This window comes from Methylobacterium sp. NFXW15 (assembly GCF_049887755.1).
In the GTDB taxonomy this organism is placed as follows: domain Bacteria; phylum Pseudomonadota; class Alphaproteobacteria; order Rhizobiales; family Beijerinckiaceae; genus Methylobacterium.
The window spans coordinates 616134-673412 of sequence record NZ_JAGEKG010000001.1; the positions used below are offsets into that span (position 1 = coordinate 616134).

A 57279-nucleotide genomic window follows, 5' to 3' on the forward strand; every position below is an offset into this window, starting at 1 on the left:
CGAGCGGCGGATGTTCTCCCAGGTCGAGGAACTCCTGCCGGTCATCTCCTTCGGCTCGAAGAAGGACGGCGACACCGAGAAGAAGCACGGCGAGTTCGTCGAGCGCATGGTGTCGCGCGGCTACACCGAGCGGCAGGTCCGCCGTCTGGTGGAATGGTACATGCGGGTGAAGCAGGCGGGCTGACGGGCGGGTTCCCCAACCCTCAGCCGCCACAGTTTCGGACGATCGGCCGGCGAGACTTCCAGCCGGCCGGATATGCGGGCGAGGGCTTGAGCACCTGATGCACATCGTCGACCGACGCCTCAATCCGGGAGGTAAGAGCCTCCCGAACCGCCAGCGCTTCCTGCGACGCGTCAAGGACGTGGCGCAGCGGGCGGTGCGGGAATCCGCCCGGGAAAACGACATCAAGAACCTCGGCAAGGACGGCCGTGTCACCGTGCCTGCGGACGGGGTGCGCGAGCCGCGCTTCAGCCGCCAGCCCGGCTCCGGCCGTCACGACCATATCCTGCCCGGCAACAAGACCTACGTCGAAGGCGACATGATCGAGCGTCCGCCGGGCGGCGGCGGGGGTGGCGGCGGCTCCGGCGAGGGCGGGGATGGCGGCGAGAACAGCGAGGACGCGTTCCAGTTCGTCCTGACCCGCGACGAATTCCTCGAGCTCTTCCTGGAAGACCTCGAACTGCCCGACCTCGCCAAGCGGCGGCTTTCGGTAGTCGAGACGGAGGGCATGCGCCGGGCGGGCTACACCATCACCGGCTCCCCGGCGAACCTCGCCCTGACGCGCACCCTGCGCAACTCCATGTCCCGGCGCATCGCCCTCAAGCGGCCGAAGCCCGAGGAGGTCGAGGCCCTGGAGAACCGCATCGCCGCCCTCGGTGAGGGCGACGTGACGCGGGCGGATCTCGAAGCCTCCCTCGCCCTGCTGCGTGAGCGGGCGAAGCGCATTCCCTACGTCGATCCGATCGACCTGCGCTTCCGGCGCTTCGAGCCCTATCCCCGCCCCATCGCGCAGGCGGTGATGTTCTGCCTGATGGACGTGTCCGGCTCGATGACCGAGCACATGAAGGACCTCGCCAAGAGGTTCTACATCCTGCTCCACATCTTCCTCACACGGCGCTACCGCCACGTGGAGATCGTCTTCATCCGCCACACCGACCGGGCGACGGAGGTGGACGAGGAGACCTTCTTCGGATCCCGCGAGACCGGCGGAACGCTGGTCTCCTCGGCGCTGATCGAGATGAAGCGGGTGATCGCCGAGCGCTACGACCCGAACGACTGGAACATCTACGCCGCGCAGGCCTCGGACGGCGACAACGTCTCGAGCGACGGCCCCACCGCCACCGATCTGCTGCGGGCGAACATCCTGCCCGCCTGCCAGCACTTCGCCTATCTGGAAGTGGGCGACGAGAACGGGCCGCGGGCGGGTTTCGTGGAGCACCGCACGACCCTGTGGCGGACCTATGAGGCCATCGCCAAGGCGGGCGGTCCCATCGCCATGCGCAAGGTGAACCACCGCCGGGAGATCTACCCCGTGTTCCGCGAGCTGTTCGGCCGCAAGGACAAGGCGGAGGCGTGAACCGATGCGCCTCGCTCCGTCGTCATTGCGAGCGCAGCGAAGCCATCCAGGGACGCGCCATGGTCGCAAGCGTCCCGCAGCCCTGGATGGCTTCGCTATGCTCGCATGGCCGGTAGGCTGTTTGAAACGGCTCGCTTCCCCTCACGGGGACGAGGCCGCGGTCCTTCGGGAGACGTCATGACACGCCTCGCACCCCAGAAGATCGTCCGTGCCGACAAACCCCTGTTCACCGGCAACGATTGGGATTTCGACACCATCCGCCGCATCCACGATGCCTGCGAGGAGCAGGCGCGGCTGCTCGGCCTGTCGTGGTATCCGAACCAGATCGAGATCATCACCGCCGAGCAGATGCTGGACGCCTATGCCTCCATCGGCATGCCGCTGTTCTACAAGCACTGGTCCTTCGGCAAGCACTTCGCCCAGCACGAATCCGGCTACCGGCGGGGCCTGATGGGGCTCGCCTACGAGATCGTCATCAACTCCGACCCGTGCATCTCCTACGTGATGGAGGAGAACACGGCGACGATGCAGACGCTCGTCATCGCGCATGCCGCCTTCGGACATAACCACTTCTTCAAGAACAATTATCTGTTCCGTCAGTGGACCGATGCCGAAGGCATCCTCGACTATCTCGATTTCGCCAAGAGCTTCATCGCGCGCTGCGAGGAGCGCTACGGTCATCAGGCGGTGGAGCAGGTGCTCGACGCCGCCCATGCGCTCATGAGCCAGGGCGTCCACCGCTACCCGCGCAAGAAACGGCCTGACCTCGCCTCCGAGCAGCGCCGGGAGCGCGAGCGCGTCGAGCACGGCGAGCAGATCTACAACGACCTGTGGCGTACCCTTCCGAACAAGCCGGGCGCCGCGCCCTCCGACATGGCGGCCGAGCGCCGCCGGGCGCTGCTTGAGCTGCCGCAGGAGAACATCCTCTACTTCCTAGAGAAGGTTGCCCCACGTCTGCGCCCCTGGCAGCGGGAGATCCTGCGGATCGTGCGTCTCGTCGCGCAGTATTTCTACCCGCAGCGCCAGACCAAGGTGATGAACGAGGGCTGCGCCACCTACGTCCACTACCGGATCATGAACGCGCTGTCCGAGACCGGCCAGATCACCGAAGCCGCCTATCTCGAATTCCTGCAATCACACACCAACGTCATCCGCCAGCCGACCTACAACGACCGCTCCTATGGTGGTCACAACCCCTACGCGATCGGCTTCGCGATGATGCAGGACATCGCCCGCATCGCCGAAAATCCCAGCGATGAGGACCGGGAGTGGTTCCCCGATATCGCCGGGCGGGGCGACGGCATGGAGATCCTGCGCGATTGCTGGGAGAATTACCGCGATGAGAGCTTCATCTCGCAGTTCCTCTCACCCAAGCTGATGCGCGACCTGCGCCTGTTCCATGTGGTGGACGATCCCGAGGAGCAGGCCCTGCGGGTGGAGGCGATCCACGACGAGCGCGGCTACCGCCGCCTGCGCCGTGCTTTCGCGCGCCAATACGATGTGGCTTGGCTCGACCCCGACATCGAGGTCGTCGACGTCGATCTGGAGGGTGATCGCAAGCTCGTCCTGCACCACAAGACGCTCAACAAGATCACTCTACAGAAGGACGATGCCCGGCGCGTGCTCCAGCACCTCGCCGACCTCTGGGGCTATGACGTGGTGCTCAAGGAGGTCGAACCCGCCACCGGCGCCATCCTCAGCGAGATGAGCGCCAGCGCCCGGCCGATCTTCTTCTGAGGACGGCCGGAGAGGTCCCTCACGCCCGTTGCCGCATCGTCCGGCGGACGCCCTCCGGCTTGGAGGTGTCGGTGCATACGCGGTTCCGGCCGAGGCGTTTGGCCCGGTAGAGGGCCGCGTCGGCGCGGGCGACGAGGGCTTCCCAATCGCGGTCGGACTGCATCCGGTGGGCGGCCACGCCGAAGCTGCCGGTGACGTCCGGAATGGACGCGCGATCCCCCTGCCCGGCCGCGAGGCGCAGACGCATCCGTTCGGCCAGATCGGCAGTGCCCGCCGCGTCGAGCCCTGGGGCGAGGACAAGGAATTCCTCTCCGCCGTAGCGCACCACGAGATCGCCGGGCCGAGCCAGGGAGGTCAGCACCGCCGCCACCCGCTTCAGCACCGCATCGCCGCCGGCATGGCCGTACACGTCGTTGACAGTCTTGAAATGGTCGATGTCGAGGAGGATCGCGCCGAGAGGCTGGCCGGCCTGCCGCGCGGCCTCGATCACGCCGGGCGCCTGCTCCGCCGCTGCGCGGCGGTTCAGGAGACCGGTCAGGGAATCGGTCTCGGCCAGCAGCTTGAGATGCTGGTTGGTGCGTCGCCGCTCCCGTTCGAGAACCTGCTTGCGCCGCAACTCGTCGCGCAACACGGCGAGACCGGCGAACATCTCATCGACCTCCGGCCCCGCCTTTGCCCGGGACGGGGGATTGCCCAATCCCCCGACGGAAAGGGACAGGATCTCCTCGCGCACGGAGATGAGCGGGAGGAACAGGCGCCTCCGGAAGGTCAGGCCGAGCCAGAGCAGCGCCAGCACGACCGCCAGCGTGACCCCGGCGGAGGCGAACGTCGCCGCAATGGCCGCCTCGCGGGCCTTCTCGATCTTGCGCAGGGTCAACGCGCCCAGGCGCTCCTTCAGATCCGTCGATGCGGTGAGGCCCGGCACGTAGCGGCGGGTGAACTCGGCGGCACTACCCCTGAGGCTCGGCTCCGCGAACACCTCCATCGCCATGGGCAGGCTGCGGCCGAAATAATCCGTCTCGACCCGCGCCAGCGCCTCGCGGATACTGGGATCGTCGCCGTGATTATGGGCGAATGCGGAAAGATTCTGCCACAGATAGGTGATCTTATCCTGTGTCCGCGTGACGGAGACGATGGCCGCCTGCATCGGAAGACCGCCCGTCAACGTCATGACGGCATAGGAGCCGAGGCGGCCTGCCTGCTCACGCAGGGCGCTCGCCTCCGCCTGCAACAAAACCTCGGCGCCGACTTCCGGCGCATGGCGCAGGAGGCGTCGTCCGTACTCGATGCGCAGGGCCGCCGCCTCGTCCGCTGCGGCGAACATCGCCTGGATCGCCTCGGCGATCATGGCGCCCGGCCGCTCCTCCGGCGGCTTGGCACTGACCGCGTCGACTTTGGCCCGCCCCTCTGCGAGGCGATGGATGACCGCGTCGAAGACACTCGTCCGAAGGGTGCTCACCTGGGCGGCGGCGAGGCGCCGGTCGGTCTCGGCGCGCGTCGCGGCCAGCTTGGCAAGGGCCTCGCTCGACGTCGGCCCGAGGGGATCCATCGCCACATTGGCCGGTCCGCGCTCGGCGGAGATCATATCGGTCGCGGCAAGCACCAGAGCAAATTGGGACGCGTCGTCGACCGCGCGTGACGCCCGGCGCAACTCTGCGACGTTGTTCAAGACCAGAACGCCGCCGAGCGCGGAGCACCCGATGGCTGCCGCCGCCCCCACAATCCACTGAAGGTGCTGAATTCGTATTGCCGCCGGCATACCAGTCCGTATCGGCCCTGGCACCGCTGACACGAGCGGAAGCTCAATCCAGGGCTCGCCAAACTGGTATAGCGATGATCGTACAACGAGAGGTGAAGGCGCGGCAGTGAATGTTGGTCGAAAATTCAAAATCCAGATCGAAATCGATCATTCCGCCTAAAATGTAGCAGAAACGGGCAACTGCCCTCGCAAGGCGGACCAGCACCGGCCTGTTTCACCCCGATTGCGCGGTTACCATGTCCGTGCTGCAAGGGGGCATGAGCGCCACGACCATGAGCCTCGCGCAGACGCAGGCCTTTCTCGACAGCGAATTCCCGCAGATGCAGGCGGGCGGACGCGCCTACCATCTAGAAGCGGTGGGACCGCTCTCGGCGCGGATGCGCCTCGAGGCACATGAGCGATTTCTGCGCCCCGGCGCCACGGTATCGGGCCCGGCCATGATGGCGCTGGCCGACTACGCCCTCTACGCGGCGATCCTCGCGAATATCGGCCCGGTCGCGCTGGCGGTGACGACGAACCTGACGTTCAACTTCCTGCGCAAGCCCGCTTCCGGCGACCTGATGGCCGAATGCCGTCTCCTGAAGCTCGGCCGACGCCTCGCGGTGGGCGAGGTTGCGATCACGTCCGTGGGCCAGGAGGATATCGTCTGCCACGCGACGGGGACCTACTCGATCCCGCCGCGCTGAGTGTCAGGCCCGTGCCTCGGTGAGCCGCGCGGCGTAGCGGGCGATGAGATCGACCTCGAGATTCACGGCATCGCCCGCCTCGCGCTCGCCCCAGGTCGTCACCTGCAGCGTGTGCGGGATGAGGAGCACCGAGAACAGGTCGCCCTCGACCGTGTTCACGGTGAGCGACGTGCCGTCGAGGCAGACGGACCCCTTCTCCGCGATGAAGCGGGCGAGGCCTGCCGGAGCACGCAAGGTGAAGCGCTCGCTCGGCCCCCAGGCCCCGTCCGTCACGGTTTCGCGGGTGACGATGTCAGCGAGGCCATCCACATGCCCGGTGACGAGGTGGCCACCGAGTTCGTCGCCGATCTTCAGGGACCGTTCCAAGTTGATGCGCCGCCCCGGCGCCCAGGCGCCGACATTGGTGCGGGCCAGGGTTTCGGCGGCGGCATCCACGTGGAAAACGCAGCCGCCCTCCTCCGGCGCGATCGACACGGCCGTGAGGCACGGGCCCGAACAGGCGATCGACGCACCGAGCGCGATGCCCGCCGGATCGTAGGAGCAGCGGATCGCGATACGGCGCAGGTCGCCCGCCCCCTCGACGGAAAGCACCGTGCCGACATCGCTGACGAGACCCGTGAACATGCCTCAGACGCTCCGCTCGTAGGTGACGGCCCGGTCCGCCCCGAGGATGAGATCGTCCACGACGTCGAACCGGGCGATGCGGCGCGTCAGGACGGGGCCGAGGGCGGGCAACCCGCCCGCCGGACCGGCCTCGACCGGGCCGGTCATCAGGGTGACCGCGTCGATGAGATCGGCCTCGGCCAGCGCTTCCGCAAGGCGGGGGCCACCTTCGCTGCACAGGCGCGTCAGGCCGCGCTCGCCAAGAGTGGCCATGGCGGCGGGAAGATCGATCCGCCCCATCCCGTCCGCCGGGACGGCCACGACTTCGACCCCGCAGGCTTCGAGGGCGCGCCGGGCATGGGCGGGGGCGGAGCGGGTGGTGAGCACCAGCACCGGCACATCGTGCGCGGTGCGGGCGAGGACGCTGGCGGGCGAGAGATGCAACTCCGAATCGAGCACGATTCGCAGGGGCGACCGCTCCGCAAGCCCCGGCAACCGCACGGTGAGGGACGGATCGTCCGCCCGCGCCGTGCCGATGCCGACGAGGATGGCGTCCGCATGGGCGCGCCACAGATGCACCGCCCCGTCCGCGACGGGCCCGGTGATACGCAGGCGCTCGGTGCCCGCCCCGGCGGCGAAGCCGTCACGCGTGCGTGCGAGCTTCAGGTGCAGCATCGGCCGCCCCTGGGTCACGCGCGTGATGTGGCCGCGATGGTCGCGGGCGGCCTCCCGATGGCACAGGCCGGTCTCGACCGCGATGCCATCCCGGCGCAACAGGTCATGCCCCCGCCCGGCGACACGGGGATCCGGATCTTCCAGCGCGCTCACCACGCGCCCGATCCCGGCGGCGGAGATCGCCTTCGTACAAGGCGGCGTACGGCCGTGATGGGAGCAGGGCTCCAGGGTGACGTAGAGCGTCGCGCCCCGTGCCGCCTCGCCCGCCAGAACGAGGGCCTGTGTCTCGGCATGGGGCCGCCCGCCCGGTGCCGTGGCGGCGGCCGACAGGATCGTGTCCGAACCGGGAGCGACGACCACTGCCCCGACCGAGGGGTTCGGCCATGTCCGGCCGAGGTTCCGGCGGCCGAGCGCCAGGGCGAGGCGCATGAAGCTGGCGTCGCGGCTCACGTCCTGGGCCCACGACGGCGGGGGGCAGGCTTCGCAGACGGCGCAGGCTCGGGCTCCGGCTCGATGGCGGGCACCAGAGTGCCGCCAAGCGTACCGAGCAGCTCCTCGAAATCCTTGGCCTCGCGAAAGTTCTTGTAGACCGAGGCGAAGCGCACATAGGCGACGTCGTCGAGGCCCTTGAGCCCGGCCATCACCAGTTCGCCGATCGCCTCGGAGGCGACCTCGGCCTCGCCCGCGCTCTCTAGCTGGCGGGTGATGCCGCTCACCAGCCGCTCAATCCGCTCGGGCTCGACGGCGCGCTTGCGCAGGGCCACGTCGATGGAGCGCTGGAGCTTGTCCCGATCGAAGGGCACGCGCTTGCCCGACCGCTTGACCACCGTCAGCTCGCGCAGTTGCACCCGCTCGAAGGTGGTGAAGCGACCGCCGCAATCCGGGCAGACCCGGCGGCGGCGGATAGCGGCGCCATCCTCGGAGGGGCGGGAGTCCTTCACCTGCGTGTCGGACCCACCGCAATAGGGACACCGCATCGGGCGGGTTCTCTCGCACAAGCAAAACGGCCGCGGTTCGAGCGAACCGCGGCCGTCTCGTAACAAAGGGGTTCCCAAAGGGCTATGCCCTTTGGCGGGTGCAGGGCACGGCCCTGCTTGTCCCAGGGGCTTTGCCCCCGGACCCCACCCAAGGACCGGGTCCTTGAGGAGCCCGGATTTAGCCGTAGATCGGGAAGCGGTCGGTGAGAGCGTGAACCCTCTGCTTCACGCTCTCCTCGACGGCGCTGTCGCCGCCCTCGCCCTTGGCGGCGAGACCGTCCAGCACTTCCACGATCAGCTGGCCGATCTGCTTGAACTCGGCGACGCCGAAGCCGCGCGAGGTACCCGCCGGGGTGCCGAGACGGATGCCCGACGTGATCGTCGGCTTCTGCGTGTCGAAGGGCACGCCGTTCTTGTTGCAGGTGATGTGAGCCCGCGACAGCGCGGCTTCCGCCGCCTTGCCGGTGAGGCCCTTCCGCTGAAGATCGACCAGCATCAGGTGATTGTCCGTGCCGCCCGACGTGATGTCGTAGCCGCCGGAGATCAGCGTGTCGGCCAGAGCCTTGGCGTTCTCGACGACCTGACGGGCGTAGATCTTGAACTCGGGCTTCAGCGCCTCGCCGAAGGCCACGGCCTTACCGGCAATGACGTGCATCAGCGGGCCGCCCTGGAGACCGGGGAATATCGCCGAGTTGAACTTCTTGGCGAGCGCCTCGTCGTTCGTGAGGATCATGCCGCCGCGCGGGCCGCGCAGGGTCTTGTGCGTCGTCGTGGTGGCGACGTGGGCGTGCGGGAACGGCGACGGATGGACGCCGGCGGCGACGAGACCCGCGAAGTGGGCCATGTCGACCATGAAGTAAGCGCCGACGGAATCAGCGATCTCGCGGAACTTGGCGAAGTCCCAATGCCGCGGGTAGCCCGAGCCACCAGCGATGATCACCTTCGGCTTATGCTCCTGCGCGAGCTGGGCGACCTGCTCCATGTCGATGCGCTGGTCTTCCCGGCGCACGGTGTAGGAGACCGGCTTGAACCACTTGCCGGAGACGTTCGGCGGGGCACCGTGCGTCAGGTGGCCGCCGGCCGCGAGGTCGAGGCCGAGGAAGGTGTCGCCCGGCTGCATGAGGGCGAGGAACACGCCCTGGTTGGCCTGGGAACCCGAGTTCGGCTGCACGTTGGCGAAGCCGCAATCGAACAGGCGCTTGGCGCGCTCGATAGCGAGGTCTTCCGCGATGTCCACGAACTGGCAGCCACCGTAGTAGCGGCGGCCCGGATAGCCTTCCGCGTACTTGTTGGTGAGCACCGACCCTTGAGCTTCCAGCACCGCGCGGGAGACGATGTTCTCCGAGGCGATCAGCTCGATCTCGTGCTGCTGCCGACCGAGCTCTTGCTCGACGGCGCGGGCGATCTCGGGATCCGTCTCCGTGAGCGGAGCGGCGAAGAAGCTGTTGGACAGGTGGTTGTCGGTGGCAGAACCGGCGCTCATGAGGCTTCCCTGATTTTTGATTGGTGGGAGCCCGGCCATTGTCGCACAGCACGGGCGGGCGTTTCTGACGCCGAGTCCTACACGCCGGGCCGCACAAGGCCAAGCGCAGGCATTTTTCCGACCGGGTGAGAAAAATTCAAGAGCCCAGCCAACCGGTGTTGCCGGAGCTGATGACTCGCCCGCGGCTAGGATAAAAAATTTCAGATAGGATCATTGACCCCTTAAAAGAACATATGGTAAACAAGTCTTCCAATTAGGGGGCTTGCGATGCAAGGCTGGGAAGTACTCAGTAAAAATACAATCTCTCTGCGCAAATCGTAGAGATCTTGCTTATTAAGATTGCATTTGATGAACGTAAAGCGGGATTTCGCGACGACCAGCCACGCGGACCCGAAGGAAGATGGATCATAGGCGGCGGTAAATACGTCGTTTCAGAGCGACATACAACTGGTAATAAACAGATTGATAGCATAACAGAGAAAATTACGGACACACTCGATGTGGTGTTATCTCAAATTGGGCCAGTAAGTGGCTCATTATACGGAACATACGTACACAGCTCTGCTGCCAAGCTCTTGCGTGAAATGAACATTCCTGGAATCGGCAAGGATGGCATCGAACAAAGCTTTAGTCTTGGCGATCTCGTCCGCTACGGGCTCAGCGACAGCATCCGAACCGACGCCTTATTGCGGAACGATCAGACTGGCGAGATTTTGGCCGTCTGGAACATTAAAACAGGAAGCCAAAGGCTGAGTCCGAAACGAGTGGCCAAAATCAGAAGCTACCTCAACATAAGCGATGACGTACCAGTCATCGATATTCACATAAATCTTGGAATAATCGTAAAGAATTACGATGTATAATAAAATTTCTTAAATTATCATTATTTACAGAACTAAAGCTCATATTTATATCTATTCTTGGTTTTTAAATTTTCAAGATACTTAAGAGTAACCGCAATATCACTCAGTTATAGGAGACCGAAATGACGATGGACTTTTACATGCTTTGTGATCGGCCGCTCATATCGGCTGAAGAATGGCAGTCCGCAATCGATGACCTTGGCTTCGACCTAAAAATACCGCTTACCCGCGATGTGGCAACGGCGTATGGTGCAATGACGGCGATGTGGCGTGGGGAGCCAGTCGTCTTCGAGTTCTCGGCGCTTCCCTATGACGAGATCGAAGAATGTTATTTCGACATCGACTTCGGGCAGACATGGCCGAATGCCTACGTCATGTATACCGGATCGTGCTTTAGTGGTTTAGCCGGAGCGATCATGGCGGGGGTAGCCATCGTAAATCGCACGGGTGGACGGTTCTTCGAACCGCAGGAAAGCCTCATCCTGAAACCCGATGAAGCTGTGCGGTACGCCCACCGGACCGTGGATGAAGTCCTCGCCATCATGGGCCGCACTCAACACTGAACGGAGCCACTCCACACTTCGCTGCCGGCCTCAGAGCTCTTCATCAAACTCTCGGGTAAGGAGAGCTTTCTCACATGCCTCGATAGCGCAGCGGAAGGTTTGTGACAGGCTCTCAGGTCCCCTCCCCCGGACGCCCTCGCCGGACGCGCGGGGTCGGACGCGGCTCTTGGGGAGCGGGACCCGAGCCGGTGCTGGGGCTATGGCTTGGGGTAGCGCCCGGACCACCGGAGGGTGTGGACGACTTCGCCCCCGCGCTTGGCCAGAACGCCTCGAAGAGCTGCTGCATCGCCTTGAGGTTCTGTTCCTGAACCTCTGCACCGGTGCGGATCATCTGGCTTATGACGTCGGACCCGGCATTCTCGCTCTGAGGCGGACGGGGCGCTTCCATCTGCGGACGGCTCCGGGGCGGCGGAGGCGGAGGGGGCGTGTAGCGCGGCGCCGGAGCTGCGGCGGGCGCGGACGGCTGAGGCGTCATGAAAGCGCGGGCCATGTCGGTCCACAGGGCCACGAAGGGTAGCGGCGAGGCGGGAGACGGCGCCGCCGCCGGGCGAGCGGCCTCGGCCTGAGGCTGATTGAGCATCACGTGAACGATGCTCGCCACCACGGCCCCCGCCATCATGGGCAGCATCTGTCGCAGCACCTGCGACCCCACGCCGCTCGCGGCGGAGGCCTGCTGCAGCACCGCCTGCATCAACTGCGCGCTGCCGAACATCTGGCCGAGGGCATCGAGGCCGAGCGGCGCGGCCGTTCGCGCCGTCTCGGGCGCCGTGAACATCCGGGCGAAGCCGGTAGGATCGAGCCCGGCGCCGCGCTGCAAGCCGAGGGTCAAAGCGGGCATCAGTGCCTCGAAGGCGCGCTGCGTCTGGTCCACGGTCAGCCCGAACTGCCGTGCCATCGCCTGCATTTCGGGGCCGCCAGGGACCTGGACCATGTCGAGCGGATTGAACATGACGCCTCGATTTCCGCCCGCCTCGCGACCCGTCGGGTCTTTTCAACTCTTGGGGGCATCGTGACCCGCCGCGTGCGGAAACGCCAGTTCCCCGGTGACAATCCCTGTCGATCCCTGCCCGGCGACGGGTGTCGAGGCCCGTTCGGCGAGGTTCGTCACCGCCCGGCGGGCCAGAAACAACCCCAGCAGGCCGAAGACCAGCGAGCCGATGCCCATGCCCGCCACGATCCCGCGCGGGCCGAACAGGGCGCTGCCGAGATAGGCCGGAGGCACGGTGCCGATCGTCGCCCGGCCCCAGTTGAGCAGGGACGAACGAAGCGGAAAACCGAGATTGTTGAAGGCCGCATTGCCCAGGAACAGGAGCCCGTTGAAGAACCAGATCGCCCCGCCGACGAGGCAGAAGAAGGCGAACAGCTCCGCCGCCTCGTCCTTCAGGCCGAACAACCCGGCGAGCGGCCAGCGCAGCAGGATCAGCAGCAACCACACGGTGGCGGCGTAGACGAGCGTCGCCGTCACGCAGGAGCGCAGGGTGTCGCCCATCCTATCGAACCGTGCCGCCCCCCAGTTCTGCGCCAGGATCGGGCCGATCGCGCCGGACAGGGCGAAGAGGCCGCCGAAGGCCACGGGGGTCAGACGGTCGATCACCGCCGCCGCCGCGATGGCATCGGGTCCATAGCCGGCGAAAAGGTGCGTGAGGAAGGCGCTCGCCACCGAGGGGGCGAGGTTGGTCAGCACGGCGGGCCCGGCGATCGAGGCCATGGCGGGCGCGTCCGCCACGACCTCCGCCGTCCTGGGCCGCCGCATCAGGCCATGCCGGGAAAGGTTGCGCCAGCCGATTGCGACGAAAGTCGCGCGAGCGATGCAGACGGTGATCGCCGCCCCCTCGACGCCGAGCCCGGCCCCGAAGATCAGCAGCGGATCGAGGATGGCGGTGACGATGGCGCCGCCGAGTGTCACCCACATGGCCCGCACCGCATCCCCCTGCGCCCGCAGGAGGCCGGTGAACATCATGCCGAGGCCAAGTAGTACGTTCGACGGCAGGGTGATCATGAGGAACAGGTGGGCGACGCGCAAAGCCTCGCCCTGCGCGCCGACGAGGCCGAGCAGCCTGTCCGCGAAGGGCATGATCAGCGCGGCGAGCAGGCCGGAGACGAGCACACCGAGCGCCATGGAGGAAGCCGCGAGCCGCCGCGCGAGCGGCCTGTCCCCAGCACCGATGGCCCGGCCCACCAGGGCGCCCGCCGCGATCATCATGCCGATATTCACGGCCGTGGCGAAGAATTGCACCACCGAGGCGAGACCCACCGCCGCCGTGAGGGCGGGATCGCCCAGCCGGGAGACGTAGAGCAGGGTCATCAGGTCCACGACGAAGATCGCCATGAGCCCCACCGAGCCGGTGGCGCTCATCACGAGCACGTGGCGCATGATCGAGCCGACGACGAAGCGTCCCTGCTCGGAGAAGCCCGTGCCAGGCGGCAGGGGCGGTCCGTCAGACATTGCGGGCGCCGCCTTCCGTCTCGAGTTCGGCCTCGCCGCGCACCCCGTCGGTCTCGTCAGCCTCATCGGCCTCGGCCGCATCGGTCCCAGGCTCGGGGGCGGTCTTGGCGAGGACGCGCTCGGCCGCATCCCGCCGGTCCTGCCCCAGCAGATCGCGGGTTTCGGCGTTGAGGGCCCGGGCGGGGCGTGCGGGCTGGGTCAGCGGCTCGGGCCGCACCTCCCCCGCCTCGCTGCCGCCGAGCCATGCCGCGCCTTCCGGCAGGGCATCGGCCTGCTGCAGCACCAGCCGGGCGATGTCGCGCTTGCGCACGTCATCGACCCGCGCGGCGGCGGCCTCGGCCGAGACGCCGAGCCCTTCGAGAGCCGCCCGCCCGAAGACGAGGGCCGATTCCGACGTCTCGCGGATCTGGAAATCGACGTCGCGGTTCATCAACTCGACGGCGTGGAGCCGGTCGTAGGCGCGCACGAAGGTCCGCACCGCGGCGAATTCCTCGTGGACGATGTCCACGATCTTGAGCGCCGCCTCACGATCATCGACGCACAGGCAGACGAGTTCCGCCTTGCCGATCCCGGCCGCGCGCAGCACGTCGAGGCGCGTCCCGTCGCCGTAATAGATCCGGAAGCCGAAGCGCGTCGCGGCCCGCAGTTGCGCCACGTCCTTGTCGATGACCGTGACGGGGATGCCCTCAGCGAGCAGCACCTGCGTGAGGATCTGCCCGAACCGGCCGAACCCGATCACCAGCACGCGGGCATCGGCGGCGCCCTCCGCGAGTTCGGCGGGGGAATCCGCGGCGGCAGCCGCCGCTTCCCGCGAGAGCCGGGCATCGAGCAGCCGGTCGAGCCCCTTGGCCATGATCGGGCCGACCAGCATCGTAAGCGCGGCGAGCGCCACGGCGAAGCGCGTCGCGGTCGGGCCGGTGAGGCCGAGATCGGCCGCCTGCGGCAGGAGCACGAAGGCGAATTCACCGGCGGGCGCCAGCACCGCCGCGCCGCGCAGGGCGCTCACGGTATCCGAGCCGAACAGCCGGAACAGCCCCGCCACCAGGGCCACCTTCACGAGGATCGCCGCGAAGGTCGCGCCGAACAGGGCGGGCCAGACGGCCTTCACGAGGCTCCCGTCGATCGACATGCCGACGCTCATGAAGAACAGGCCGAGCAACATGCCGCGAAACGGTTCGATATCGGCCTCCAGCTGATGCCGGAAGTTCGATTCCGCGAGCAGGATCCCCGCGAGGAAGGCGCCCATGGCCATGGAGAGGCCGACCTTCTCCATCAGCATCGCGGTGCCGAGCACCACGAGCAGGGCGGCGGCGGTCATCACCTCGCGGGCGCCGCTCGCCGCGAGCAGGCGGAAGAACGGGTTCAGGCCGTAGCGGCCGACCAACACCACGGTGAGGATCGCCGCAAGCACGCGGCCCGTCGATAGGGCGGCCTCGCCGAGCCACGGCCCGCCGCCGCCATGTCCCGCCGAGGCGGCGAGCGGCATCAGGGCCAGGATGCCGACCACGCTGAGATCCTGGAACAGCAGCACCGCGAAGGCGCGCGAGCCATAAGCGCTGCCGAGGTCGCCGCGCTCCTCGAGCAGTTGCAGCGCCACGGCCGTGGCCGAGAGGGCGAGCGCGATGCCCACAACCGCCGCCGCCCCGAGGGGCTGCCCCGCGACGAAGCCCGCGCCGCCGAGCACCAATGCGCAGAGGATCAGCTGGGCGGCACCCAGGCCGAAGATGTCCCGTCGCATGGAGACGAGCTGCGACAGGTGTAGTTCGAGCCCGACGATGAAGAGTAGCAGCACCACGCCGATCTCGGCGACGCTCGCCGCCGTTTCCGGCTCGGCGATCAGCGACAGGCCGGACGGCCCAATCAGCACGCCCGCCACAAGATAGCCGAGCACGGCGCTCTGCCCCAGCCAGCGGAACACCGGCACGCCGACGACGGCCGCCGCCAGAAAGGTCAGGACCGGGGGCAGAAAGCTCGCGTGTTCGCCGGGGCTCGCCATGCCGCTCCGAGAGGGCCTTCAGAGAAGATCCTTCCCGCTTAACGCGGGCAGCCCGAGGAAGCGAGCGTGGCCGCGTGTCGTTCGACACGCCGATGGCGTCATGGCGAGCGAAGCGAAGCAATCTCGGGATGCGGGACGCCTCCGAATGTGGCGCCGCTGGATTGCTTCACTCCCGTTCGCAATGACTGAGGAGGGTGTCAGGCTCCGCCGATCGGCTCCACCGGCACGGCCACCACACGTGGCTGCGGCTGGTCCTCCGAGCCGGTGCCCAGCGCGCATTGCACCATCACGCTGTCGGTCCAGCGGCCATATTTGTAGCCGACTGACGGAAGGTAGCCGACCCGGCGGAAGCCGCAGGTCTCGTGCAGGCGCAAGCTCGCCTCGTTGGCGGCGTCGATGTAGCCGATCATCTGCCGGTAGCCGCCCGCCGCGCAGGCCTCGACCAGCGCGGGCAACAACCGCCGCCCGATGCCCGCATGCAGATGGCCATGGTGCACGTAGATCGAGTGCTTCAGCGTGTAGCGATAGGCGGGCCGCTTCCGGAACGGCACGGCGTAGGCATAGCCGGCCACCTCGCCGTTCCGCTCCGCCACGAGATGCGGCAGGCGTTTCTTGCGCATGGTCTTGCGGCGGCGCTTCAGGTCGTCGGGCAACAGGCGCTCCTCCTCGAAGTCGCCCGTATCCCCCACGCCCTTGCCGATATGGTGCTCGTAGATCGCGATCATCGCCGCCACGTCCGCATCGGAGGACGGGCGGATCACGATCTCAGGGCAGGGTTCGCCCGGTCCCATCAGGCCCCCTCGCGCAGGACGTAGGTGTGGAAGCGGATGCGCCCGTCCGGATCGACCTCGCGGTAGACACCCTGAATCTCGGCCTCGAAGCCGGGGAACAGGTTGGCCGAGGCCTCGAACATCTTGAAATAGTCGAGCATGGGCTTGGCCCGCTCGTTCAGACGCTCGCCCGGCAGCACCGTGCCGATGCCCGGCGGGTAGACCAGCATGAGCGTCGTGGCGATCCGGCCTTCCGCTTCCGCGATCGGCACGTAATCGACCTTGTTGCGGGTGAGCATCTGCGAGGCCTGCTTCGGCGGCATCACCATTTCCGGCAGATGCTCCGGCATGAACTGCTTGCGCTGGAGCGCCGAGGTGCCGTGCTCCCGATGGAAGGTGTGGAAGTCGGCGCAGAGGTCGCGTAGGCGAACGCCGCGATAGCGGTTCGGGCGCCGACCGACGAATTGCGGCATGGCCTCCTCCAGAAGCACGTTGTCGTCGTGCAGCCGCTTGAAGGCGACGAGCCCGGAGATCAGCGTGCCGGCCTTGGACGATTCCACGCCCGGGGTCAGCAGGAAGAGCAGCGAGTTCAGATCGTTCTTCTCGGCGACGATCCGGTTCTCACGCAGGTATTGCGCCACGATCGGCGCAGGCACGCCATGCGCGGCATAGGCGCCGGTCTTCCGGTCGAAACCGGGGGTGAGCACCGTCAGCTTGTTCGGATCGGTGATCGCGTAGCCCGGCGCTACGTGGGTGAAGCCGTGCCAGGACGCGCCGGGGGTCAGCTCCCAGTAGCGGGCATCCGAAGCGAGCACGTCGGTCGGCAGGCTCTCCCAGGTCTGCTTGCCCTCCGGTCCGTTCACCCGGTCGGGCACGAAGGGATCGAAGAACCAGCGGCGGGCGGGATCGGCCTCGTTCTCCTCGAATTCGCGGCGGATGGCACGGACCTTCTTGCGCCACTCGATGCCGAGGCGGATCGTGTCGTCCCACAGGATCATGCCCGAGCGGCCCTTCATCATCTGCGCGCCGACATCGAGCGAGGCGAAGAGCGGGTAGAAGGGTGAGGTCGAGGCGTGAACGAGGAAGCTCTCGTTGAGCCGCTTGTGCTCCACCCGCCGGGTCTGGCCGCGCAGGTGGCTGTCCTTGGTATGGATCTGCGAGGCCTGGCTGAAGCTCGCGAGCTGCTTGTGGGTCGATTGCGTGGCGACGATGCCCGGCGAGGTCTCGTCGAGGCCGGTCAGCCCCATGGCGTAGCGCCCCTGGAACAGGGGGTGGAACTTCATGAAGCCCGCCCAGGCCTCGTCGAACAGGATGTAGTCGCAGAGATGGCCGATCTTCTGCACGATCATCCGGGCATCGTAGATCGTGCCGTCATAGGTGCATTGCTCGATCACCGCGACGCGGAACGGCCGCTCCCGGCGCCACGCCTCCCGGTCCTTCACCAGCGGGTTGGTGCGGATCTTCTCGCGGATGCGCTGCTCGTCCAAAGCCTCATGGCAGATCGGGCCGATCAGCCCGAAAGCGTTCCGGTCCGTTTCCAAAAAGATCGGGATGCCGCCGCCGAGGAACAGGGCGCCGTGATGGGCGGCCTTGTGGTTGTTGCGGTCGAACAGGACGAGATCGTCTTCGGCCACGAGGGACGACAGCACGATCTTGTTGGAGGCCGAGGTGCCGTTGAGGACGAAGTAGGTCTTCTCCGCGCCGAAGATGGCGGCGGCCTCCTTCTGCGCCTTGAGCGCCGGGCCCTCGTGGGTCAGCAGGTCGCCGAGGTCGAGGACCGAGTTGTCGAGGTCGTCGCGAAAGATCGCTTCGCCCAGATGCTCGACGAAGATGCGGCCGATCGGCGAGCGATTGTAGAAGATGCCGCCATTGTGGCCGGGGCAGGTCCAGAGCTGATTGCCCTTCTCGGCATAGTCGACCAGCGCGCCGAAGAACGGCGTCTTCAGGGTCTCGGCATATTGCGTCACCCGGCTGACGAGGCCGCGGGCGATGAATTCCGGCGTCTCTTCCGCGAGGAAGATGTAGCCGTCTATGAAGTCCAGCAGCTCGACCGGAATGTCCTCCAGCCGCTTGCGGCGGACCATGATGACGATCGGCATTTCGAGGCCGCGTCGGCGCATCATGTCGATGAGGGCGGCGGCCTTTCCGTCGAGACCGCGCTTGCCCCAATCCACCACGAGGCACCCCACCGCCGCATCGGTCTGCACGGCGATGGCCGCGTCCTCGACGCGGCGGGCGCGCACCACCTCGAAGCCGCGCTGCTCGACCGCCGACACGATCTGATTGACGCGCGCGCCCTCGAGATCGTCCGGATCGAAGGCCGGGGTGCACATCAGGACGGTAAAGCGGCGGTGGAAGTCCATGCGCGGAAGCCCTTTGGCAAAGCGGTTTGTCCCGTGCCTTGGCGGGTTGTCTGTGACGGTTCGATGACCAAGGCGCACGGGGGCGATCAGTTCGCCGTCATTGCGCGCGTGATGGGCGGGGTTACAGCGGCAGTCTCATCCGGTGGCGGTGGGAGCCGTCGATGAATTCGAGCCCCCCCGCCGCGCTGTACATGTGCATGCGCGATCCCCGCCAATCGCTGCCCGCGCTCAGGTAAGTCTCGATGCGCTGGGCGAATCCGTCCTCATCGAGTTGCAGGATCCGTGCGAGGCCGAGCGCCGCGCCGTAGCTGCCCCGGCAATCCTGCACCGGACGGATCAGCTTCCCATTCCGCAGGACGATGGGACCTGCGGGCCTCGCGGAGGCGATGTCGATCAGGACGGGATTGCGCGGATGGGCCGTCCAGGGCCCCCGGAAATCGTCCGCCGACCAGAGATAGAGCGAATCCGAATAGGATCCGCCGCCCGGGCGAACCGTGGCGAACAGCCACCAGCGGCCGTGATGGCGGAGCAGGGTGGCGTCGCTCGCGACCACGCCCGCTACCAGCACCGCCTCGTGCACCCAGCCGCCGGGGAATCGCGTCGCCCGGTACAGGTCGATCGTGGCCGAGCGGCTCGATTCGGGGATCATCCAGACCTCCCCACCGGACTCGAACACGAAGGGATAGGACAGGTGCGTGTCGCGTTCGAGCACCGGCTCGGGGCGGCCCACCGGACCGTGCGGCCCGAAGCGCACCGCCGAGATCACGCCCTTGGCGCGGGCATATTCGAATTCTTCCACGAAGAGCGTCACCACCCCGCCTCGGGCGATGGCGACCGGGTCGGCGTAGAAGCGCCGCCCATCATCGGGCAGATCGGTCCAGCCGCCCGGCGGATGACGGCGCAGGTCGATGAGGTCCGGCCCCTCCACCCGGCGCCAGCCAACTCGCCACCGCTCGCCGTGGAAGCACAGGCCGTAGAGGTGGCGGGCGATCTGCCGTCCGAGATTCCGGGCGGCCCGGCTCCGGGCGGTCCAGGCGTCGATGTCGAAGGGGGCGGGCCGGGTGAGCCGGGGGACGTCGCCCTCCGGCAGATCGCGCGAGGCGCCGCCGGACAGGGCGGCCTCGATGAGCGTGATCGTGCGGGCGAGGTAATCCTCGAAGGCGACGAGCATCACCCTCTGCGATTCCGCGCCGAAGCGCCCGACGGCGACCGTCTCCCCCGGCCCGTCGCGCAGGGCGAAGACCGGCGCGCGACCGGCGAAGAGGGCTGCCAACATTCCCGCCTCACCGGGAACGCCATCGACATCGAGCCGCCATGTCCGGGCGGCATCGTCCTCGGGCCGCCCACCGCACAGGTCGATGACCAGATCAGGCGCGCCCGCCCTTGTAACCTCATAGGGAGCCAGCGCGAGGGGCGCGGCGGGGGTGGCGAGCCCCGGCCGCGGTAGGCCGTGGATCGTCGCCTCGAGCCGGAACAACAATTCGGCGTTGCCCGGCAGGGCGGGCGCCACGCCCTCCACCGTCTCGACGCTGAGCCGGCAATCGTCTCGCTGCGCAAGGCGCTCCAGGAGCCGCAGGTGCCAACCGCGCAGGGCTGCGCGGTCGAACCGCACGCGCACATGGCGCACGGGCCGCGACAGGGGAGACGGATTCCGCGCTGCAGCGAGGGCGGAACTCTCCAAGGCAATCATCGACAGTTCTTGTGGCGTGACGAGACGTCCGTTCGCGGCTTCCACGCCTTCCGGCGGAAAGCTGAGCGTTGTCGTCCCGTCATCTCAACCGGTCCCGGCCGCCCAATTCTTGTTTTCGCCAAGACCTTCCGCAGCCGCAACGGTCCTGTCGCGGAGCATCATTGTGGATTTGAAGGGCGAGGTCCAGCCGTTCTCCGCCGAGGATCACACCCGGCCGACGGGAAAGCGGGGACACCGCAGTATCGCGCCGCGCGGGAAACGGCGCCTGACCAGTGAATGCGAACGGGATTTCCCGCGGCAAACCAGTAACAGCGGCGCTCCGTGGCCTCGTTCCTGCCCGGTTCGCGAGCCATGACCGTTGACAGGATAGCCCTGCCCTCGCCACATCCACCTCATGAACGCCGAAACGACAACCTCCGAGTCCGGCGCGGCCAAGCCCCCGCTCCACATCCTGCTCTGCGCCCCGCGCGGCTTCTGCGCCGGCGTGGTGCGCGCCATCGACGTGGTCGAGCGTGCGCTCGCCATCCATGGCCCGCCCGTCTATGTCCGCCACGAGATCGTCCACAACAAGTATGTGGTCGAAAGTCTGAAGCGGAAGGGCGCCGTGTTCGTCCGCGAGCTGGACGAGGTGCCGGATGGCAACGCCCCGGTGATCTTCTCCGCCCACGGCGTCGCCAAGACGGTGCCGGCCAACGCCGATTCGCGCGGACTCACCACCATCGACGCGACCTGCCCCCTGGTGACCAAGGTCCACCGCGAGGCGGAGATCCACCACAAGCGCGGGCGCCACGTGCTGCTCGTCGGCCATTCCGGCCATCCCGAGGTGGTGGGCACCATGGGCCAGTTGCCGAAGGGTTCGATCACCCTCGTGGAGGATGTCGATCAGATCGAGGCCCTGACCCCGGCCGATCCGAACAACCTCGCCTGGGTGACGCAGACCACCCTCTCGGTGGACGACACCCGCCACGTGGTCGAAGCCCTGAAGCGGAAGTTCCCGAACATCACCGGGCCGCACAAGGACGACATCTGCTACGCCACCACCAACCGCCAGGAGGCGGTGAAGCATGTGGCGCCGCTCGTCGACGCCTTGATCGTCGTCGGCTCCTCGAATTCCTCGAACTCGCAGCGCCTGCGCGAGGTCGCCGAGCGCGTCGGCTGCCCGATCACCCGGCTCCTCAACCGGGCCGAGGAAATCGACTGGCCCGCCTTCGAGGGCGTGGAGAAGCTCGGCCTCACGGCCGGCGCCTCGGCCCCCGAGGTGCTGGTGGAGGAGATCATCGACGCCTTCGCCGCCCGCTACGACGTCACCGTCGACACGGTCTCGACCGTGGTCGAGGACATGGTGTTTCCGCTGCCGCGCGAACTGCGCAGCGAAGCGGCGGAATAGGGCGCTATCCGGGCCGCCGTCGCGGCGGCCCGTCCCCCATCGCGGCCTTGATCCTGAGGTGCCCGCTCGCGGACCTCGAAGGAGGGTTCCAGATCGCCCGATGAGGCCTGGAGCCATCTGGCCAGGCCGCTTGCGCGGCACCTCAGGATGAGGTTTGAGGAGGGGCATCCCCCTCTTCAGAGAATTCGAGCGCGCGACGTGGCCGTTTACACCGAGGTATCCGACGCGGCGCTCGCAGAGTTCCTGGCGGCCTACGACATCGGCACCCTGCTCTCCTGCAAGGGAATCGCCGAGGGTGTCGAGAATTCGAACTACTTCCTGCATACGACCGGCGGCTCGTTCATCCTCACCCTCTACGAGAAGCGGGTTCGGGAAGAGGATCTGCCGTTCTTCGTCGGCCTGATGGAGCATCTGGCCCGCAACGGCCTCGCCTGCCCGCAGCCGATCCGCGACCGCAGCGGCACCGCTCTGGGTCGCCTGTGCGGGCGGCCCGCCGCCCTCGTGAGCTTCCTCGAAGGCGTCTCGCTCTCAGCGCCGGGGCCGGAGCATTGCCGGGAAGTCGGTATCGCCCTCGCTCGTCTGCACGCGGCGGGACGGGATTTCCCGATGGTGCGCGCGAATGCCCTCTCGGTCGAATCCTGGCGCCCGCTCTTCGCTCAGGCCGGGGGGCAAGCCGATTCGGTCTCCCCCGGGCTGACCGAGCGCACCCTCGACGACCTCGCCGTGCTGGAAGGCCACTGGCCGAAGGGACTGCCGGGTGGCGTCATCCATGCCGACCTGTTCACCGACAACGTGTTCTTCATCGGCGACGACCTGTCGGGGCTGATCGACTTCTACTTCGCCTGCACCGACGCCTTCGCCTACGACCTCGCGATCTGCCTCAACGCGTGGTGCTTCGATGCCGAGGGCACCTTCCACCGGGACATGGCCACCGCCATGATTGCCGGCTACGAATCCCAGCGTCCCCTGGAGGCGGCCGAGGTCGAGGCCCTGCCGATCCTGTGCCGGGGCGCGGCCCTGCGCTTCATGCTGACCCGTCTGGTCGACTGGCTGAACGTGCCCCCCGGAGCGTTGGTGAAGCCGAAGGACCCGCGCGAATACGATCGCCGCCTCACCTTTCACCGCCAAGCCCGGAGCGCGGCCGATTACGGGCGCGCGGCATGAGCGAAGAGGGAAAGGTCAAGATCTACACGGACGGCGCCTGCTCCGGAAATCCGGGGCCGGGTGGCTGGGGGGCGATCTTGATCTACGGGGAGGCCGAACGGGAATTGTCGGGCGGCGAGGCGCACACCACCAACAACCGCATGGAATTGCTGGCGGCCATCGAGGCGTTGGAAGCCCTGAAGCGGCCCTGCCGGGTCGATCTCTTCACAGACTCGCAGTACCTCCGGCAGGGCGTGACCGGCTGGATCCACAATTGGAAGGCGCGCGGCTGGCACACCGCCGACAAGAAGCCCGTGAAGAACGAGGATCTCTGGCGCCGTATCGATGCCGCCCGCGAGCGCCATGACGTCTCTTGGCACTGGGTGAAGGGCCACGCCAGCGACCCCCTGAACAACCGCGTCGACGCCTTGGCCGTCGCCGCGATGGCGCCGTTCAAGCGGCGGTAATTGTTCGCACCCTCGTCATTGCGAACGAAGTGAAGCAATCCAGAGTAGCGACCCGCTCCAGAACGTGGCGCCGCCTGGATTGCGTCGCGGCGCTCGCAATGACGAGGGGGATCAATCCGTCGTCCCGTCGATCCCGAGCCAGTTCCGCCCGTCGCGGGCGAGCAAGGCGTCGGCCTCCTTCGGCCCGGCGCTGCCGGCAGCGTAGAGCGCGGGGTTTGCCTGCGGCCAGTTCTTCAGCAGCGGGTCCACGGCCGCCCAGCCGGCCTCGATGTTGTCGGCCCTCTGGAACAGGGTCGCATCACCGATCATGCAATCGTAGAGCAGGGTCTCGTAGCCGACATTCGGTGTGTCGGAGAAGAAGTCGCTATACTTGAAGGCCGTGCGGACCCGGCCGATCTTCATCTGAGGCCCCGGCACTTTCACGTTGTACTCGGTGCTGATCCCATGCTCCGGGTCGATGGTGATCCGCATCACCGTCGGGCGAAGATCGTCGGTCGGGGTATCCTCGAACATCTTGAACGGAGCGGGCTTGAACAGCACCGCGATCTCCGTGCGCCGCCCGGTCATCCGCTTGCCGGTGCGGATGTAGAAGGGCACCCCCGCCCAACGCCAATTCTCGATATGGAGCTTGAGGGCGATGTAGGTCTCCGTCACCGAATCCTTCGCGACGTGGGGCTCGTCGCGGTAGGCGGGCACGTCCCGGCCTTCGCTGGACCCGGCCGTGTACTGGCCGCGCACCGCATCCTCCGGCGGGATCGGCCGCACGGCCTCGGCGAGCTTGGCCTTCTCGGTTCGCACCGCCTCCGCGTCGAACGAGTTCGGCGGCTCCATGCCGACCATGCAGAGCAACTGGAACATGTGGTTGGGCACCATGTCCCGCAGGGCGCCGGTCGGCTCGTAGAAGCCGCCACGCTCCTCGACGCCCACCGTCTCAGCCGCCGTGATCTGGATGCTGTCGATGTATTCCCGCCGCCAGACCGGCTCGAGCAGCCCGTTGGCGAAGCGGAAGGCCATGATCGACTGGACCGTGTCCTTACCCAGGAAGTGGTCGATCCGGTAGAATTGGCTCTCGTCCGCCTGTTTGAGGATGCGCGCGTTCAACTCCCGCGCCGAGGCGAGGTCGGAGCCGAACGGCTTCTCGATCACCACCCGGCGGAACGTGTCACCGTCCTGTTTCAGCAGCCCCGCCTGCCCGAGCCCCTCGACGATGGTGCCGAAGAACCGCGCGGCTACGGCGCAATAGAACACGGCGCTGCCCTGCACCTTGTCCTTCACGGCCTGGAAGGTGTCGGGCTTCTCGAAATCACCCTTCAGGTAATGCAGCCGGTCGCGGATGAAGCCCCAGCTTTTCGGGTCGATGCTCGCCGCGTGAAATTCGGAGGTCGGGTCCTTGCTGAACTCCTCCATCGTCTTGGTGAGGTTGTCGCGCAGCGACTGGTCGTCACCATCGCCGTGATCGACGCCGATGATCGAGAAGCCCTCCGGCAGCAGCCCGGCCCCGGCGAGGTTGTAGAGCGAGGGCATCAGCAGGCGCTTGGTGAGGTCGCCGCCCGCGCCGAAGATGACCAGGGTGCAGGGTGGTGCGCGCTCGGTGCCGCAGGCGGCCTTGTCCTTCAGGGGCGTGGTCTCGGGCATCGGCGATCCCTTCCGGTTGCGGCGCAACAGCGAAATCGGCGGAACAACCCCGCGTCGGCGTGGGCGTTCCTCACTCGTCCGGGCGTACGGCCTGTCCGTTGACGTCGATAGGAAGACTCGGGCCCTTCAAGTCGGAATCGCTCGGCAAGGAGCGCGCATCCCATCCGCCGCCGAGGCCCCGGATGAGGGTGACCGCCGCCGTGTAGCGGTTCAACAGAATCTGGAGGGCGTTGATCTCGTTATTCACGAGCAGGCCCTGGGCCTGCACCACGGTGGTGAAGTTCTGCGTGCCCGCGCGGTACTCGTTGAGGGTGATCTCGACCGCGCGGCGGGAGGAGGCCACCGCCTCGTCCTGGGCACGCTGTTGCTGGCGCAGGATGCGCTGGGCGGCCATCTGCGTTTCGACCTCGGCGAAGGCGGCGAGCACCACCTGCCGGTAATTGGCCACCGACGCGTCGTACCCCGCCTGAGCCGCGCGGACCGCCGCGACGCGGGCGCCGCCATCGAACAGCACCTCGCTGCCCGCCGCCGTCACCGCCCAGACCTGATTGATCGGCGACAGGAGGCCGTTCCGCGTCAGGCCGGACAAGCCGCCGGAGGCCGAAATGGTCACGGTCGGGAAGAAGGCGGCCACGGCCACGCCGATCCGCTCGCTCTGCGCCTGCACCAGCCGCTCAGCCTGGGCGACGTCCGGCCGCCGCTCCAGAAGGTCGGCGGGGATTCCGGCGGGCACCGTCGGCGGAGTCCGCGATAGGCTCGCGACGGAGATTGCGAGCTCCGAGGGCGGGCGCCCGACCAGGGTGGCGATGGCGTTCTCGAACTGAATGCGGGTGAGCCGCACGGCGATGGCCTGCGCCTGGATGGTCTGAACCTGAGTCTGCGCGGTGATCACGTCCGAACGCGCGGCGACGCCCGCCGCATACTGATTCTCGGTGATCTTCAGGGTCTTGCGGAAGTTCTCGACATTTTCGTCGAGCACCTTCTGCAGGGCATCGGCGTAGCGCACCGAGAAGTAGTTGGCGGCGACCTCGGCCTGGATCGCGAGGCGCGTCAGGGCGATGGTGGCGGCGTCGGATTGCGCGAGAGCGGTCTCGCTCTCGATGTTGCGGCGGGTGCCGCCGAACAGGTCGAGCTCCCAGCTCGCCTGCCCCTGGATCGAGACGCTGGTCCGCTCCACGCCGCCCGTGCGCGAACGCGTGAGGGAGGGGGCGCCGATCACCGTCGGATAGAGCGCCGCCTGGGCCGAGGCCACGAGGGCGCGAGCCTGCCGGTAATTCGCCACGGCCTGACGCAGCGACTGGTTGTCGACATCGACGAGGCGGATCAGCCGGTCGAGATTGGCGTCGCGGAACACGCGCCACCAATCGCCGCGCTCGACATCGTCGGCGGGCCGCGCCTCGCGCCAGCCCTTCTTGCGGGCGGCGACGTAGCCGGGGCTGTCCTCGCGCACGCCGCCCTGCTTGTAGGCCAGGGGCGTCTCCACCGAGGGGCGGGAATAGTCGGGGCCGACGACGCAGCCGGACAGCGCTGCGGCGAGGGTGATCGCCGCGATGACCCGAGACGACTCTTGCATCACTCGCCCGCCGACAGCGCCGCCGCCCCGCCGGACCGGCGCCGACGGTCCTGCCACCGCTGCCGGAGGCGGTCGAGGCTCAGGAAGACGACGGGGGTGGTGTAGAGGGTCAGGATCTGGCTCACGATCAGGCCGCCGACGATGGCGATGCCGAGGGGCTGGCGCAGTTCCGCGCCCTCCCCCGTCGAGATGATCAAGGGGACGGCGCCGAGCATGGCGGCCAGCGTCGTCATCATGATCGGGCGGAAGCGCAGGAGACAGGCCTCGCGAATCGCATCCACCGGATTTGCGCCGCGGGTGCGCTGCGAGTCGAGGGCCACGTCGACCATCATGATCGCGTTCTTCTTCACGATGCCGATGAGCAGGAACACGGCGATCAGGGCGATGATCGTGAATTCCGTGCCGGTCACCAGCAGGGCGAGCACCGCGCCGACTCCGGCCGAGGGAAGGGTCGAGAGGATGGTGAGCGGATGCACGAAGCTCTCGTAGAGAATCCCGAGCACCGCGTACACGGCGAGGATCGCCGCGAGGATCAGGAGGGGCTGCCGCGACGCGTTGGCCACGTAGTTCTTGGCAGCGCCCGCATACTCGCCATGGATGCTCGCGGGCAAGCGCAGGTCCGCCATCGCCCTGTCGATCGCGGCGGTGGCGTCCGAGAGGCTCTTGCCCGGCGCGAGATTGAACGAGATCGTGGTGGCCACGAACAGGCCCTGGTGGCTGATCTGCACAGGCGCGCTGCCGGTCTCGAACTTGGCGAAGGCCGAGAGCGGCACCATCGTCTCCTTGGAGGCCGAGACCGGGGCGCTGGACGAGGCGCCGCCCTTGCTGGCGGCCAGCGCGTTGGCCGATGCGTTGCGGGCCGAATCGGAAGCGATGGCCGCCGCATTGCTCCCGGCATCGGCGGAAGTGCCGGAGGAGGCCGCCGTCGCGGCGACGATGGCGCCCGCCGTACCGCCGCCGACGGCGCCGGCTCCCGAGGCGGCCCCCGCGCCGGGGGTGCTCGTGCCGGTGGCGGCGTTGGTGTTCACGGCGCCGCCCGCCGCGACCGTGCCCGCCACCGCGTTGGTGGTGGCCGAGCCGCGCGCCTTGCCGCCGGAGGTCGAGACGAAGATCCTCTTGATCGTCTCCGGCGTCTCCAGGTAGCGCGGCGCGATCTCCATCACGACGTGGTACTGGTTGAGCGCGTTGTAGATGGTCGAGACCTGCCGCTGGCCGAAGGCGTCGTAGAGCGTCTGGTCGATCTTGTCCGGCGTGATGCCGTAGCGGAAGGCGGTGGCACGGTCGATGACGACACGGCTTTCCAACCCGCCTTCCTGCTGGTCGGAGGTGACGTCGGAGAAGGTCGGGTCCTTCTGCAGGGCCGCCAGCAGCTTCGGCGCGGCGGAGTACAGTTCCTCCGGTGTGTCGCCCTGCAGGGTATACTGATACTGCGCGAAGCTCTGGCGCCCGCCCATCTGCAGGTCCTGCCGCGGGAACACGTAGAGCCGGGCGCCCGCGACCTGGGCGAGCTTCGGGCGCAGGCGGGCCGTCACGGTGCTCATGGGCGCGCGTTCGCTGAGGGGCTTCAAGCCCACGAACACGTTGGCCGAATTGGTGCCGCGCCCGCCCGTGAAGCCGACGACGCTCTCCACGGCCGGGTCCGCGCCGACGATCCGCGTCGCCTCGGTGAGCTTCCTCTCCATGGATTGGAAGGAGATGCGCTGGTCGGCCTGGATGCCGCCCATCATCTGCCCCGTATCCTGCTCGGGAAAGAAACCCTTGGGCACGATGACGTAGAGGTAGACGTTGAGCCCGACCGTCGCGAGCAGGGTCAGCAGCACGAGGCGCGGGAAGCGCAGGGCCACCGCGAGAGTGCGGGCATAGCCGGCCTGCATCGCGTCGAACCCGGATTCCAGCATCCGCGCCACGACGTTCGGCTTGGGCCCCACGCCATGCCCCTCCCGCCGGAGCAGGCGCGAGCACATCATCGGCGTCGTGGTGAGCGACAGGACCAGCGAGATCAGGATCGCCAGCGACAGCGTGACGGCGAATTCCTGGAAGATGCGCCCGACGAGGCCGCCCATCAGCAGGATCGGCAGGAACACCGCCACGAGGGACAGGCTCATGGAGATGACGGTGAAGCCGACCTCCTGCGCGCCGATCAGCGCCGCCTGGAACCGGGGCTTGCCCTCCTCGATGTGGCGCTGGATGTTCTCCAGCACGACGATGGCGTCGTCCACGACGAAGCCGGTGCCGATGATGAGCGCCGTCAGCGACAGGATGTTGAGCGAGTAGTTCAGCAGGTACATCGCCGAGAAGGTGCCGATGATCGAGATCGGCACCGCGACGGCGGGAATGAGCGTTGCCCGCCCGGAGCGCAGGAAGGCGTAGACCACGAGGATCACGAGCCCGACCGCCACGACCAGGGTCTCTTCGGTGGCGTGGAGCGAGGCGCGAATGGTGGCGCTGCGATCGCCGGTGAGCTTGATGTCGATGCCGCCGGGAAGGGCCGCCGTGATCTGCGGCAGGGCCGCCTTCACCCCGTTGATCGCGTCGATCACGTTGGCGCCGGGCTGCTTGTAGACGAACAGCAGAACCCCGGGCTTACCATTGACGATGCCGAGGTTGCGCTTGTCCTCGACGCCATCCACCACTTGGCCGACATCGGTGAGCTTCACCGCCGCGCCGTTGCGATAGGCCACGACGATGTCGCGGTAATCCTCGGCCTTGCGGCCCTGGTCGTTGGCATAGAGCTGGTAGCGGCGGGGGCCGACATCGATCTCGCCCTTGGGCGAGTTGGCGTTGGCCGAGGCCAGCGCCGCGCGGATGCCTTCGAGGCCGATGCCGTAATTGAACAGCGCGGTCGGATCGAGTTCCACTCGCACGGCGGGCAGGGACGAGCCGCCGACATCGACGTTGCCGACGCCCGGCAGCTGCGACAGCTTCTGTTGAACAACCGTAGCGGCGGAATCGTAGACTTGGCCGCGTGTCAGCGTGTCCGAGGTCATGCCGAGAATGATGATCGGCGTCTCGGCGGGGTTGAACTTGCGGTAGGTCGGGTTCTGGCGGAGAGCGGTCGGCAGGTCGGCCCGCGCGGCGTTGATCGCGGCCTGCACGTCGCGGGCGGCGCCGTCGATGTCGCGGTTGAGGCCGAACAACAGCACGATGCGCACGGTGCCGAGCGAACTCGTGGACGTCATCTCGTTGACGTCGGCGATGATGCCGAGCCGCCGTTCGAGGGGCGCGGCCACGGTCTGCGCCATGGTCTCGGGGCTCGCGCCCGGCATCTGCGCCTGGACGAGGATGACCGGAAAATCGACTTGCGGCAGCGGCGCCACCGGCAATCGCAGGAACGCGAAGATCCCGGCCAGCAGCACGCCGATGGTGAGCAGCGTCGTGGCGATCGGCCGCCGGATGAACGGGGCGGAGATGTTCACGGGCGCCGCCTCACCGCGCCACCTCCCCGCCCTCGAGCCCCGGCCCGCGACCGGCGATGCGGCGTTCCAGGCGGTCGAAGGCGAGGTAGATCACCGGGGTGGTGAACAGCGTCAGCACCTGGCTGACGATGAGGCCGCCTGCGATGCAGATGCCGAGCGGCTGGCGCAGTTCCGAGCCCACACCCGTGCCGAGGATCAACGGCACTGCCGCGAACAGCGCGGCCAGCGTCGTCATCAGGATCGGCCGGAAGCGGAGCAGGCAGGCCTGGAAGATCGCCTCGCGCGGCGCCATCCCGTCCTCGCGCTCGGCCTGGAGCGCGAAGTCGATCATCATGATCGCATTCTTCTTCACGATGCCGATCAGGAGCACGATGCCGATGATCGCGATGATGTCGAGGGACAACCCGAACAGCATCAGCCCGAGGAGCGCCCCGATCCCGGCCGAGGGCAGGGTCGAGAGGATGGTGATCGGATGGATGAAGCTCTCGTAGAGCACGCCCAGCACGATGTAGACGGTCACGATGGCCGCCAGGACGAGAAACAGCTCGTTCCCCAGCGCTGCCTGGAAGGCGAAGACGGAGCCCTGCGGTACGATTCGGAAAGAGGGCGGCAGGTCGATCGACGCCTTGGCGGTCTCGATCGCATCCACCGCCTGTCCCAGGGCCGCGCCGGGGGCGAGGTTGAACGAGACGGTGGTGGCTGGGAACTGGCCCAGATGCGAAATGAGGAGCGGCGCCCGCTTCTCGGTGATGCGCGCCACGGAGGAGAGCGGCACCTGCCCGTTCGCCGCCGTAGAGGACGGCAGGTAGATGCCGTTCAGGCTCTCCAGCGTGGTGTGCAGCGACGGGTCGGCTTCGAGGATCACCCGGTACTGGTTCGACTGGGTGAAGATCGTCGAGATGATGCGCTGGCCGAACGCGTCGTAGAGGGCGTTGTCGATGGTCGCCGGGGTGATGCCGTAGCGGCCCGCCGTCGGCCGGTCGATCGTGACGTAGGCCGACAGACCCTTGCCCTGGTGGTCGCTCGTCACGTCGGCGACGGCGGGCGAGGCGGCGAGCGCGGAGGTGAAGCGCGGCACCCAGGTCTCGAAATCCTCCAGGTTCGGGCTCTCCAGGATCACCTGATACTGCGTCGCCGAGACGGCGGTATCGATGGTCAGGTCCTGGACCGGCTGCATGTAGAGCCGGATGCCGGGCTCGACGGCGGTGGCCGCGTTGAGCCGCCGGATGATCTCGCTCGCGGTGGCGCTGCGCTCGTCCCGGGGCTTCAGGTTGATGAGCATCCGCCCGGAATTCAGCGTGACGTTCTGGCCGTCGACGCCGATGAAGGACGACAGGCTCGCGACGTCCGGGTCCTTCACGATGATCGCGGCGAGCCGCTGCTGCCGTTCGGCCATGGCCGCGTAGGAGACCGATTGGTCGGCTTGGGTGATGCCCTGGATCACCCCCGTATCCTGCACGGGGAAGAAGCCCTTCGGGATCACCACGAACAGGTAGGCGGTGAGCGCCACCGTCCCGAGGGTCACGAGCAGCGTCAGCCCCTGGTGGTTCAGCACCACGTTCAACGCCCGCCCGTAGGCGTCGATCGTTCCCTCGATGGCGTTGCGGCCCATCCGCGAGAGCGGGCCTTCCCGCCTCCCGCCTCGGGCCGATTCCGGCACGTGCTTCAGCAGCCGGGCGCAGAGCATCGGAACCAGCGTCAGCGAAACCACCGCCGAGATGACGATGGTCGCCGCGAGCGTGATCGCGAATTCGTGGAACAGGCGGCCGACCACATCGCCCATGAACAGAAGCGGGATCAGCACCGCGATCAGCGACACGGTGAGCGAGATGATGGTGAAGCCGATCTCGCGCGAACCCTTCAGGGCGGCTTCGAGGGGGGAATCCCCGTCCTCGACGTGACGCGCGATGTTCTCGATCACTACGATGGCGTCGTCCACGACGAAGCCGGTCGCGATGGTGAGCGCCATCAGCGACAGGTTATCGAGAGAGAACCCGTAGAGGTCCATCACCGACAGGGCGCCGATCAGCGAGAGCGGCACCGACAGGCTCGGAATCAGCGTCGCGGACAGGCTGCGCAGGAACAGGAAGATCACCAGCACCACGAGGGCGATGGCGAGGCCGAGTTCGAACTGCACGTCCTCCACGGAAGCGCGGATCGTCGTGGTGCGGTCGGTAAGCGGGGCCACCGTCACCGCCTGCGGCAGGCTCGCCTGCAATTGCGGCAGCAACTGCTTGATCTTGTCGACCGTGGCGATGACGTTCGCGCCCGGCTGGCGCTGGATGTTGAGGATGACGGCAGGCGTCTCGTCCGCCCAGGCGCCGAGCTTGGTGTTCTCCGGCGCATCCACCACCTCGGCCACGTCCGACAGCCGTACCGGCGCGCCGTTGCGATAGGCGATGATCGCGGAATCGTAGGCCTTCGGGTCGCGGATCTGATCGTTGGCGTTGATCGCGTAGGATTGCTTCGGCCCGTCGATCGTCCCCTTCGGCGTGTTGACGTTGAGGTTGGTGATCGTCGTGCGCAGGTCGTCGATGTTCAGGCCGTAGGCCGCGAGTTGCCTTGCATTGAAGCGCACCCGCACCGCCGGACGCTGACCGCCGGAGATGCTGACGAGGCCGACGCCCGCCACCTGACTGATCTTCTGCGCGAGGCGCGTCTCGGACAGATCGCGCACCTGGGTGAGCGGCAGCGTCTTCGAGGTGAGCGCGAGCGTCAGGATCGGCGCGTCGGCCGGGTTCACCTTGGCGTAGACCGGGGGCGCGGGCAGATCGGCGGGCAGCAGGTTGCCCGCAGCGTTGATCGCCGCCTGGACCTGCTGCTCCGCGATGTCGAGGGGTAGATTGAGGGCGAATTGCAGCGTGATGACCGAGGCGCCCGCCGAGGATTGCGAGGTCATCTGGCTCAAATTGGCCAACTGGCCGAACTGCCGCTCCAGGGGCGCCGTCACCGAGGAGGTCATCACCTCCGGGCTGGCGCCGGGATAGAAGGTCTGGATCTGGATCGTCGGGTAATCGACGGCAGGCAGGGCCGAGACCGGCAGGTTCAGGTACGACACCCCGCCGACGATCAGGATCGCCAGCATCAGCAGCGTGGTCGCGACCGGGCGCAGGATGAAGAGGCGGGAGGGGTTCATGGGCGTGTGCCCTTACTGCCCCTGCTGCCGGTGACGCTTGCGGCCACCTTCGGGGCGCTGGCCCTGCTGCGGGGCGCCTTCGGAGGGGGCCTCCTTCGCCTTATCGGCGGCAGGGGCCTGCGGGCCGGCGGCCTGGGTCGCCTTGTCCTGTCCGGCGGAGGCCTGCGCACCTTCCGTGACGCGCACCTTCGCCCCGTCCTTCAGACGGTCGGTGCCGTCGGTCACGACCCGGTCGCCCGGCTTGAGGCCGGAGAGCACCACCGTGCGTGTCCCGTCCGTTTCGCCGGTCTTGATCGGTCGGACGACGACCTTGTCGTCGCCGTCCATCAGATAGACGTAGGCGCCGGGGCTGCCCTGAAGGATGCCGCCATTCGGCACCAAGGTCGCGTCGTGCAGCGTCTCGACGGTGAGGCGGGCGTTCACGAACTGGTTCGGGAACAGCTCTTCGTCGCCGTTGTCGAACAGGGCGCGCAGCTTCACCGTACCGGTGGTCGTGTCGATCTGGTTGTCGACCGTGTCGAGCTTGCCGGTGGCGATCTCGTGGGAATCCCCCCGGTCGTAGGCCTTGACGGTCAGGCTCGCCCCGGCGCGCACGCGCCGCATGACGCGGGCGACGTCGTCCTCCGGCAGGGTGAACACCACAGAGATCGGGTGAAGCTGCGTCACGACCACGATCGCGGTCGAGGCGGCGGAGATGTAGTTGCCCTGGTCCACCTGCCGCAGGCCGACGCGCCCATCCACGGGCGAGGTGATGCGCGTGTAGGCGATGTTGAGCTTCTGCTGATCGACGAGAGCCTGATCGGCGGCGACCGTGCCCTCGTTCTGCTTCACCAGGGCGCCCTGCGTGTCGACGTTCTGCTTCGAGATCGAGTCCTGGCGATTCAGGGTCTGGTAGCGTTGCAGGTCGAGTTTCGAATTCTGGAGCAACGCCTGATCACGGGCGAGCTGGCCCTGGTACTGCGCGAGAAGGGCCTCGTAGGGGCGGGAATCGATCTGCACCAGGGGATCGCCCGCCTTGACCATCTGGCCTTCGCGGAACTTGATCTCCGTGAGGTAGCCGCTGATCTGCGACTTCACCGTCACGGTGGCGAGCGGCGTTACGGTTCCGAGGCCCTGGAGCACGACGGGCATGTCGCCGGTGGTGATGGGGGCGATGCCGACCGCCTGGGGCATGTCCGAGCCGCCGCGCCGACCGCCATGCCGCCCGCCCGTGGGACCGGCGGCCTGCTCGGCGCCCTTCTGGCTACGGGCGTCGTACCAGCGGTGCGCCACGGCGCCGAGCCCCGCCAGGATCGCCAGAAGCACAAGCCAGCGGATCGGGCGGAAACGACGGCGCGCGCGGACCGGGGCCTCGATTGGCCCCGGCTCGTAGGCACGAGCAGTCTCGGTACGGATCGGCGAACTCTCGTTCATTCCCGACTCAAGCACATTGTGGAGGCGTCACCCATCGGCAGATCGCCGCGTCGCCCGGACAGCGATGACAATTCGACTGTAACGGCGCCGCGCGAAACCGGTGACGCCCCCTTCAACTAGGCGTCTATTGAGCCTGCTCTAGGGCGACGACGTTTCGGAGGTATTGCTGGCCAGGGCGCCATAGGAACGCAGGACGTCGCGATAGGCCTCATCCACCGGCAAGGGCGCCAGCGACAGCCTGAGAACGAGTCCGAAGCCGACGAAGGCCAGGGCGAAGAGTGCGCACCGTATCATGAAAAGAAAGCCCGCCGCGAGACGCGAGCGATAGCCTCCGGACGTGGAAAGGGCCACCGGCTAACAAGCCGATGGCCCTCACACGCGACCCACAGAGTGCACCGCGGGGAGGCGGAGCGAGGGGGCAGAGCCCCGCCTGTGACGGGCATCGCTCGAGCCGCATCGCCAACCTATTCCCGGGGTGATGAATGTCAACATTCGTCAGTCGTTCCGGAACCGTGTGGAGGTGGCACAGTGCGCAAACACACATTCGTAGAGCGCCGCCGTCCCGTGTTAGAGGCCCGCCATGAACCGGGTCTTCGCAGAACTCCCCACGACGGTCTTCGAGAGGATGTCGCGGCTCGCCCGCGAGCACGGCGCCGTCAATCTCGGCCAAGGTTTCCCGGATGATCCCGGCCCGGAGGATGTCCGCGAGGCCGCGGCCCGCGCTTTGATGGACGGCCCGAATCAATACCCACCGATGATGGGCCTGCCTGCCTTACGCGAGGCGATCGCGGCCCATTACGTCCGCCACCAGGGTCTGACCCTCGACCCCGACACGGAGGTGATGGTGACCTCCGGCGCCACAGAAGCCCTGGCCGGAGCGCTTCTGGCCCTCATCGAGCCGGGCGACGAGGTGGTGCTGTTCGCGCCCATGTACGACGCCTACCTGCCGCTGGTGCTCCGGGCGGGCGGGGTGCCGAGGATCGTGAACCTGTTGCCACCCGCCTTCCGGCTCGACGAAGCCGCCCTGTCGGAGGCCTTCTCGGACCGGACGAAGCTCGTCCTGCTCAACAATCCCCTCAACCCGAGCGCGACGCTGTTCGGGCACGAGGATCTCGCCCTGCTCGCCCGGTTCTGCCGCGCCCATGACGTGATCGCCCTATGCGACGAGGTGTGGGAGCACGTCGTGTTCGACGGGGCCCGCCATCTGCCGCTGATGGCCCTGCCCGGCATGCGCGAGCGGACGGTGAAGATCGGCTCGGCGGGCAAGATCTTCTCGCTGACCGGCTGGAAGGTCGGCTTCGTCACCGCCGATGCGCGGCTGATGCGGGTGCTCGCCAAGGCGCATCAGTTCCTGACCTTCACCACACCGCCCAACCTGCAAGCCGCCGTTGCCCTGGGCCTCGGCAAGGACGAGGCGTGGTTCGAAGCGATGCGCGCGGGCTACGCCCGCTCGCGGGATCACCTCGCGGAGGGGTTGAGGCAGCGCGGCTTCACGGTGCTCCCCGCCGCCGCGACGTGGTTCCTCAACATCGACATCGCGCCGCTCGGCCACCACGACGACGTCGCCTTCTGCGAGACGCTGGTGGCACGCCACGGGGTGGCTGCGATCCCGGTGAGCGCCTTCTACCCGGAGAACCCGGTGCGCCACATCGTCCGCCTCTGCTTCGCCAAGGCCGATCCGACCCTCGACGCGGCCCTCGACCGCATGTCCGGCCTCGCACGCGCCGCCGCGTAGCCGCACGTCTTGCAAGGAACCGGGGGTGCGGCCACATCCTTTCCATGTCGATGTCGAGCGCACGCATTCCCCCCGGGGATTTCCCTCACAAGGACTTCCCCCATCAGGCCGGGTCCTTCGGCCGCGACGCCTCGTTCAAGGCGCTCGAACTCGGTCGCGAGGCCAGCCTCGCCCGGCTGGAAACCCTGGCGCATCTGATGGATAGCGCCTTCGTCATCCCCGGCATCAACCGGCGGGTGGGGTTCGATGCGCTGATCGGCCTCGTGCCCCTCGTCGGCGACGTAGCGGGCATGGTGATCTCGTCCTTCATCGTCTACGAGGCGCGCCGCCTCGGTGCCCCGCGCTGGCTGATCGGCCGGATGGCGCTGAATGTCGCCTTCGACGGTGTGGTCGGCGCGGTGCCCCTGGCGGGCGACATCTTCGACGCCGCCTTCAAGGCGAACCGCCGCAACGTCCGCCTGCTGCGCCGCTGGATGGAGCGCAGCGGCGGCTTGCGCCCCATGGAGATCGACGGCACCGCCACGCGGATCTCAGGCTGAGGCGGCGGATGCCCGAGCCTTGACAACGGCGCCCGCGGCGGCAAGTCCGCGGGGATGAACGACGCCGTCCCGATGCCCGGCGCTCAGGCGCCCCTCGTCCGCGGGGGCCTCTCGCCCCTCAACCGGCGGCGGCTCGCCAACTTTCGGGCGAACCGCCTGGGCTATTGGTCGTTCATCGTCTTCATGGCGCTGTTCGTCCTCAGCCTGTTCGCGGAACTGATCGCCAACGACCGGCCGATCCTCGCCTCCTACAAGGGCGAATGGCTGGTCCCGGTCCTCGTCGATTACCCGGAAGAGAAATTCGGCGGGTTCCTCGCCGTCACGGATTACCGCTCGCCCGAAATCCGCAAGGAGATCGCCGAGAACGGCTGGGCGATCTGGCCGCCGATTCCCTATTCCTACGGCACGATCAACGAGAACCTTCCGACCCCCTCGCCATCCCCGCCGACCTGGATGCTCACCGACGAGCAATGCAAGCCGGTGGCGGAACGGCTCGGCGGCAAGACATGCGCCGACATTCCCTGGCACTGGCTCGGCACCGACAACACCACCCGCGACGTGCTGGCACGGGTGATCTACGGCTTCCGCATCTCCGTGCTGTTCGGGTTGATCCTCGCCGCCGTCTCATCGGCGATCGGCGTGCTGGCCGGGGCGGTGCAAGGCTATTTCGGCGGCTGGGTCGACCTCGCCTTTCAACGGTTCATCGAGGTCTGGGGCGGGATCCCGACCCTCTACCTCATCATTATCATCTCGGCCTTCATCGCGCCGGGCTTCTTCGTTTTGCTCGGCATCATGCTGTTGTTCTCGTGGGTGGCGCTGGTGAGCGTGGTGCGTGCCGAATTCCTGCGCGCTCGCAACTTCGAGTATGTTCGCGCGGCGCGGGCGCTCGGCCTGTCGAATGCGCGAATCATGCGCGTCCACCTGCTGCCCAATGCAATGGTGGCGACGCTGACCTTCATGCCGTTCATCCTGAACGGCTCGATCACCACGCTCACCTCCCTCGACTTCCTGGGCTTCGGCCTGCCCCCCGGCTCACCCTCGCTCGGCGAGTTGCTGGCACAGGGGAAGGATAATCTGACCGCGCCGTGGCTCGGCCTGACGGGATTCGTCGTCATCGCCGCGATGCTCAGCCTCCTCGTCTTCGCGGGAGAGGCCGTGCGCGATGCCTTCGACCCGCGCAAAACATTCGCCTGAGGGCTTTCCCTGCCTGCGAAGGAACAAATTGTCGCAGGCAGACGGTGCTTTGCGCGCGCCTCGGCACGCCATTCATTCCACCATGCAGACCCACTGCAACGTCGAGCGGGCCGACCGACAAAACCGTGCTGGCCACGCTCTGTTTCAGTGCCGCTTAACGGTCTCTTTTCTCTCAGGAAAAATCTTCTCGGACGCGCGACAGGAAAAACCCCGGCCCGTTGATGTCTTAATGGGGGAAGATCGTGCGTCGAGCATTCCCCGATCATGCGCTGCAAAGGAACGGAGCGTAAACTATCGTGGGTTCACAGGTCTCACAGCCAATTGAGCTTGCTTTTTCCGAGGATCCACATAACTCGACGCAGGGGGCCAATTTCCCAAAAATTAAAGAGGGTAACACGGATGTCAGAAACCGCGCCGACATCGCAACTGGACTACATCGAACGTACCGTCGACGTTGTCGCGGCTTATGTCTCCAACAACTCCGTGCCTACGGCAGAGCTGCCCGCGCTGATCGCAAGCGTGCATGAGGCGCTCAACCGGGTCGCCTCCGGTCCCGTCGCGCAGGCGACCGAGACCGTGGAGAAGCCGACCCCCGCCCAGATTCGTAAGTCGATCCGCCCCGATGGCTTGGTCAGCTTCATCGACGGCAAGTCGTACAAGACGCTGAAGCGCCACCTGACCAAGCATGGCCTCGACCCGCATACCTATCGCGAGCGTTACGGCCTGCCCGCCGACTATCCGACGACTTCGGCGAACTACTCCGCCCAGCGTTCCGCCCTGGCGAAAAGCCTTGGCCTCGGCCAGCCCGGTCGTACGGGACAGGGCAGCGAGATCGAGGACGAGGCCGACATCGAGGTTGCGGCCGAGGCTGCTCCCGCTCCGCGCGGTCGCCGCAAGGCCACGGGTGCGAAGTCCAGCCGCAAGACGGCCGACGCCGAGTAAGACTTAAGATTACATCGCTTGACGGCGGGGCGACGCAACTCTCTGAGGTTGCGCCGCCCCGTTCCGTTTTAGGCGGCGATCCGGCCGTCCAGCGGGAAGACCTTGGCCGGGTTCAGCATCCAATCGGGGTCGAACACCGCCTTCACCCGCATCTGCTGCTCAAGATCTTCCTGAGCGTACTGGAAGCGCATCAGGTCGCGCTTCTCGATGCCGACCCCGTGCTCGCCGGTGAGACAGCCACCGACTTCGACGCAGAGCTTCAGGATCTCGTCGCCTGCCGCTTCCGCCTTCTGCAACTCGCCGGGGGTGTTGATGTCGAACAGGATCAGCGGGTGCAGGTTGCCGTCGCCGGCGTGGAACACGTTGGCGACCCGCAGGCCGTGGCCCGCACAGATCGCCTCGATCCGCTCCAACACCGGCCCGAGCTGCCCGGTGGGGATCGTGCCGTCCATGCAGATGTAATCCGAGATGCGGCCCGTGGCGCCGAAGGCGGACTTGCGGCCCTTCCAGATCGCGGCCGATTCCGCCTCCGACCGTGAGACGCGGAGGCTGGTCGGGCGGAAATCTTTGGCGATGGCCTCGATCCGCGCCAGCATCGCATCGCACTCGGCCTGCGAGCCCTCGACCTCGATGATCAGCATGGCCTCGGCATCGCGCGGATAGCCGGCCTGCGCGAAATCCTCGGTGATGAGGATGGCGTTTCGGTCCATGTATTCGATGGCCACGGGGATGATGCCCGCCGCGATGATCGCCGCGACGCAATCGCCCGCATCCTCGACCTTCGAGAAGCCGACGAGGACCGGCCGCGCCCCTTCCGCCGCACGCAGGATGCGCACGGTGGCCTCGGTGACGATGCCGAGCTGCCCCTCTGAGCCGCAGACGAGACCGAGCAGGTCGTAGCCCGCCGAATCGAGATGGTCACCGCCGAGTTCGACGACGGTGCCGTCGTTCATCACCAGGGTGACGCCCATCAGGTTGTTGGTGGTCACGCCGTATTTCAGGCAGTGGGCGCCGCCGGAATTCATGGCGATGTTGCCTGCGATGGTGCAGGCGAGCTGGCTCGACGGATCGGGGGCGTAGAAGAAGCCCTCGTGCGTGACCGCGCCGGAGATGGCGAGGTTGGTGATGCCGCTCTGCACCCGCGCCACGCGATCCGCGTAATCGATGTCGAGAATCTTCGTCATCTTGGCGGTGCCGAGGATGATCGCGTCACCCTGTGCGATGGCCCCGCCCGCGAGCGAGGTGCCCGCCCCGCGCGGCACGACCCGCACGCCATTGGCGTGGCAATAGGCCATCACCTTCGAAACCTCCTCGGTGGTGGAGGGCAGCACGACGGCGAGCGGCATCTGGCGATAGGCGGTGAGCCCGTCCGTCTCGAAGGCGCGGCGCTCATCCTCGGAAGTGATCAGCGCCTCGGGGGCGACGAGGGGGGCGAGGCCCGCGACGATCTCGTCGCGGCGGGCCAGGATGGCCTGATCGGGCTCGGGAAAGCGGATGGTCATGTCGGTCCCTCGTTCATGCGAGGTGGTCTGGCGTCGATCCGCCATCATGCACCCGCGCCGGGGGGCTTCGCAACGCGATAGCCGGGTCACAATCCGGCCACGGGCGGATCCTAAGCGTCGCAGCCTCCGGGGCGTGAACGCGTGAAGGCGTGAAGGGCCCCGATGCGAAACGGAACGCCATGACGCCCTCGGCCGCGCCCGCCCTCTTCGACGAAGCCTTCGATCCGACCGTCGCCCTCGACGCCGAGGGCGCGCGAACCCTCGGCCTGCGCAGCCTCAACCTCGGCATCAGCGCCCTTCAGGAAGTGACCGCCGCCTTCGACGGGGCCCTCGGCGAGGCGTTCGAGCGGGCGGTGGAGACGATCCTCGGCATCGAGGGCCGGGTCATCGTCAGCGGCATCGGCAAGAGCGGCCATGTCGGGCGCAAGCTCGCGGCGACGCTCGCCTCCACCGGCACGCACGCCTTCTTCGTCCACCCGACCGAGGCGAGCCACGGCGACCTCGGCATGATCGCCCGCGACGACGTGATCCTGGCCCTGTCGTGGTCCGGCGAGACGGCGGAACTGTCCGACCTCGTCGGCTTCTCCCGCCGATACTCGATCCCGCTCATCGCGGTGACGCGCAACGCCGCCAGCACGCTCGGCAAGGCCGCCGACGTGGTGCTGGAACTGCCGCGTGTACGCGAATCCTGCCCGCACGACCTCGCCCCGACCTCGTCCAGCCTGATCCAGCTGGCCCTCGGCGACGCCCTTGCAGTGACGCTGCTGGAGCGGCGCGGGTTCACCTCGGCGCGCTTCCACACGCTCCATCCGGGCGGAACGCTGGCCGCGCGGCTGAAGACGGTGCAGCACCTGATGCATGGCGGCTCCGAGATGCCGCTCGTGTACGAGGACGCGCTGATGTCCGAGGTGCTGATCGAGATGGCCGCCCGCCGCTACGGTTGCGTCGGCGTCACCGGACCGGACGGACGCCTCGTCGGCATCGTTACGGATGGCGACCTTCGCCGCCACATGGGCCCGTCGATCCTCGATACGCCCGTGCACAAGGTGATGACCCGCGACCCCATCACCCTGGAGCCGCACAAGCTGGCCCATGCGGCCCTCGAACTGATGAACCGCCGCCTGATCACCGCCGTCTTCGCCGTGGCCGACGGCAGGCCGGTCGGCATCCTGCACGTCCACGATCTGCTCCGCGCCGGGATCGCCTGACCGGGCCGGAGGGCGCGGACTCGCTTAGAGCCGCGCCAGCAACTCGGCCTTCTTGGCCTGGAATTCCTGCGCCGTGAGCACGCCGCGTGCGTGGAGGTCGGCGAGGCGTTCGATCGTGGACAGGACATCGCCCGAGCCCTGCGACGATGCGGGGGGTACGGACGGCGATTGCGGCCGAACCGGCGGCTGCGGCTCGGCCCGGGGTGCAGGCTGAGCCGGATCGACCCGCCTCAAGGCATTCAGGGCGACGGCGCCCGCCGAACCGGTGAAGCTCAGGGCACCGTTGGATTGCGACACGCCCGTGATGTCGTGGCCATCCGTGTCGTAGACGACCGTTCCCGACGGCTCCTCGACCGCCAGACGGCGGCTCTCCGGGAAGTAGGCATAGCGCATCCCGTTCTGTGACCCCGTCGCGGAGGGGTGCCCGAGATCGTCCGGCCACCACGCGCCGGATGGGGCCGCGCCGGAGGCGAAGCCCTCGACCGGCAGGGTGGAGGCGAGTTCAGCGCAGAGCGAGGCGACCTTGGCCCGCAACCCGTCATCGAACATGCGGCCGACCATGGTCATGCCACCCGCGCTCCACTGGCCCATGCCACCGAGATCCGGATGATCGAACTGCGCCATTCGTCCGTGCCCACGCTCCAGGGCCTGCACGAGATGGCGCACCGCATCCAGGCTCACCCCGTGGCGATCCGCGACGGTCTGCAGGCCGGAGGCATGGTCGAACCCGCCCCCGTCGAGGAAATCCGAACCGGGTCCGTCCATCCGCATCATGGCATCGTCCAGAAACGTCTTGAGCAGGGAGAAGACCGACACGGGCACGAACCCGGACCGTGATGCCTCAGCCCGGAAACGGGCCGGCGACCACGAAGTCGGTGATCGGACGGCGACCGTTCGGCGCCTCGCGGGGACGCTGCTCCTCCGTGAGGTCGGCGGTCGCCTTCTTGCGGCCGACCGCGAAGGCCGCTTCGATACGATGATGCTCGGGCAGGCGCAGCACCTCCGGCGCGCGGGCATGGTCGAACCCGGTCATGCCGTGGGCGTGCCAGCCTTGGCGAATCGCCTGCAACTGGAAGGCAAGCGATGCCGCCCCGGTATCGAAGGAATGGCTGTAGGACGGTTTCAGCTCGTCACCGACCTTCATGCGCGCGTTGGAGACGAGGAACAGGATCGCCCCCGTATCTGCCACCCATTTCTGGTTGCCGGGCACGAGGAGATCGAAGAACGTCTGCCAGTGAGCGTCGCCGCGGAGCGCATAGAGGAAGCGCCAGGGCTGCGAATTGTAGCCCGAAGGCGACCAGCGGGCCGCCTCGATCATTCGCATCAGCTCGGATTCCGGCACCGCCTCTCCGGTGAAGGCCCGGGGCGAGTGCCGCTCGATGAAGAGGGGGTCGATCGCGTGGTCGGGCTGGCGGGGCTCGGTCAAGGTGGGCATCTCCGGTGTGGTGGCCGATCATGCCCGAGGCGAACCCCGCGTTGCAATCGCTGCAGTGCGATCAGCGGATCCGGCCGGGGCGAGCGGGCTCGAACACGATGCGGCGATGGAAGGCGCACCAGCTCTTGCCGTCCTGCACGGGCGCGCCGCAACAGATCGCCTGGTCGCTCGGCTCGCCGATGATGTACTTGCACACGAAGGCGCCCGACTGGGCGAAGGGCACGCGCAGTTCCGCGGACGGCTCCTGAATGTTCTCGGCTTCCCCGATCTGCGACATGCGGACGAGTTGGTTCATCGGTCGTGTCCTGAACGGCGACCGCTCGGCCGCCCCTGTGTCTTGCGGTGCTGGAACGCCCTGCCGCTGTGCGGGGCAGCCCGGCCGTAACCGGCAGCGTGATGCTCCTGCCCCCGCGTGGAGCCGGTTCGCGACCGGCGCAGAGCTGTCATGGTAGTGTCGTAGCTGGGGTCCAGCGCCTTGAAAACAAGGGCGTCCTGCGTTGCACGCAATTGACCACAGTGGCGGATGCGTAGCTCGCGCGCGCCGCATGACGGATGCGCCCGTTCGCGCGCCCTGATGCGGCGCCCGGGGTGCATCGCGCGCCGCCCTGTGGTTTGCTCGGGCGAACTTCGGAGACGAGAGCCACCATGACGCACCAGCCCCTCGTGACGCCGGCTTGGCTGTACGAGCGTCTTTCCGCGCCGGACATCATCGTGCTCGATGCCTCGTGGTACCTGCCCGCCGCCGGTCGCGACCCGGAGGCGGAATACCGCGCGGCCCACATCCCCGGCGCGATTCGCTTCGATCTCGACGCGATGAGCGACACCGAATCGAGCCTGCCGCACATGATGCCCCGGCCTGAGGTCTTCGCCTCGCGGATGCGGGCGCTCGGCATCGGCGATGGGCAGCAGGTGGTGATCTACGACGGGATGGGGCTGTTCTCGGCGCCGCGCGTCTGGTGGATGCTGAAGACCTTCGGCATGCGCGACGCCCTGGTCCTCGACGGCGGCCTCCCGGCCTGGATCGCGGCTGGATATCCGACCGAGGAGGGAGAGGCCCAACCGCGCGAGCGCCGCCACTTTACCGCGCGCCTCGACAACGGCGCGGTGGCGGATGCAGGCGACATCGCCCGTGCCCTCGAAACGGGCTCGGCCCAGGTGGTCGATGCCCGCTCCGCCCCCCGGTTCCGGGGCGAGGAGGCAGAGCCGCGACCCGGCGTCCGCCCCGGCCACATGCCGGGGGCGAAGAATCTCCATTACGCCTCGCTCCAACGCGAGGGCCGCATGAAGAGCCCGGAGGAACTGGCCGAAGTCTTCACCGCAGCGGGTGTCGATCCACGCCGCCCCGTGCTCACCACCTGCGGCTCGGGCGTGACGGCAGCGATCATCAGCCTCGCCCTGGAGACGATGGGCCACCCGGCCCGCGGCCTCTACGACGGCTCGTGGTCCGAATGGGGCGCCGACCCGCAGCGCCCCGTCGAGAAGGGCTGAGGGCCCAGACCTTCCCTCCGTCATTGCGAGCGGAGCGAAGCAATCCAGGGGCGGGAGGGCCGCCGCCGAATGTGGCGTGTCCCTGGATTGCTTCGCCTTCGCTCGCAATGACGGCGAGGGCCATAACCTGTCTGGCCAGCCGCTCGTGATACACCCGTCGAAACGCCCGGCCGTTGACGGAATGGAGTCTTCTTGGCGGAATGAATGCCGACACCGCCATGATTCTCGAAGATCGTCTCGCCCACCTTCCTCTTCGCAAGCGCCGTGATCTCCTGCGGGGGATGGCGATCCTGTTCGAGGAGTTCGAGGACTTTCAGAAGGGCAAGATCTCGCAGAAGAAGAAGCGCGGGCGCATCGTCCGGGTGGTGCTCTACGGCTCGCACGCGCGGGGCGATTGGGTGGAAGACCGCGGCTCGGGCTACTTCTCGGATTACGATGTGCTGGTCGTCGTGAACCACGATGACCTCGTGGACGAGATCGATCTCTGGGACCCGGTGCGCGACCGGATCATCCAGACCGAGATGCTGAAGCCGTTCCCGCACGCCACGACGAACATCATCGTCCATAGCCATGCCGACGTGAACGACCAGAGGTCCCGAGGGCGTCCGTTCTTCGTGGACATCTTCCGGGATGGGATCACGCTGTACGAGGCGTCGGGCTTTCCCCTCGCCGAGCCGGGACTTCTCACGCCGGAGATGCGCAACGAGGAGGCGTGGCTCCACTATGAAACGTGGTTCGACGATGCCATGCACCAACTGGAGAGCGCGCGCTTCAGCATGAGCCGTGGTTTCAACAATCCAGCTGCTTTCCGTTTGCATCAGGCAACGGAAGGTTTCTTTCACTGCACCTTACTTGTGCTGACGCTCTACAGCCCGAAACTGCACGCCCTGCGCCGACTGCGCCCGATGGCCGAAGGGGTGGATCGGCGCCTCGTGGAGGCGTGGCCGCGCAACACGCGCCTCGCCCGTCGCCACTTCAACCTCCTCCACGATGCCTACGTGAAGGCGCGCTATTCGCGCCGTTACACGATTACCTTGGAGGAGCTGGAATGGCTCGCCGAGCGCATCGAAGTCCTGCAGCGGATCGTGCAAGAGATCTGCGCCGAGCGTCTCGGCCCACGCCCAGACTCCTTCCTCGCCCCCTACACCTCGTCCCGCTAACCCCCGTCGTTGCTTCGCTTTCGCTCGCAATGACGGCGGGGGGGCATAACGGACGGGCCCTCGCCCTATGCCGTCCGCACCGCCCGGCGCTTGTCGGCGGCGACCCACTGCATCAGCGCCACCATCACCGCGATGGTGGCGATGTAGACGGCGAGCTGCAGAGCGGTCGGACGGTCGGTGTAGCCGACGAGGGCGTGCAGCACCCGGCCGGTCCAGGAATTCTCGGCGATCAGGGCCGAGCTGTTCCACACGGTGCGGCCGAGAACCTCGATCACGCCCGCATTCGCGAGGAACTGCGCCGCCTGCGAGGCGAGGCCCGCCGCGAGGAAGGTGATGAGCACGCTCGTGACCGTGAAGACGTAGCGGGCGGGGATCGAGGCCAAGCCGAGATAGCTCACCGCCGACAGAACAATGCCCGCGCCGACACCGGCCAGCGCGCCGAACTGGATGTCGGCCCCCGAAGTGCCCGAGGCCACGAGCCCGTAGAGGAACAGCACCAGTTCCGCGCCCTCGCGCAGGATCGCCGCGCCGACCACGATCGACAGGGCCGCCGCCTCGCGCTGGCCACTGCGCACCGCCTCACCGGCGGCCTTCAGCTCGCCCGCCATTTCGCGGCCGTGCTTGCTCATCCAGGTGTTGTGCCAGATCAGCAGCAGGACCGCGACGATCAGCACCGCCGCGTTGAGGATGTCCTGCCCGCTGCCCTCGAAGGCGTCGGAAATCCTCTCGGCAAACAGGGCGACCAGAGCCGCGCCGCCGAGCCCGCCCGCCACGCCGAGCAGCACCCAGCGCATCCGGCCGGGAATGCCCCGCGTCGCCGCGAGCACGATGGAGATGATGAGTCCCGCCTCGATGACCTCGCGGAAGGCGATGACGAAGGCACCGATCATGATGCGATGTCCATGTTTGGCGCGGAACCCGCGCTACCAGATCCAGAAGAGCAGCACCCAGTTGGCCACCGAGACCGTGGCGGCCCCGGCGATGCAGGCCGCCGCCACCGCGCGGCGCAGGCCGCCCGACGAGAGCCCCGCGACCCGCCACGCGAGCCACGTGCTCCACAGGGCCGCCCCGGCGAGCAACGCGGCGCGGATCTCGGCCACGTAGGGCACGACAAACCCATCCCCACGCAGGAACGTGACGGTGAGCGCCGAGAGGCCGAGGAAGACGCCGCAGCCCGCGATCGGGATCAGCGTCTGGGTGAGATGATGGAAGCGTCGCAGGGAGAACGGCCCGAGGGCGCGCGAGGCCAGGGCGACGAGGGCGGCGAGGCCGAGGCCGAGCACCAAGGTCGCCACGCCGATATAGACGAGCAGGACCGCCCCATCGAGGAGCGTCATCACGTCGTTGCGGTCGGGGTAATTGGTCAGCACGAACCAGGGGGCGGAGGCTTCGAGCGGCCATGTCGTGCCATGCTCGATCAGCCACGTCGCCGCCGCCTGCTTCATGTCGAGGAACCAGGGGCTCGACGACCATTGGAACGCGCCGACCGCCAGCCCCAGCATCCCGAACAGGATCAGGCTGGTCTGTTCCCAGGAGGGCTCGTCGCCCGCTACGTGGACGATCTCGCGGTTGGGCGAGCGCAGGGCGAGGCGCACCGCGCCCCGGTGACTGGAGCAGCGCCCGCACATGTGGCAGGCGCCCGCGCCGCGCATGGTCTTCACCGGCACGAGGGGTGCGCAGTTGAAGCTCTCCGTGCCCCGTGCGGGCTTCGGCGAGGCCGCCCAGGCGGCGTGATCGACCTGAAAGCTCAAGGGGGCGAGCTTCGACAGCACCGCGAACACCCCGTTCACCGGGCAGAGATAGCGGCACCAGACCCGCTTGTTGCGGCCGTAGAGCAGGCCGACCACGATCGCCGCGAGGGTGGAGCCGCCGAGCACGGCGAGCGCGGGCTTCGGATAGCCGTAGACGCTCGTCATCTGGCCGTAGACCGTGGTGCCCGCGAAGGCGATGAACGGCCAGCCGCTCCACGTGATCCAGCGCGGCACCGCATAACCGCGGCTCCACCGGCTCGCGATTTCCGAGAGCGCGCCTTCGGGGCAGAACACCCCGCACCAGACCCGGCCGACGAGCACCATGCTCACCAGCACGAACGGCCACCAGATGCCCCAGAACGCGAATTGCGCGGCGAGCGTCAGGTTGGTCCAGATGTGCTGGGCGTTGTCAGGCAGGGGCAGGAAGGCGGGCACCGCCACCAGCAGAATGTAGACCGCCACCACGATCCACTGCACCGCGCGGATGGAACCCGCATGGGCGCGCAACCAATCCCCCAGCCGCGCGAGTCCCGCATCGAGCGCGCGGGTCCGGCCCGGCGCCGGAACGCCCGGCACCAGCGAGACATCGCCGGCTATGGATCCGCCCGCTCGTCCACTCACTTGGCCACCAGCTTGGCCTTCGCCTCCGGATGGAAATCGTCGAACACGTCGTAGCTGCCCGCATCGAGCGTGCGGAACACGATCGCGGAGGTCGAACCCGCGGCGAGCGCCTTCTCACGCTTCAGTTCGAGACTCTCGAACTCGACAGGCGATTGCCCGGTGTTCGAAATCTCCAGCTTGAATCGCGTATTGGCGGGCACCTCGATGATCGCGGGCAGGATGACCCCGTCGCGCATCTCGACCTTGATGACCGGCATATCCTCGGCGCGCGCGACCGCGCCCGCGCACAGCAGGAAAAGGGCGGAGACGGCGAGGCGCGCGATCACGGGAGCGTTCATCCTGTCAGTAGGAGCCCTTCTTGCCGGTGCCGGCAAAGGTGAAGTCCTGGGTCATCTCGAAGGCGTCGAACCACGGGCCGATCCCCGTCTCCTTATCGACGTGACGCCCGAAATGGCTGTTCTTGCCGGGCGGGGCCACGGAGACGGTGAGGCGGTAGCGACCCGGGCCGAACAGCTTGACGTTGTCGCCGTAATGGGGGCCGTCATTGGCCACCATCGGCATCAGCATGCCCTCGACCTTCTGATCGGTCGGCTTGTCACCATCGAGCTTCACGAGCTTGAAGCGGACGTCGAGGGCGGGCACGAAATCGCCCTCGGCGAAGCCGTTGCGGTTATCCTTGGCGGCGCGAATATCGGTTTCGAGGTGGATGTCGGATTGCGCGGCGGCGCGCATCATGTCCGGCGGATCCATCTCGATCGGCTGAAGATAGACGGCGGCGACTTCGAGCCCGTTCTTGGTCAGGTGGGGGCCGATCGGCACCTCCTTGGCGCTCGCCGTGGCGACGGCGATCAGCAGGGACGAAGCCGCGAGAGGAAGGCGGAGTCGGGCGAGGCGGAAGGGGGCGATGGCGCGCATGGCTGCGCCACATAAGCCCGTCCGGCCAAAGTTCAAAGTCCTCCGCCGCACAATCAAATCATAATAGTTCCAAAGAACACCATCGCCGGAAGTCCTCGTTCGGGGCATCAGAGAAGTGTGCAAGTTTTCGCATCTAGCCTAGACGTGAAGAGCACTCGTGGCATGGCTGTGGCATGCCGTCGCCGGTTTCGCGCTCACGATCCTGTCCCCAGGCATCATCGCAGGCGTGTCACCCAAGTGTCGTCATGAAGCGATGAAGGTCGAAGGGAAGCGAAGCGGGCGGAAGCGGATATGGCCGTCATACGCCTTGCCCTTCCCTGAATGCATCGCTAAGGATCATCTTTATAGCAAGTGCTATATCAAGGGCGTTGGCGAGGGCGATGGGATGAGCAGGAAGGGGGCGGACGCATTCCGGACCCGTGCGACGGTGGGCTCCGCCGCTCGCGGCGCGAGATTGCGCCGTCTGATCGTCGGCGTGGCCGTCGCGGGCGCCGCGTGGCCCCGCGTCACACTGGCAGCCGATCCCGCCCGGGCGCCCGCAGCAGCGGCTCCCCCTTACACCGATTGGTCGGGCCCGTATCTCGGGCTGGAGGGCAGCGCCAGCGGCTCCTACGGCGCCTATAATTTCGGGCCCTCGACCGTCGGCGGTCGCGGCGTACCCGCTTTCAAGTCGGGCGATTCCACCGGCCGCAGCGACCGGGCGCGCGAGGCCACGACGGCGTTGGGCGGTGCCTCTGCGGGCTGGAACTGGCAGAACGGTCCGTGGCTCTACGGCATCGAGGCCGCCATCGATGCGGCGAACCTCAAGCGGCCGGTGCCATCGACCATCGCCGGGTTCGGCTACGAGGCGATCGACCCCGCCTTCGACATCATCCGCGCCAAGACGGATGTGTACGGCACCCTGCGCGGGCGGCTCGGCTACAGCTTCGATCGCTACCTCGTCTATGCCACTTTCGGCCTCGCAGGAGCCAATGCGCGGCTGATCGCGAATTATCCGGATCTCGGCACCGGCGGGCTCAACGCCGCGCGGCGGGATCTGAGCTTCCTCGGCTTCACCCTCGGCGCGGGCGTCCAATACGCGATCTCCGAGACCCTCGCCCTGGGGCTCGATTACCGCTACGTCGATCTCGGCGAGAGCCCGCGCTTCGCGCTCGGCAGCGTGCCGGGCCTCGGTCCGGTCTCGAGTCGCACGAGCTTCACCTCGAACCAGATGTTCCTGCGGCTCATGTGGTTTCCGGGTGGCCTGAAACTGGCCCCGGACCTCGACGAGACCGCGCCTCACGACCCCGACACGGCGAGCTCCGACAGGTTCTCCCTGCACGGGCAGACCACCCTGATCGCCCAAGGGGTACCGGGTTTCCGCTCGCCCTATCTCGGCGATCAGAGCCTCGTGCCGCACCAGGCACGCCAGACCACGACGGCGACGATCTTCCTTGGGTTGAAGCTCGCGGAGGGTACGGAGCTCTACTACAATCCGGAATTCAGCCAGGGCTTCGGCCTGTCGCGGACGCTCGGCGTCGCGGGCTTCGTCAACGGCGAGGCGCAGAAGGCGGGCGCGCCGTTCCCGAAGCTGCGGTCCAATCGCTACTACATCAAGCAGACGATCGGCCTCGGCGGCGAGACCGTGGACGTACCGGACGGGCCGAACCAGGTCGCCACGCGCTACGATGCGGAGCGCATCACCCTGATCGCGGGCAAGTTCGCGCTGGGCGATTTCTTCGACGGCAACGTCTACGCCCACGACCCACGGGTGGATTTCTTCAACTGGTCGCTATGGGGCGCCTCGGCCTGGGACTTCCCCGCCAACCTCCCCGGCTTCACGCAGGGCGTCTACGCCGAATACAACCGGCCGGAATTTGCCGTCCGTGCCGCCTACACGCAGGTGCCCAAGCAACCCTCAAGCGATGTCCTCGATCCGCGCGTCTTCGAGCGCGCCGGCCTCAACATCGAATTCGAGGAGCGCCACGTGCTTCCGATCCTCGATCAGCCGGGCAAGATCCGCGTCGGCCTGTTCTCGAATGTCGGCAACTCGGCCAATTACCGCGACATCATCACACTCACGCAGGGGGGCGCGTTCGGGGACATCAACGATGCGGCGACGCTGACACGGCGTCCGCGCCGCAAGAGCGGCGGCTACGTCAACCTCGAACAGGCCCTGACGCCGGAACTCGGCCTGTTCGCCCGCGCCAGCATCGGCGACGGGCGCACCGAGAACATCTCCTTCACCGATATCGACCAGAGCTTTTCGGGCGGCCTCTCCCTGAAGGGCAAGGCCTGGGACAGGCCGGACGACACGGTCGGACTCGGCGCGGCGATGAACGGCCTCACGCCCTCGCACCGCGCCGCCTTCGCCAACGGCTATCTCGGCCTGCTGATCGGCGACGGACAACTCCGCTACGGCACAGAACGCGCGATCGAGAGCTATTACGCCCTGAACCTCACGAAGTTCGTGACCCTGACCTTCGATTATCAGTTCGTGACCAACCCCGGTTACAACCGTGATCGCGGGCCGGCGCACTTCTTCGCATCGCGGCTCCACGCGGATTTTTGAGAACGAGGATCGACCCGCCTCAGCCCCCGATCACCGTTTCCCCGAACACCGTCTCGAACGCCGCGCGCAGCTGCATGTCGACCTCCGGCATGCTCACGGGCAGGCCGAGATCGACGAGGCTCGTCACGCCGTGCTCGCGCACGCCGCAGGGGACGATGCCGGTAAAGTGAGTGAGATCCGGCTCCACGTTCAGACTGATGCCGTGGAAGCTCACCCAGCGGCGTACGCGGATGCCGATGGCGGCGATCTTGTCCTCGACGGTCGCGCCCTTCTCCGGCCGCCGCACCCAGACACCGACCCGTTCCTCGCGCCGCTCGGCGCGAACGTTGAACGCCTCCAGCGTCGCGATCAGCCATGCCTCCAGGCTCGCCACATAGGCACGAACGTCGGTGCGGCGGCGAGAGAGGTCGAGCATCACGTAGGCCACACGCTGGCCGGGGCCGTGATAGGTGTATTGCCCGCCGCGCCCGCTTGGGAAGACGGGAAACCGTTCCGGCGCCACGAGGTCCTCGACGCGGGCGGACGTACCCGCCGTGTAGAGCGGCGGATGCTCCAGCAGCCAGACGCATTCCGCCTCGCTCCCCGCCGCAATCGCCGCCGCCCGCGCCTCCATCCACGCGACCGCCTCGGCGTAATCGACGAGCCCCTCGCTCACACGCCAGGCCACGGGGGGCGAGCCGGGAACGGGCAGAAAGGCGGCCGGGGAGACCGCGAGGCGGGCGGCGTTTACCAAGACTTCACCATCATTGAGGAACTGTCTCCTGATCATTCCGGATGAACGGTGGCAAGGTCGCTTTGGGCGTGGGCGTGTTCGAGACCCTCAAGGTCGATCTGACCGTCGTGCTCGGTCGGGCGCGGATGCCGCTGCACATGCTGCTGCGCATGGGCCGCGGTGCTGTCATCGCCCTCGATGCCTCCGATGCCGACATGGTCGAAATTCTCGCCAACGACCATCCCGTGGCCAGGGGCCAGATCGTCGTGACCGGCGACCGCATCTCCGTGGAGGTGACGGAACTGATCCGCAAGGAAGCCGCCATCATCGATCCGACCGTCACCATCGGCGACGGCGCGGCACCTTTCCTGGACGAGGGACCGCTTGCAGCTTGAACATTCGCTTGTCGGGGCGGAAGCGATCTGTTATCGCCTCCCGCGCCGGACGACGCGACGCCCTCCGGGGCTCGGGACGACGGAGTGATCGGACGGACCTCGGTCTTATCCGATGCGGCCATGGCGGAATTGGTAGACGCGCTAGCTTGAGGTGCTAGTCCCGCGAGGGGTGGAGGTTCGAGTCCTCTTGGCCGCACCAACTGTTCTCGACACAGTTGGTGCCTGACAGCGGCGAAGACCGGCGGATAATCGCCGAGAGCCGCGAAACGACAATCATCAATTCATCGCGAGCGAAGCATAACCCAGCGCGCTGCCGGGGCTTCCAGAGCTTGCGCACCGTATCGCCAGCCCTTGGCCGATGGCGGGGCGAGTGCGCTCCCGTCCGCATTGTCCTGGCAATTTCATGCGGTTCGGGCGACCAAAGCAGCCGACCGCACGTACTTCACCCGCCAGTTTCGCAACGAAGCCGGTCCGGAACACAAATAGCTCGTTCGAGGCCCCCGAAAGCGAACGATAGATTTATTCTGTGCTCTCGAGAGTTGGGCGGGTTGATTTTACGCAAGCACTTCTTCAAAGTTTGTGCCGGTACCACGAAGCTCGAGCGGTGCCCCACGCTTCGAAAACGTGGATCTTACCCTCTTTCCTCGAGATCATCCTGTCCATGCGCCACCCTCGTGTGCGGCGTCCTTTCATCGTCGAATCCCGTGGCAGCAATCGTGATGGCAATTCCATCGCGATCCCGAAGCGAGTGCCACCAACACCTCGCCCCCAGTTCAAAAGCGATGAGGCGACACGCCCTCTCTTCGATCCCTGGGCCGCGGTGACCACGCCCGCCGAGCCGGTGACGGCGCGGCGCATCCTTCCGAACATCATGGCTCCGCCCGAGCCGGTCACGGCCGAGCCGGAGCCCGAGGTTCAGGCCGCCGAGCCGCCGCTGCCCCGCGTCCGCCGGGTGAAGCCCCGCGCCGCCCCGGCGCCGCGTCCGGCATCGGTCAAGGCGGAGGTGACGATCCAGGCGGCCCCGCCTGCGCCGCCCGCCCCCGTCGCGATGGCCGCCCCTCCGGTGGCCTCTGAGCCGAAGAACGCCTCGCCGCGTTTCCCGCTGCGGACCGACCGGACCGGGCGCGCCGCCCTGCCCGCCGGGCAGCGGTGGAAGGCCCGTCTGCCTCGTTCCTGCTGGTAGCCGGATCGTCCCCTCGATGGATCGCTCGGCCACAGGGCCGGAGACGCAGGACGCCTCCGGTCTGCTTTCCCCACGCATGCGTGGCATCCGCACGAGCCAGATCGGCCTCGTCGCGGATCGCGGACGGGACGATCCCGATGTGGTGAAGCTCTGGATCGGCGAAGGCGACCTGCCGACGCCGCCCTTCATCGTGGAAGCCGCCCACCGGGCGATGCTGGCGGGACATACGCGCTACGCGACCTCGCTGGGTTTGCCGCGTCTTCGCGAGGCTTTGGGCGCCTACCATGCCCGCCATTGGGGCGTGGACATCCCGCCCGACCGCTTCGCCGTGACGGCGGGCGGCATGAACGCGGTGATGCAGGCCGCCCAGGCCCTGCTGGAGCCCGGCGACGAGATCATCATCCCCTCCCCCGCTTGGCCGAACATGGGCGAGGCGGTGCGGATCACGGGCGGCGTGCCCGTCCCGGTCCCTTACCGGGTGGATGCACAGGGCCGCTTCTCCCTGCCTCTGGCCGATATCGAGGCGGCGCTGACCGAGCGCACGCGGGTGATCGTGGTCAACTCGCCCTCGAACCCCACCGGCTGGATCATGCCGCGGGACGAGATGGTGGCGTTGCGCGACCTCGCCCGGGCGCGTGGTCTGTGGATCCTCTCGGACGAGGTCTACGCGCATTTCACCTATGACAGGCCCCTCGCGCCGTCCTTCCTGCAGATCTGCACGGAGCACGACCGGCTGATCGTCACCAACACCTTCTCGAAGAATTGGGCGATGACCGGGTGGCGAGCCGGGTGGCTGATCTACCCGAAGGGCCTCGCCAGGACCTTCGAGAAGCTCGGGCAATACAACACCACCTCGATCCCGACCTTCGTGCAGCACGCCGCCGTCGCGGCGCTCGATGAGGGAGACGGCTTCATCCGCACCATGGTGGAGCGATGCGCCGAGGCGCGCGCCATCCTGATCGAGGGGCTATCGCCCTTGCCGGCGGCGTCGATCGCCCCGCCGGAGGGGGCGTTCTATCTCATGGCCCGTCTGGTCGAGGGAGAGGCGAGCCTCGCCTTCGCGCTTCGCCTACTGGAGCAAGCGAAGGTCGGCGTCGCGCCGGGCACCGCCTTCGGCCCCGAAGGCGAGGGCTTCGTGCGGCTGTGCTACGCGATCAGCCCCGGACTCGCGCGGGAGGCCGTCCGCCGGATCACCGGCCTCCTAGGACGCTAGAGCCGTATCTGACCTGATTGCATCAGGCGAGCGGCCCTCGCTCCTTGTTGTGCCGCGCAGTCTTGCGGCGAACCGATGTCCACTTCGTCGGAATACGCTTTAGCTCACGGGCAGGCGCAGGATGCGCGGGCGCCAGATGCCGAGGGCCACGTTGGCGACGGCTACGGCGAGAAGCACCCAGAGGCTGTTACGCTCCGGTCCGATGGAGGCGCCAAGGGCGGAGGGGTCGAGCTTTCCGGCGAGCGCCGCCGCGCTCATCGCGGCCTCGCGCTGCATCGGACCCTGGATGTAGACGAACCCACCCTCGAACATCAGCACGCCCGTGGCGAGCTTCAGCCACGCCCAGCCCGCAATGCGGTAGACCGGGTGCAAGGCCATAGCGAGGAGGCCCGCGATCAGAACGAGGGCGAGCGAGGGTAGGAACATCCACGTCGCCACCGCGCCCATGGCGCCCCGGATCAGGGCGTAGCCCGCCAGTTCCGAGGTCGGGGGCGTGACGGAGAACAGCACCAGGAAGGTCGCCATTGCCCCCATCAGGCCGATGGAGCCCATCGTGTGCAGAAACTTGAGCAGCCGCCGCATCGGATTCGTCAGGGTTTCAAAAGGTCATGAGACCTTTTGCGGGCTGAGGGCGGCGCCTTGCAAGAGGCGGGGGCGCCGCGCCCGGCCCGTCATACGGCCGCATTCTCCACGAGGATTTCACGCTTGCCGGCGTGGTTGGCCGGGCCGACGAGACCTTCCGTCTCCATGCGTTCCATGATCGAAGCGGCGCGGTTGTAGCCGATCTGGAGACGGCGCTGGATGTAGCTGGTCGAGGCCTTCTGGTCGCGCAGCACCACCTGCACCGCCTGATCGTAGAGGTCGCCGCCGGTCTCGCCGAAGGATCCCGCATCGAACACCGCACCGTCGATGTCGAGATCGGCGGACGCCGCGCCCTTACCTTTCCCCTTGCTGCCCTGGTCGCCGGGCTCCTCGTCATCCGCCGTGACGGCGTCGAGGTAGCTCGGGCGGCCCTGGCGCTTCAGGTGGGCGACCACGCTCTCGACCTCGTTGTCCGAGCAGAACGGGCCGTGCACGCGGGTCGTGCGACCGCCACCGGCCATGAACAGCATGTCGCCCTGGCCGAGCAGTTGCTCCGCGCCCATCTCCCCGAGGATCGTGCGAGAGTCGATCTTGCTCGTCACCTGGAAGGAGATCCGGGTCGGGAAGTTCGCCTTGATCGTGCCGGTGATCACGTCCACCGACGGACGCTGCGTCGCCATGATCAGGTGGATGCCCGCCGCACGCGCCATCTGCGCGAGACGCTGGATCGCCCCTTCGATGTCCTTGCCCGCCACCATCATCAAGTCGGCCATCTCGTCGACCACGATCACGATGTAGGGGAGGGCGGAGAGGTCCATCTCCTCGTCCTCGTAGACCGCCTCGCCGGTCTGCCGGTCGAAGCCCGTCTGGACGGTGCGCGTCAGAACCTCGCCGCGGGCGGCGGCCTCGGCCACGCGGGCGTTGTAGCCGTCGATGTTGCGCACGGCGATCTTGGCCATCTTCTTGTAGCGCTCCTCCATCTCGCGCACGGCCCACTTGAGGGCGATGACTGCCTTCTTGGGGTCCGTCACGACGGGGGAGAGCAGGTGCGGGATGCCGTCATAGACGGACAGTTCCAGCATCTTGGGATCGACCATGATCAGGCGGCACTCCTCCGGCTTCAGCCGATAGAGCAGCGACAGGATCATCGTGTTGATGGCCACCGACTTGCCCGAGCCGGTGGTGCCGGCCACCAGCAGGTGCGGCATGCGGGCGAGGTCGGCGATGATCGGCTCGCCGCCGATATTCTTACCGAGGCAGAGTGCCAGCTTGTGCTTGGTGTCGACGAAATCCTCCGAGGCGAGGAGTTCGCGCAGGAACACCATCTCCCGGCGGGCATTCGGCAGTTCGATGCCGATGGCGTTGCGGCCGGGCACGACCGCGACGCGGGCCGAGACGGCCGACATGGACCGGGCGATGTCGTCGGCCAGCGCGATGACGCGGCTCGACTTGGTACCGGGGGCGGGCTCCAGCTCGTAGAGCGTCACGACCGGGCCCGGCCGCACGGCGAGGATGTCACCGCGCACGCCGAAATCACCCAGCGTCGCTTCCAAGAGTGTGGCGTTCTGCTCCAGGGAATCGGCAGAGACGAGGCTCGCCTGAGAAGGTCCACGGGCCTCGGCCAGGAGATCGAGAGCCGGCAGTTCATACTCGTGCGGCTCGCGCGGGGGCGCGACAGGGCGCCGGGCGGGCGCCGGACCTGAGGGCGGCGGCGCCACCCGCGAGGGAGCGGCACGGGCGGCAGGCATGGCCGCGACGGGCTCGGGCTCGCCCAGGTCGTCCTCGTCGTGGAGGA

48 protein-coding genes and 1 tRNA gene (2 of these 49 running past the window's edge) are annotated in these 57279 nt (G+C 67.5%); 21 read left to right on the top strand and 28 right to left on the bottom strand.

Annotation, left to right across the window (positions count from 1 at the left end):
- The 3 genes from J4O73_RS02975 to J4O73_RS02985 all read left to right on the top strand — a co-directional run.
- Positions 1 to 184: the 3' end of a PrkA family serine protein kinase gene (locus tag J4O73_RS02975; protein WP_426214418.1), read on the top strand. 1769 nt of this gene lie to the left of the window's left edge; 184 of the gene's 1953 nt are visible here — the last part of the coding sequence; its start codon lies beyond the left edge, outside the window; it ends in the stop codon at positions 182 to 184.
- A 97-nt stretch (positions 185 to 281) separates the two neighbouring features.
- Entirely contained in the window at positions 282 to 1577 is a 1296-nt protein-coding gene (locus tag J4O73_RS02980; RefSeq protein ID WP_426214420.1) for a YeaH/YhbH family protein, read from the top strand.
- Between the two features lie 177 nt (positions 1578 to 1754).
- Positions 1755 to 3314: a SpoVR family protein gene (locus J4O73_RS02985; protein WP_426214421.1), complete on the top strand. Its 1560-nt coding sequence runs from the start codon at positions 1755 to 1757 to the stop codon at positions 3312 to 3314.
- Positions 3315 to 3333: 19 nt separating this feature from the next.
- Here J4O73_RS02985 and J4O73_RS02990 read toward each other — a convergent pair whose 3' ends face one another.
- Complete coding sequence (locus J4O73_RS02990; RefSeq protein ID WP_426214423.1) at positions 3334 to 4983, bottom strand: diguanylate cyclase; 1650 nt, start codon at positions 4981 to 4983, stop codon at positions 3334 to 3336.
- A 347-nt stretch (positions 4984 to 5330) separates the two neighbouring features.
- Between J4O73_RS02990 and J4O73_RS02995 the strand changes: the two genes are divergently transcribed.
- Positions 5331 to 5759: a PaaI family thioesterase gene (locus J4O73_RS02995; protein WP_426214425.1), complete on the top strand. Its 429-nt coding sequence runs from the start codon at positions 5331 to 5333 to the stop codon at positions 5757 to 5759.
- A 3-nt stretch (positions 5760 to 5762) separates the two neighbouring features.
- Here the strand turns inward: J4O73_RS02995 and J4O73_RS03000 are convergent, their stop codons facing one another.
- The 4 genes from J4O73_RS03000 to glyA all read right to left on the bottom strand — a co-directional run bounded on the left by J4O73_RS03000 (position 5763) and on the right by glyA (position 9497).
- Complete coding sequence (locus tag J4O73_RS03000; protein WP_426214427.1) at positions 5763 to 6383, bottom strand: riboflavin synthase; 621 nt, start codon at positions 6381 to 6383, stop codon at positions 5763 to 5765.
- A gap of 3 nt (positions 6384 to 6386) precedes the next feature.
- On the bottom strand, positions 6387 to 7466 hold the full coding sequence (gene ribD, locus J4O73_RS03005; protein ID WP_426214890.1) for a bifunctional diaminohydroxyphosphoribosylaminopyrimidine deaminase/5-amino-6-(5-phosphoribosylamino)uracil reductase RibD: 1080 nt from the start codon (positions 7464 to 7466) through the stop codon (positions 6387 to 6389).
- Between the two features lie 17 nt (positions 7467 to 7483).
- Positions 7484 to 8014, bottom strand: a complete 531-nt coding sequence (gene nrdR / locus J4O73_RS03010; protein ID WP_426214429.1) for a transcriptional regulator NrdR — start codon at positions 8012 to 8014, stop codon at positions 7484 to 7486.
- A 178-nt stretch (positions 8015 to 8192) separates the two neighbouring features.
- On the bottom strand, positions 8193 to 9497 hold the full coding sequence (glyA, locus tag J4O73_RS03015) for a serine hydroxymethyltransferase (protein WP_426214431.1): 1305 nt from the start codon (positions 9495 to 9497) through the stop codon (positions 8193 to 8195).
- Positions 9498 to 9823: 326 nt separating this feature from the next.
- On the opposite strand from glyA, the gene J4O73_RS03020 reads away from it, so the two are divergent.
- Together J4O73_RS03020 and J4O73_RS03025 are read left to right on the top strand one after the other, a co-directional pair.
- On the top strand, positions 9824 to 10360 hold the full coding sequence (locus tag J4O73_RS03020) for a hypothetical protein (protein WP_426214433.1): 537 nt from the start codon (positions 9824 to 9826) through the stop codon (positions 10358 to 10360).
- Between the two features lie 122 nt (positions 10361 to 10482).
- Complete coding sequence (locus tag J4O73_RS03025) at positions 10483 to 10923, top strand: hypothetical protein (RefSeq protein WP_426214435.1); 441 nt, start codon at positions 10483 to 10485, stop codon at positions 10921 to 10923.
- A gap of 112 nt (positions 10924 to 11035) precedes the next feature.
- On the opposite strand, the gene J4O73_RS03030 is transcribed toward J4O73_RS03025, so the two are convergent.
- The 6 genes from J4O73_RS03030 to J4O73_RS03055 form a co-directional block, all read right to left on the bottom strand.
- Entirely contained in the window at positions 11036 to 11872 is an 837-nt protein-coding gene (locus tag J4O73_RS03030) for a DUF937 domain-containing protein (RefSeq protein WP_426214437.1), read from the bottom strand.
- A gap of 42 nt (positions 11873 to 11914) precedes the next feature.
- Positions 11915 to 13369, bottom strand: coding sequence for an MATE family efflux transporter (locus J4O73_RS03035; RefSeq protein ID WP_426214439.1), 1455 nt, complete (start codon positions 13367 to 13369; stop codon positions 11915 to 11917).
- A complete protein-coding gene (locus J4O73_RS03040; RefSeq protein ID WP_426214441.1) occupies positions 13362 to 15365 on the bottom strand; it encodes a monovalent cation:proton antiporter-2 (CPA2) family protein in 2004 nt (667 codons plus the stop codon). The genes J4O73_RS03035 and J4O73_RS03040 overlap by 8 nt, the downstream gene beginning before the upstream one ends.
- A 197-nt stretch (positions 15366 to 15562) precedes the next feature.
- Positions 15563 to 16156, bottom strand: coding sequence for a GNAT family N-acetyltransferase (locus J4O73_RS03045; RefSeq protein ID WP_426214443.1), 594 nt, complete (start codon positions 16154 to 16156; stop codon positions 15563 to 15565).
- Positions 16156 to 18498: an Orn/Lys/Arg decarboxylase N-terminal domain-containing protein gene (locus J4O73_RS03050; RefSeq protein WP_426214445.1), complete on the bottom strand. Its 2343-nt coding sequence runs from the start codon at positions 18496 to 18498 to the stop codon at positions 16156 to 16158. The genes J4O73_RS03045 and J4O73_RS03050 overlap by 1 nt, the downstream gene beginning before the upstream one ends.
- A 121-nt stretch (positions 18499 to 18619) precedes the next feature.
- Positions 18620 to 20188 (bottom strand): glucosamine inositolphosphorylceramide transferase family protein, encoded by a 1569-nt coding sequence (locus tag J4O73_RS03055; RefSeq protein ID WP_426214892.1) that lies wholly within the window; start codon positions 20186 to 20188, stop codon positions 18620 to 18622.
- A 394-nt stretch (positions 20189 to 20582) separates the two neighbouring features.
- Between J4O73_RS03055 and ispH the strand changes: the two genes are divergently transcribed.
- The 3 genes from ispH to rnhA all read left to right on the top strand — a co-directional run bounded on the left by ispH (position 20583) and on the right by rnhA (position 23185).
- Positions 20583 to 21575: a 4-hydroxy-3-methylbut-2-enyl diphosphate reductase gene (gene ispH / locus J4O73_RS03060; RefSeq protein ID WP_426214447.1), complete on the top strand. Its 993-nt coding sequence runs from the start codon at positions 20583 to 20585 to the stop codon at positions 21573 to 21575.
- A 198-nt stretch (positions 21576 to 21773) separates the two neighbouring features.
- Positions 21774 to 22739 carry a homoserine kinase gene (locus J4O73_RS03065; RefSeq protein ID WP_426214449.1) on the top strand — a complete coding sequence of 322 codons (966 nt, stop codon included), beginning with the start codon at positions 21774 to 21776 and terminating at the stop codon, positions 22737 to 22739.
- Positions 22736 to 23185 (top strand): ribonuclease HI, encoded by a 450-nt coding sequence (rnhA, locus tag J4O73_RS03070; RefSeq protein WP_426214451.1) that lies wholly within the window; start codon positions 22736 to 22738, stop codon positions 23183 to 23185. The genes J4O73_RS03065 and rnhA overlap by 4 nt, the downstream gene beginning before the upstream one ends.
- A gap of 111 nt (positions 23186 to 23296) precedes the next feature.
- Here rnhA and zwf read toward each other — a convergent pair whose 3' ends face one another.
- The 6 genes from zwf to J4O73_RS03100 form a co-directional block, all read right to left on the bottom strand.
- Positions 23297 to 24820, bottom strand: coding sequence for a glucose-6-phosphate dehydrogenase (gene zwf / locus J4O73_RS03075; protein WP_426214453.1), 1524 nt, complete (start codon positions 24818 to 24820; stop codon positions 23297 to 23299).
- Between the two features lie 70 nt (positions 24821 to 24890).
- Positions 24891 to 26393 carry an efflux transporter outer membrane subunit gene (locus tag J4O73_RS03080; RefSeq protein ID WP_426214454.1) on the bottom strand — a complete coding sequence of 501 codons (1503 nt, stop codon included), beginning with the start codon at positions 26391 to 26393 and terminating at the stop codon, positions 24891 to 24893.
- The gene (locus J4O73_RS03085) at positions 26393 to 29809 is read right to left on the bottom strand and encodes an efflux RND transporter permease subunit (protein WP_426214456.1); all 3417 of its coding nucleotides are present in this window, start codon (positions 29807 to 29809) and stop codon (positions 26393 to 26395) included. The genes J4O73_RS03080 and J4O73_RS03085 overlap by 1 nt, the downstream gene beginning before the upstream one ends.
- A gap of 10 nt (positions 29810 to 29819) precedes the next feature.
- A complete protein-coding gene (locus J4O73_RS03090; protein WP_426214458.1) occupies positions 29820 to 32945 on the bottom strand; it encodes an MdtB/MuxB family multidrug efflux RND transporter permease subunit in 3126 nt (1041 codons plus the stop codon).
- 12 nt (positions 32946 to 32957) lie between these two features.
- The gene (locus J4O73_RS03095) at positions 32958 to 34358 is read right to left on the bottom strand and encodes an MdtA/MuxA family multidrug efflux RND transporter periplasmic adaptor subunit (protein ID WP_426214460.1); all 1401 of its coding nucleotides are present in this window, start codon (positions 34356 to 34358) and stop codon (positions 32958 to 32960) included.
- A 138-nt stretch (positions 34359 to 34496) separates the two neighbouring features.
- Positions 34497 to 34652: a hypothetical protein gene (locus J4O73_RS03100; protein WP_426214462.1), complete on the bottom strand. Its 156-nt coding sequence runs from the start codon at positions 34650 to 34652 to the stop codon at positions 34497 to 34499.
- A gap of 286 nt (positions 34653 to 34938) precedes the next feature.
- Here J4O73_RS03100 and J4O73_RS03105 point away from each other — a divergent pair, with 286 nt between their 5' ends.
- From J4O73_RS03105 to J4O73_RS03120, 4 genes are all read left to right on the top strand, one after another.
- A complete protein-coding gene (locus J4O73_RS03105) occupies positions 34939 to 36093 on the top strand; it encodes an aminotransferase (RefSeq protein ID WP_426214464.1) in 1155 nt (384 codons plus the stop codon).
- Between the two features lie 50 nt (positions 36094 to 36143).
- On the top strand, positions 36144 to 36632 hold the full coding sequence (locus tag J4O73_RS03110) for a DUF4112 domain-containing protein (protein ID WP_426214894.1): 489 nt from the start codon (positions 36144 to 36146) through the stop codon (positions 36630 to 36632).
- A gap of 54 nt (positions 36633 to 36686) precedes the next feature.
- Complete coding sequence (locus J4O73_RS03115; protein ID WP_426214466.1) at positions 36687 to 37826, top strand: ABC transporter permease; 1140 nt, start codon at positions 36687 to 36689, stop codon at positions 37824 to 37826.
- A 399-nt stretch (positions 37827 to 38225) separates the two neighbouring features.
- Complete coding sequence (locus tag J4O73_RS03120) at positions 38226 to 38768, top strand: MucR family transcriptional regulator (protein ID WP_426214468.1); 543 nt, start codon at positions 38226 to 38228, stop codon at positions 38766 to 38768.
- A gap of 68 nt (positions 38769 to 38836) precedes the next feature.
- Here the strand turns inward: J4O73_RS03120 and J4O73_RS03125 are convergent, their stop codons facing one another.
- Entirely contained in the window at positions 38837 to 40270 is a 1434-nt protein-coding gene (locus J4O73_RS03125) for an FAD-linked oxidase C-terminal domain-containing protein (RefSeq protein WP_426214470.1), read from the bottom strand.
- 179 nt (positions 40271 to 40449) lie between these two features.
- Here J4O73_RS03125 and J4O73_RS03130 point away from each other — a divergent pair, with 179 nt between their 5' ends.
- Positions 40450 to 41478: a KpsF/GutQ family sugar-phosphate isomerase gene (locus J4O73_RS03130; protein WP_426214471.1), complete on the top strand. Its 1029-nt coding sequence runs from the start codon at positions 40450 to 40452 to the stop codon at positions 41476 to 41478.
- A 24-nt stretch (positions 41479 to 41502) separates the two neighbouring features.
- Here the strand turns inward: J4O73_RS03130 and J4O73_RS03135 are convergent, their stop codons facing one another.
- The 3 genes from J4O73_RS03135 to J4O73_RS03145 form a co-directional block, all read right to left on the bottom strand.
- Complete coding sequence (locus tag J4O73_RS03135) at positions 41503 to 42243, bottom strand: SHOCT domain-containing protein (RefSeq protein WP_426214896.1); 741 nt, start codon at positions 42241 to 42243, stop codon at positions 41503 to 41505.
- A 76-nt stretch (positions 42244 to 42319) separates the two neighbouring features.
- Positions 42320 to 42913, bottom strand: a complete 594-nt coding sequence (locus tag J4O73_RS03140) for a nitroreductase family protein (protein WP_426214473.1) — start codon at positions 42911 to 42913, stop codon at positions 42320 to 42322.
- A 61-nt stretch (positions 42914 to 42974) separates the two neighbouring features.
- Positions 42975 to 43460: a GcrA family cell cycle regulator gene (locus J4O73_RS03145; protein WP_426214475.1), complete on the bottom strand. Its 486-nt coding sequence runs from the start codon at positions 43458 to 43460 to the stop codon at positions 42975 to 42977.
- A gap of 98 nt (positions 43461 to 43558) precedes the next feature.
- On the opposite strand from J4O73_RS03145, the gene sseA reads away from it, so the two are divergent.
- Together sseA and J4O73_RS03155 are read left to right on the top strand one after the other, a co-directional pair.
- The gene (sseA, locus tag J4O73_RS03150; RefSeq protein WP_426214477.1) at positions 43559 to 44401 is read left to right on the top strand and encodes a 3-mercaptopyruvate sulfurtransferase; all 843 of its coding nucleotides are present in this window, start codon (positions 43559 to 43561) and stop codon (positions 44399 to 44401) included.
- Between the two features lie 200 nt (positions 44402 to 44601).
- Positions 44602 to 45561 carry a HEPN domain-containing protein gene (locus J4O73_RS03155; protein ID WP_426214479.1) on the top strand — a complete coding sequence of 320 codons (960 nt, stop codon included), beginning with the start codon at positions 44602 to 44604 and terminating at the stop codon, positions 45559 to 45561.
- Between the two features lie 65 nt (positions 45562 to 45626).
- Here J4O73_RS03155 and J4O73_RS03160 read toward each other — a convergent pair whose 3' ends face one another.
- From J4O73_RS03160 to J4O73_RS03175, 4 genes are read right to left on the bottom strand one after another with little or no spacing between them, the layout of a single operon-like run.
- Positions 45627 to 46451, bottom strand: coding sequence for an FTR1 family iron permease (locus J4O73_RS03160; RefSeq protein WP_426214481.1), 825 nt, complete (start codon positions 46449 to 46451; stop codon positions 45627 to 45629).
- A 33-nt stretch (positions 46452 to 46484) separates the two neighbouring features.
- Entirely contained in the window at positions 46485 to 47888 is a 1404-nt protein-coding gene (locus J4O73_RS03165) for a 4Fe-4S binding protein (RefSeq protein ID WP_426214483.1), read from the bottom strand.
- 41 nt (positions 47889 to 47929) lie between these two features.
- Complete coding sequence (locus tag J4O73_RS03170; RefSeq protein ID WP_426214485.1) at positions 47930 to 48271, bottom strand: cupredoxin domain-containing protein; 342 nt, start codon at positions 48269 to 48271, stop codon at positions 47930 to 47932.
- 4 nt (positions 48272 to 48275) lie between these two features.
- Positions 48276 to 48848: an iron transporter gene (locus tag J4O73_RS03175; RefSeq protein ID WP_426214487.1), complete on the bottom strand. Its 573-nt coding sequence runs from the start codon at positions 48846 to 48848 to the stop codon at positions 48276 to 48278.
- Positions 48849 to 49311: 463 nt separating this feature from the next.
- Here J4O73_RS03175 and J4O73_RS03180 point away from each other — a divergent pair, with 463 nt between their 5' ends.
- On the top strand, positions 49312 to 51399 hold the full coding sequence (locus J4O73_RS03180; RefSeq protein ID WP_426214898.1) for a carbohydrate porin: 2088 nt from the start codon (positions 49312 to 49314) through the stop codon (positions 51397 to 51399).
- A 19-nt stretch (positions 51400 to 51418) separates the two neighbouring features.
- On the opposite strand, the gene lipB is transcribed toward J4O73_RS03180, so the two are convergent.
- Positions 51419 to 52132, bottom strand: coding sequence for a lipoyl(octanoyl) transferase LipB (gene lipB / locus J4O73_RS03185; protein ID WP_426214489.1), 714 nt, complete (start codon positions 52130 to 52132; stop codon positions 51419 to 51421).
- Positions 52133 to 52173: 41 nt separating this feature from the next.
- Here lipB and J4O73_RS03190 point away from each other — a divergent pair, with 41 nt between their 5' ends.
- The 4 genes from J4O73_RS03190 to J4O73_RS03205 all read left to right on the top strand — a co-directional run bounded on the left by J4O73_RS03190 (position 52174) and on the right by J4O73_RS03205 (position 54902).
- Positions 52174 to 52506, top strand: coding sequence for a FliM/FliN family flagellar motor switch protein (locus J4O73_RS03190; protein WP_426214491.1), 333 nt, complete (start codon positions 52174 to 52176; stop codon positions 52504 to 52506).
- A 114-nt stretch (positions 52507 to 52620) separates the two neighbouring features.
- Positions 52621 to 52705 (top strand) — tRNA-Leu (locus J4O73_RS03195).
- 621 nt (positions 52706 to 53326) lie between these two features.
- Positions 53327 to 53689 (top strand): hypothetical protein, encoded by a 363-nt coding sequence (locus J4O73_RS03200; RefSeq protein ID WP_426214493.1) that lies wholly within the window; start codon positions 53327 to 53329, stop codon positions 53687 to 53689.
- A 16-nt stretch (positions 53690 to 53705) separates the two neighbouring features.
- On the top strand, positions 53706 to 54902 hold the full coding sequence (locus tag J4O73_RS03205) for a pyridoxal phosphate-dependent aminotransferase (RefSeq protein ID WP_426214495.1): 1197 nt from the start codon (positions 53706 to 53708) through the stop codon (positions 54900 to 54902).
- Between the two features lie 99 nt (positions 54903 to 55001).
- Here the strand turns inward: J4O73_RS03205 and J4O73_RS03210 are convergent, their stop codons facing one another.
- On the bottom strand, positions 55002 to 55484 hold the full coding sequence (locus J4O73_RS03210; protein WP_378968297.1) for a hypothetical protein: 483 nt from the start codon (positions 55482 to 55484) through the stop codon (positions 55002 to 55004).
- A gap of 89 nt (positions 55485 to 55573) precedes the next feature.
- Positions 55574 to 57279, bottom strand: the 3' portion of a protein-coding gene (locus J4O73_RS03215; RefSeq protein WP_426214497.1) for a DNA translocase FtsK. Its footprint extends 922 nt past the window's final position; the window shows 1706 of its 2628 coding nt (coding positions 923–2628); its start codon lies off the right edge, out of view; its stop codon occupies positions 55574 to 55576.

What these genes read in the sequence shown, in the direction of transcription:
- J4O73_RS03170 (WP_426214485.1), bottom strand. Translation starts at nt 48,271, where the DNA reads ATGAACGCTCCCGTGATCGCGCGCCTCGCCGTCTCCGCCCTTTTCCTG.
- J4O73_RS03210 (WP_378968297.1), bottom strand. Translation starts at nt 55,484, where the DNA reads ATGCGGCGGCTGCTCAAGTTTCTGCACACGATGGGCTCCATCGGCCTG.
- rnhA (WP_426214451.1), top strand. Translation starts at nt 22,736, where the DNA reads ATGAGCGAAGAGGGAAAGGTCAAGATCTACACGGACGGCGCCTGCTCC.
- J4O73_RS03035 (WP_426214439.1), bottom strand. Translation starts at nt 13,369, where the DNA reads ATGTCTGACGGACCGCCCCTGCCGCCTGGCACGGGCTTCTCCGAGCAG.
- J4O73_RS03045 (WP_426214443.1), bottom strand. Translation starts at nt 16,156, where the DNA reads ATGGGACCGGGCGAACCCTGCCCTGAGATCGTGATCCGCCCGTCCTCC.
- ispH (WP_426214447.1), top strand. Translation starts at nt 20,583, where the DNA reads ATGAACGCCGAAACGACAACCTCCGAGTCCGGCGCGGCCAAGCCCCCG.
- J4O73_RS03145 (WP_426214475.1), bottom strand. Translation starts at nt 43,460, where the DNA reads ATGCGGCGCGCGCGAGCTACGCATCCGCCACTGTGGTCAATTGCGTGC.
- zwf (WP_426214453.1), bottom strand. Translation starts at nt 24,820, where the DNA reads ATGCCCGAGACCACGCCCCTGAAGGACAAGGCCGCCTGCGGCACCGAG.
- J4O73_RS03030 (WP_426214437.1), bottom strand. Translation starts at nt 11,872, where the DNA reads ATGTTCAATCCGCTCGACATGGTCCAGGTCCCTGGCGGCCCCGAAATG.
- J4O73_RS03190 (WP_426214491.1), top strand. Translation starts at nt 52,174, where the DNA reads ATGAACGGTGGCAAGGTCGCTTTGGGCGTGGGCGTGTTCGAGACCCTC.
- J4O73_RS03040 (WP_426214441.1), bottom strand. Translation starts at nt 15,365, where the DNA reads ATGGCGAGCCCCGGCGAACACGCGAGCTTTCTGCCCCCGGTCCTGACC.
- J4O73_RS03090 (WP_426214458.1), bottom strand. Translation starts at nt 32,945, where the DNA reads ATGAACCCCTCCCGCCTCTTCATCCTGCGCCCGGTCGCGACCACGCTG.
- J4O73_RS03175 (WP_426214487.1), bottom strand. Translation starts at nt 48,848, where the DNA reads ATGCGCGCCATCGCCCCCTTCCGCCTCGCCCGACTCCGCCTTCCTCTC.
- J4O73_RS03160 (WP_426214481.1), bottom strand. Translation starts at nt 46,451, where the DNA reads ATGATCGGTGCCTTCGTCATCGCCTTCCGCGAGGTCATCGAGGCGGGA.
- glyA (WP_426214431.1), bottom strand. Translation starts at nt 9,497, where the DNA reads ATGAGCGCCGGTTCTGCCACCGACAACCACCTGTCCAACAGCTTCTTC.
- J4O73_RS02995 (WP_426214425.1), top strand. Translation starts at nt 5,331, where the DNA reads ATGAGCGCCACGACCATGAGCCTCGCGCAGACGCAGGCCTTTCTCGAC.
- J4O73_RS03205 (WP_426214495.1), top strand. Translation starts at nt 53,706, where the DNA reads ATGGATCGCTCGGCCACAGGGCCGGAGACGCAGGACGCCTCCGGTCTG.
- J4O73_RS03050 (WP_426214445.1), bottom strand. Translation starts at nt 18,498, where the DNA reads ATGGACTTCCACCGCCGCTTTACCGTCCTGATGTGCACCCCGGCCTTC.
- J4O73_RS03095 (WP_426214460.1), bottom strand. Translation starts at nt 34,358, where the DNA reads ATGAACGAGAGTTCGCCGATCCGTACCGAGACTGCTCGTGCCTACGAG.
- J4O73_RS03140 (WP_426214473.1), bottom strand. Translation starts at nt 42,913, where the DNA reads ATGCCCACCTTGACCGAGCCCCGCCAGCCCGACCACGCGATCGACCCC.
- J4O73_RS02980 (WP_426214420.1), top strand. Translation starts at nt 282, where the DNA reads ATGCACATCGTCGACCGACGCCTCAATCCGGGAGGTAAGAGCCTCCCG.
- J4O73_RS02985 (WP_426214421.1), top strand. Translation starts at nt 1,755, where the DNA reads ATGACACGCCTCGCACCCCAGAAGATCGTCCGTGCCGACAAACCCCTG.
- J4O73_RS03025 (WP_426214435.1), top strand. Translation starts at nt 10,483, where the DNA reads ATGACGATGGACTTTTACATGCTTTGTGATCGGCCGCTCATATCGGCT.
- J4O73_RS03100 (WP_426214462.1), bottom strand. Translation starts at nt 34,652, where the DNA reads ATGATACGGTGCGCACTCTTCGCCCTGGCCTTCGTCGGCTTCGGACTC.
- J4O73_RS03125 (WP_426214470.1), bottom strand. Translation starts at nt 40,270, where the DNA reads ATGACCATCCGCTTTCCCGAGCCCGATCAGGCCATCCTGGCCCGCCGC.
- J4O73_RS03105 (WP_426214464.1), top strand. Translation starts at nt 34,939, where the DNA reads ATGAACCGGGTCTTCGCAGAACTCCCCACGACGGTCTTCGAGAGGATG.
- J4O73_RS03080 (WP_426214454.1), bottom strand. Translation starts at nt 26,393, where the DNA reads ATGCAAGAGTCGTCTCGGGTCATCGCGGCGATCACCCTCGCCGCAGCG.
- J4O73_RS03110 (WP_426214894.1), top strand. Translation starts at nt 36,144, where the DNA reads ATGTCGAGCGCACGCATTCCCCCCGGGGATTTCCCTCACAAGGACTTC.
- J4O73_RS03115 (WP_426214466.1), top strand. Translation starts at nt 36,687, where the DNA reads ATGAACGACGCCGTCCCGATGCCCGGCGCTCAGGCGCCCCTCGTCCGC.
- J4O73_RS03000 (WP_426214427.1), bottom strand. Translation starts at nt 6,383, where the DNA reads ATGTTCACGGGTCTCGTCAGCGATGTCGGCACGGTGCTTTCCGTCGAG.
- J4O73_RS03120 (WP_426214468.1), top strand. Translation starts at nt 38,226, where the DNA reads ATGTCAGAAACCGCGCCGACATCGCAACTGGACTACATCGAACGTACC.
- J4O73_RS03135 (WP_426214896.1), bottom strand. Translation starts at nt 42,243, where the DNA reads ATGGACGGACCCGGTTCGGATTTCCTCGACGGGGGCGGGTTCGACCAT.
- J4O73_RS03130 (WP_426214471.1), top strand. Translation starts at nt 40,450, where the DNA reads ATGACGCCCTCGGCCGCGCCCGCCCTCTTCGACGAAGCCTTCGATCCG.
- sseA (WP_426214477.1), top strand. Translation starts at nt 43,559, where the DNA reads ATGACGCACCAGCCCCTCGTGACGCCGGCTTGGCTGTACGAGCGTCTT.
- nrdR (WP_426214429.1), bottom strand. Translation starts at nt 8,014, where the DNA reads ATGCGGTGTCCCTATTGCGGTGGGTCCGACACGCAGGTGAAGGACTCC.
- J4O73_RS03155 (WP_426214479.1), top strand. Translation starts at nt 44,602, where the DNA reads ATGAATGCCGACACCGCCATGATTCTCGAAGATCGTCTCGCCCACCTT.
- J4O73_RS03055 (WP_426214892.1), bottom strand. Translation starts at nt 20,188, where the DNA reads ATGATTGCCTTGGAGAGTTCCGCCCTCGCTGCAGCGCGGAATCCGTCT.
- ribD (WP_426214890.1), bottom strand. Translation starts at nt 7,466, where the DNA reads ATGCGCCTCGCCCTGGCGCTCGGCCGCCGGAACCTCGGCCGGACATGG.